Below are 57,381 nucleotides of genomic sequence, written 5' to 3'. Positions count from 1 at the left end.
GGCCCACGTCCCGTCCGCGCGCGTTCTCCGAGATGCGCACAGGGTGGTTCAGCGTTGCCGGGGGAAACCCGTAGCCGCCGAGGCGTCCCGGAAAGCTGTTGAGCATGGAAAGCTGCGATTCTTTGGGCGATTCCGAATTCTGGAGTATGTGCGGAACGGCTTTTCTCGCCGCGCCGACGCCGTTGACATCTTGCGTGCGGGAGAGGAGCGACTGCAGCTTCGGCACGGAGGTCAGGGGGAGCTGGTCGGGTGCCATGTTGCCGTCTGGCAGGGCAGGCAGCCGGTATCGTCCGCAGAACTCGTAGCCCGTTTCGACGAGGTTCGCTAAAGCGGCCGTGCGGGCTTCGAGCAGCAGGCACAGTTCGGGCGAGGCGACGAACACCCCGTCGCCCACGTTGACGAAAGCCGATGAGGGAATCCTTCGGTCGAACACGCTGCAGGTTATGCGTGCAGTGCGCACGCGTGAAAGCGCGTTGGGGACGATAAAGTGCGCGGGGTTCGCGTGTTGCGCGAGCCCGATGCGCTCGAGCCGTTCCAAATCGCCTGCGCTCGGCTTGGCTACGTCAGGCGAATCCGAGCGAAAGCTCCGAGGCTCGCCGCGGCGAGCGAGCAGCGCGCGCGTTTGGGAATGCGAGCGCTTGGCGCGCCAGAACTCCATCGACGAGGTATGTCCGAGAACGATTTCCATGCGTCCAGCGTACCATGGCAAGCCGGGTAATGGAAGAGCAAAAATGATGTTTGATCAGGCGTTATACGTTAGATTCACGTGAGAAGCGCGCTAGATCGGCGCTAGATCCGCGTGGAATTTCCGTTAGATTCGCGCTAGGGCCGTGCGAGGTTTCCGCTAGATCGGCGCGCCGCTCGCCCAGGCGCCTGCATGCCGTCATGCGGGCGATTCGATTGGAGCGCCCCGGTGTTCGTGGGCGCAAAAGGCCACCCATGGCAATTCTGATGGCGATTTTACCGAAGGACGGGCATGCGGGTTGTTCACCACCTGGGGTTTTGCTAGCTGTAGGCGTTGAAGCGTCGAAGAATCGCGCTGGAAATTGTCATGGGTGCCGTTTTGCGCCCACAACGGCGAAGTATGGTCGGCGGGGGTCGCGGAGATGTGCGTTCGCAGCGGGATCGCGGGATCCTGGGGTTGGGATGCGGGATCGCGGGATCCCGCCCGCGCCGCCCGCTCCTTTGCCGGTGACTTCGCCGTGCGATTGTGGGACAATGGGACGTGAACTATTCGAATTCGCGCATGTGAGGTATGAGAGCCATGTCTGCCCAGTTCAAGATCAAAGCGGCCGACCCCGCGTCCGTCGTGCGCCTGGAGCGCGAACTCGGTCTGCCCCGCTTCATCGCAGCGACGCTGGTCGCCCGCGGCATCGACAACCCCGCTGCGGTTCACCGTTTCCTCGCGCCGTCGCTCGAGCGCGACTGGCTGGACCCCTACATCATCCCCGGCCTGTCCGACGTGGCCGATGCCCTGGAAGCCGCCGTCAAGCGCGGCGACCACATCCTCGTGTTCGGCGACTTCGATCTCGACGGCATCTCGGCCACCACCGTGCTCACCCGCGGTTTGCGCGCCCTCGGCGCGCAGGCCACGCCGTTCATCCCGCTGCGCTTCGAAGAGGGCTACGCGCTGTCGCAGGCCGCCATCACGCGCGCGTGCTCGTTCGGCCCCGACTTCATCGTCACGGTGGACTGCGGCATCGCCTGCAAGGCGGAGGCCGCGGCCGTGGTGGAGGCGGGTCTGGGCCTGGCTATCACCGACCACCACGAGCCGGTGGACCTTGTGCCTGAAGGCGTGCCCGTGGCCGATCCGAAGTGCGACGCGAACTGCCCCAGCTCCATCCTGGCGGGCGTGGGCGTGGCCCTGAAGCTGGTGCAGGTGCTGGGCGGCCGTCTGGGCCAGCCGCACCTATGGCGCGACTTCACCGACTTCGCCACGCTGGGCACGGTGGCCGACCTCATGCCCATGCGCGACGAGAACCGCGCCCTCGTGTCCGACGGCATCGCGCGCATGAACGCCGCGCCGCGCCCGTGCATCGCCGCGCTGCTGGCCACCAGCGGCGCGGCCGACAAGCCCGTCAGCGCCACGAACCTCAGCTTCTCCGTCATCCCGCGCCTCAACGCCGCCGGCCGCATGGGCGACGCGCAGCTGGCGCTCGACCTGCTGATGACCGACGACTTCGAGGAGGCGAACCGCCTGGCCACGAAGCTGGAATCGGTGAACGATCAGCGCCGCGCCATCGAAGCCGAGCTGTCCGAGATCGCGAAGGCGCAGGCCGCCGAGATCTACCACGGCCAGCGCGCGCTGGTGGTGTCGGGCGAGAGCTGGCACGAGGGCGTGAAGGGCATCGTGGCAAGCCGCCTGGTGAACACGTACGGCGTGCCCAGCCTGCTGTTCACCATCGACGGCGACGAAGCGCGCGGCAGCGGCCGCAGCGTGGGCCAGGTCAGCCTGTTCTCGGCTGTGGAAAGCGCATCCGACCTGCTCACGCGCTTCGGCGGGCACGATGCGGCCGTGGGCGTCACGCTGCCGGCCGACAAGCTGCCGGAGTTCGAGCGGCGCCTGTGCGCCTACATGGACGCGCTGCCCGAGGGCGCGTTCCATCCGCTCGTGGAAATCGACTCGTGCGTCAGCCTCGATGAGCTGACGCTGGACAACGTGGCGCAACTGGACAAGCTGGCGCCGTTCGGCCAGGAGCATCCCGTGCCCGTGTACCTGGCGCGCGACGTGATGCTGGCGAACTGCCGCGCGGTGGGCGCCGAGAAGAACCACTTCTCGTGCTCGCTGTCCGACGGGCGCGCCACGGTGTCGGGCATCATGTTCCACTGCTCGGACATCGAATCGCTCATGCGCACCGACAGCGTGGTGAACGCCGCGTTCGAGGTGCAGATCGACGAATGGCGCGGCCGCAAGTCGGTGAAGGCCATGCTGCAGTCGCTGGCTCCCGCGCGCACCTGCGGCGCCCTGGAGGCCTGCCTCAACCCCGAGAACCTCAGCTTCGTGGCCGACCTGTACGCCACGAGCGACGCCGAGCTGTGCGCGAACGCGCCGCATCGCCCCGAGGACGTGGAGGCCTACGAGGCGGCCCGCGCGGCGAACCGCGCCTGCTGGGAGCGCAAGGCCGCGGAAGACCCCGCGGCGCTCGAGCAGGCCGTCGTGCGCGCCATCATCGGCGACAAGCCGCTGCACGACGCGCAGCGCGAGATCCTCGCGCATCTGCGCGCCGGGCGCTCCACGCTGGGCATCATGGCCACGGGGCGCGGCAAATCGCTGACCTTCCAGGTGCACGCCGCCACGCGCGCGCTGGCGAACCACGAGGCCAGCCTGTTCGTGTACCCGCTGCGCGCGCTGATCGCCGATCAGGCGTTCCACCTGCGCGAGGCGCTGGACGCGTTCGGTATCGGCGTGATCACGCTGACGGGCGAGAGCACGCCCGACGAGCGCCGCCAGGGCTTCGCGGGCCTGGCCGACGGCACCTACGACATCGTGCTGACCACGCCCGAGTTCCTTGCGTGGCACGCTGACGAGTTCGCGGCCGCGGGCCGCGTGCGCTTCGTCGTGGTGGACGAGGCGCACCATATCGGCCTGGCGAAGGCGGGCCAGCGCGTGGCCTACGCCACCATCGGCGCCGCCATTGCGAAGCTGGCTGGGCCCGGCGGCGAGGCTCCCGCGGTGCTGGCGCTTACGGCCACGGCCGACGACGAGGTGGCGGCCGCCATCAAGCGCGAGCTGCCGGTGGACGCCTGCGTGTACGACCCGGCTTCGCGTCCCAACCTCGAGGTGGACGACCAGCGCAACCTCAAGAACCGCGACGACTACCTGGCGAATCTCATCGCGTCGGGCGGCAAGACGGTCATCTACGTGAACTCGCGCGAGCAGTCGGTTGCCGTGGCGCGCGCTCTGCGCAAGCGGGTGCCCCAGCTGGCGCCGCTCATCGGCTTCTACAACGCGGGCCTCGCACGCGCCGAGCGCAAGCGCATCGAAGAGCTGTTCCGCACCGACGCGCTGTCGGTGCTGGTGGCCACGTCCGCTTTCGGCGAGGGCGTGGACATCCCCAACATCCGCCACGTGGTGCTGTACCACCTGCCGTTCAACGAGATCGAGTTCAACCAGATGAGCGGCCGGGCGGGCCGCGACGGCAAGCCCGCGGGCATCCACCTACTGTTCAACCGCGGCGACTGCTCGCTCAACGAGCGCATCCTGCGCGACATGACGCCCGACCACGACTGCCTGGCCCAGGTGTACCGCCGCCTGCGCAGTCTGCAGCGAGAGATGGGCGAGTGCTTCTTCACCATGGGCAACGCCGATCTGGCCGCGGCGGCCAGCACCGATGCATTCCCTATCAGCCCCGCCTCGGCAGCGTGCGGCGTGGCGGTGTTTCGCGAGCTCGGGCTTATCGAGACGCACACCGCGTTCGGCGCCGACGGCATGGCGCGCTCCATCCACGTGGTGGAGACGCAGGACAAGGTGGAGTTGACGGACAGCGTACGCTACCGTGAAGGTTTGGGGGAGCGCGAGGTGTTCCACGCGTTCCGGGACTGGGCGATGAAGAGCGATTCTGCTACCCTCCATATACGCGTGTCGCGGCCCATTTTGCCGGGTGACGCGGCAGGCGACGCGCGCGAGCGCTAGGGCATAGGGAGGACGACCAAAATGGGCAAGAGCAACCATGAGGAGCTGCTGGGCGGCGCGCCCGAGGCGACGTCGAACAAGCAGACCGTGGAGGACAACCTGCTGGGCCGGCCGCACGTGGCCGAGAAATCGTTCGCGCCCGAAGCCAAGAAGGACGCCCTCGCGCCGAAGACTCCCGAGGAGCGATTCGCCGAGCTGCAGCGCCTGACCTCGGTGTACCTGTCCGAGGACGACGAGGCCATGCTGGCGAAGGCCTTCCGATTCGCAAGCGAGGCGCACGAGGGCCAGTGCCGCAAAAGCGGCGAGCCGTTCGTGGCACATCCCGTGGAGGTGGCCATCATCCTGGCCGACTTGCGCATGGACGTGGAAACGCTGTGTGCAGCGCTGCTGCACGACACCGTGGAGGACACCAGCGTGACGCGCGACCAGGTGGAAGCGGAGTTCAATCCCCAGGTGGCACAGCTGGTGGAGGGCGTGACGAAGATCACGCGCATCGAGGTGGAAAGCCTCACCGACGAGCAGGCCGCCACCATCCGCAAGATGTTCGTAGCCATGAGCAAGGACATCCGCGTCATCGTCATCAAGCTGGCCGACCGCCTGCACAACATGCGCACGCTGGGCGCGCTGCGTGAAGACCGCCGCATCTTCAAGGCGCGCGAGACGCTGGAGATTTACGCGCCCATCGCGCACCGTCTCGGCATCAACAACATCAAGTGGGAGCTCGAGGACCTGTCGTTCTACTATCTGGAACCGAACAAGTTCAAGCAGATCAGCCGCATGGTGACTGAAAGCCGCTCTGAGCGCGAGGGCTATCTCGACCAGATCATCTCCATCTTGCACGACGAGATGGAAAAGGTGAACATCCAGGCGCAGATCATGGGCCGCCCGAAGCACCTCTACTCCATCTACCAGAAGATGACGAAGAAGGGCAAGGGCTTTTCGGAGATATACGACCTCATCGCCGTGCGCGTTATCGTGAAGTCGGTGAAGGACTGCTACTCGGCTCTGGGCGCGGTGCACACGCTGTGGCATCCGATGCCCGGCCGTTTCAAAGATTACATCGCCATGCCGAAGTTCAACATGTACCAGAGCCTGCACACCACGGTCATCGGGCCGGCGGGCCGTCCGCTGGAGGTCCAGATCCGCACCGAAGACATGCACCGGCAAAGCGAGTACGGCGTGGCGGCGCACTGGCGCTACAAGGAGAAGGGCGGCAAGAGCGGCGACGCGCTGGACCAGCAGCTGGCGTGGCTGCGCCAGATGGTGGACTGGCAGGACGAGTCGCAGGATTCGCGCGAGTTCCTGAAGGACCTGAAAGTGGATCTCGCGCCCACCGAGGTGTTCGTGTTCACGCCGAAAGGCGAGGTCATGAGCCTGCGCGCTGGTTCGACGCCGGTCGATTTCGCCTACGCCATCCACACCGAGGTGGGCAACCACTGCGTGGGCGCGAAGGTGAACGGCGCCATCGTGCCGCTGACCTACGAGCTGCAGCTGGGCGACCGCGTGGACATCCTCACGCAGAAAAGCGCCAGCCCTTCGCGCGACTGGCTGGGCATCGTGAAAACGCCCAGCGCGCGCAGCAAGATCCGCTCGTACTTCAGCAAGGTCAGCCGCAGCGACGATTTGCAATTCGGCCGCGACAAGCTGACCCGCGAGATGCGCAAGCACGGTCTGGGCATATCCAGCGCCCAGTCGATGCGCGCCCTCAAGTCGGTGGCCGACCACATGGGCTACAAGGACGCCGACGACATGCTCGTGCACATCGGCACCGGCAAGGAAAGCGCCCAGCACGTGGCGAACCGTCTGCTGAAGATCCTCGTGGACAAGGGCCACGAGGCCGAGACCGCCATGGACTACGTGGCAGGCGACATGTCCACCGGCAAGATGCCGCCGATGCTGACCAGCGTGAAGGCGCCGAAGAAGCACGAGGCGCACACGTCGAACGGCGTGGTGGTGAAGGGCGTGGACGACGTGCTGGTGCGCCTGTCGCGGTGCTGCAACCCGGTGCCGGGCGACGAGATTCTCGGCTTCGTGACGCGCGGCCGCGGCGTGTCGGTGCACCGCGCCGACTGCCCGAACGCTCAGGATCTCAAGCAAACCCCCGAGCGTATCATCGAGGTGGCCTGGGAGAACGATCTGCCGAAGAACACGTCGTTCAAGGTGGAGGTGTTCTTGGACGCGCTCGACCGCATGAACCTGCTGCGCGACGTGGCCATCATCCTGTCGGAGCAAGGGGCGAACGTGCTGTCCAGCTCCACCACGTCGCATCGCGACGGCATGGTGGAGATGCGGTTTTTGTTCCAGGTGTCCGATATCAACCATATCGATATCGTACTGAGCAAACTGCGCGGCATCGAAGGAGTGTTCGACGCGCGCCGCATGGTTCCCAAGGCCGGCGGCGGCAAGAAAAAGACTAGGAGCGACGCATGACCAATAAGGTGAAGGGCACGTGCGTGCCCGTCGAGTACCTCGTGCTCGGCATGCTGGAGAACAACGTGTACATCATTTCCGACGGCAAGGCCACCATCGTGGTGGATCCCACGTGCAAGCCCGACGAGATCATCAAGGCGGCGGGGGGCTCGGTCGACGCCATCATCCTCACGCATCGCCATTCGGACCACGTGGGCGCTGCGAAGGAGCTGCGCGACAAGACCGGCGCCACGGTCATCGCCTCGGCCATCGACGCGCCCATCATTTCGGGCGAGAAGAAGCTGCCGCGCGACGACATGCGCTTCACGCCGTGCCCGGTGGATCATGTAGTGAACGACGGCGACATTCTCAAGATCGGCGACATGCCGTGGAAGGTGATCCTGACGCCGGGTCACACCGAGGGCGGTATCTGCCTGTTCATCGACCCGCGCTTCGGCACGAACCCTGAAGGCGCGCCGGTGCTGATTTCGGGCGACACGCTGTTCTGCGGCTCCATTGGCCGTACGGATTTCCAGGGAGGCGACATGAACGCTATGCGCCGCTCGCTGAAGCGCCTGGCCGTGCTGCCCGACGAGACGGTGGTCCTGCCCGGCCACAACAGCACCACCAAGATCGGCAACGAACGCAAAAGGGTGTTCGCTTACTACGCGTAGGGGGTCGCGGCTTACGCTCAGGAGACGGATTGCGCGCTCCGTGCCCTCAGGATGACCGAGTCTTCCTCCTCATGACCAGCGAAATCGCCAGGCAGGCGAGGGCGAAGGCGCCGAAGGCGGCAAATCCGGGGACGCTCGTGCTGAACAGCAGCGTCGATGCCGACAGCACGAGCGGCGGAAAGAAGCCGCCCAGGCCGCCCATCATGGCCACGATGCCGTTGGCAATCCCGGCTTGCTTCGTGAAGTACGCAGGCACCAACTTGAACACCACGCCGTTGCCGATGCCGCATGCGATGCTGACCAGATAGATGCCCGCCAGGTACACGGGCAGCCCCGGTGCCGTGGCCAGCACCGCGGCGCCTGCGGCGAGGCCTGCGAACACGAGGGCCAGCAGCCGATAACAGTCGAACCGGTCGCCCAGCCAGCCGCCCAGCACGCGGATGGCGGCCGCCGCCACGATAAACACCGAGGTGGCCACGCCTGCCGACACGCCGTCCATCCCGTAGTGCGACGTGAGAAAGTTCGGCAGGTACACGGTCAAGGCTACGAAAGCGCCGAATGTCACGAAGTAGAACAGCGACAGGAACCACAGGCGCGCGTCGCTCCAGACGGCGCGCAGCTGCTCCATGACCGGCGTCTTCACACGCGGTTCGTCGCGATCGCCCAGCACGAAGTTCAGCACGATGAACGCCGCCAGCAGCACGAGGTACAGCTTGACGGCCATGCGCCAACCGAAGGCAACCGCGGCCACGGGCGCCAACCAGGTGGTCAGCGCCGTTCCCATGTTGCCGAAGCCGTATACCCCGTTCACGAAGCCGTGGCGCTCCTTCGGGTAGTACTTCGGCAGTGAGGTGACGCCCACCGAGAACACTGCGCCGGCGATGCCCAGAAACGTCCCGCCTATGAGCAATCCCTGATACGTGGTGGCCTCGCTCAAAAACCATACGGGCACCACGAGCACGATGAAGCTGGTCAGGAACACGGCGCGCGCGCCGAACAGGTTGGCACAGTAGCCGAAGGGTACGCGCAGCACCGATCCCAGCACCACGGGAATGGCGGTGACGAGGGCTATCTGGTCGGGAGGGATATAGACGTCCTGCTTGATGTACGGAAGCAGCGACGACAGGATGACCCACACCATGAATCCGGCGATCAGATCCGCGGTCTGCAAGGGCAGCTGGAAGCGCCTTCTCATTTCGATTTCCTCCCCCCAGGCGTCGTCGAGCCGTGCTTGCGACGCGGCGACGCGGAAACCTCTTCTTGCGTAACGGTTACTTTATCACGTATCGATAGAGCGGGGGTTAACTCCTACCGATTGCAGGGGTTTTACCTGTAGGCGGTGCCGGGGCGTGACTTTACCTGTATTTTGCCGTTTCGCCCGTAATCCAACGTGAAAAGAGAAAAGAGCCCCTTTCGCTTTGTTAGATTTACGTTAAACTGGGGAATGCTGAACCTTTTTGCTGTTGTTGTCGAGAGGGATTTCGTGACCATAGAGTGGGCTTCGTTCATCGCTGGGCTCGCGTCCAACCCGGTCCTCGTGGTTGTGACCCTGCTCAACATCGGCGTCATCGTCGTGAATGGGGCGACGGACGCTCCGAACGCGATCGCAACCGTCGTATCGACAAGGGCTATGAAGCCGAAGCCCGCCATCGTCATGGCGGCTGTCTGCAACTTCCTGGGGCTGCTGGTGGTTTCTCTGTTTACCGCCGCCGTTGCGCATACCATATTCAATATGGTCGATTTCGGAGGCGACTCCCAGCAGTCGCTCATCGCTCTCATGGCCGCCATGGTGGCCATCATCGTGTGGGGCACCGTGGCCTGGTATTTCGGCATTCCCACCAGCCAAAGCCATTCGCTGATCGCCGGCCTCACGGGCGCGGCCATCGCGCTGCAGGGCAGCTTCGACGCCATCAACGGCGCGGAGTGGATCAAGGTGGTGTACGGCATTCTTTTGTCCACGCTGCTGGGCTTCTTTCTGGGTTGGCTGAACTCCAAAGCGCTTGGACGCGTCTGCCGCAACATGGATCGCAAGAAGACTTCGCGCTTCTTCCGTTGGGCTCAGGTGGCCTCGGGCGCGGGCGTGGCGTTCATGCACGGCGCGCAGGACGGCCAGAAATTCATGAGCATCTTCGTGCTGGCCATCACGTTGGCCACGGGCGTGGGGCAGGCCGATCAAATGATCCTGCCCATCTGGCTCATGTTCTTCTGCGCGCTCAACATGGGGTTGGGCACCGCCGTCGGCGGCGAGCGCATCATAAAAAGCGTCGGCCTGGATATGGTGAAGCTCGAGCCGTTCCAAGGATTCGCCGCCAGCGTGGCAACGTTTTTCTGCCTTATGCTCTCCACCTTTGCCGGCTTGCCGGTTTCCACGACGCACACGAATACGACCGCCATCATGGGCGTGGGCGCAGCGAAGCGGAAAAGCGCGGTGAAGTGGGGAATTGCAATCGATATGGTGAAAACGTGGGTGCTGACGTTTCCGGGGTGCGGTCTGCTCGGATTCGCGTTCGCCCACCTGTTCTTAATGTTCTCGTAAAGGAGGACCCTGTGGGCAAGAGGGACAAGTTCGATTATTTCGATGCGTTCGAGAAACAGACGGAAGTTGCCGTTCAGGAAGCCGAGCTGCTGATCGAGGCCATCGAAAGCTTCACCGAGGCGGAGCATCTCAAAGAGGTCATGGAGCGCGCGCACGAGCTGGAGCACAAGGGCGACGAGATCAACCACGCCATCTTCAAGACGGTTGCTACCGATTTCATCACGCCTATCGAGCGCGAGGACATCATCAACATGTCCCAGTACCTCGACAACATCATCGACTACATCGAAGACGTCATGCAACGCTTCTACATGTACGACGTGCATTTCATCCATCATGATGCGCTGGAGTTCGCTCACCTCATCAAGAAGAGCTGCGTGGCGCTGGACAAGGCCATGGAGGATTTCCGCAATTTCAAGAAGTCCAAGATGTTCAAGCAGCTCATCATCGACGTGAACGATTACGAGGAAGAGGCCGATCAGCTGTACATGACGGTCATTCGCAAACTGCATACGCACGACCGCGAGAACCCCATGCGCGTGCTGGTGTGGTCGCAGATATTCGACCGTATGGAGAAGTGCTGCGACTCGTGCGAGCACGCCGCCGACACGATGAACTCCATCCTGCTGAAGAACGTGTAACCGAAGGAAAGCGTGTCGAAGGGACGGGGGATTTGACACGCTTTTTCCCGTTTTGCGAGGCGCGGTGTCGCGAGCGTGTCAGATCCCCCGTCCCTTTGACACGCGCTGGACACGGTGGCTTGGTTTTAGCTTCTTGGCTCGAAGGGGTCGCGAGGTTTCTCTTCTTCGCCGCCCATGATGCGGTGGAGCTCCTCGCGGTCCACGATGATGCGGTCGCTGGGGTCGCTGGCTGCGGCGGTGCCGGCCGACGATCTGGCCGCTTGCGAGTCGGATGCGGCAAGCTTGTCGTCCTTGCTGCGCTCGGCCACGTACTCGCCGTTCATGCGCGCCCAGAACGCACGCAGCTTCTCGTAACCGTGCCGCTCCTTGTCGCGCTCCACCTTGCCCTTGGGCGGTCGCACGCGATTCGCCACCGAGCGTACCGGCTTCGATACCGCGCGGGTCACCACGTCGGAGTAGTCGCGCGGCGGCTTCGTGCGCCAGCCGAAGAATAGCGACGCGTAGCGCAGCCCCAGCACCAGCACCACGCAGGACAGCGCGGCGTAGTTGTCCAGGATGTGGTTCTGGCTCATCAACGCGTACACGATGCAGCCCACCAGCGCGGCGCTGCCGTACAGCGCGCCGGCCTGGAACGCCTCGGGCTCGCGGTTCATGCAGATGTCGCGCAGGATGCCGCCGCCCACGGCGGTGATGGTGCCCAGGATGATGGACGGGATGATGTCGAGCCCCGCCGACAGGCTCTTGCTCACGCTGATCACGGCCCACAGCGCTACCGACAGGTTGTCCAACAAGTCGACGATGGGGTCGAGATAGGTGGCCAGCTTACCGAAGTAGAACACCACCACGCCCGCGATGGCGCAGGCGATGATCAGCGTAGGCTTCTGGAACGCGTAGATACCGTAGTTCTGCAGCAGGATGTCGCGCATGATGCCGCCGGCCAAACCGGTGATGATGGCGATGCACGCCACGCCGAATATATCGTAGCGTGCGCGCACCGCGCTCATGGCGCCGGACAAGCCGCCGGTCAGCGCAGCGGCAAGCTCCAGCCAGAAGGGGATGGTGAGGGCGACGTCCAGCATGGGGCGCTTACGCTTCGTCGGCGGGCTGCGGCTGCGCGTCGGCAGCGCCGTCCTCGACCGACACCACGAGCGCCACAACGGGTTCGCCCGAGAAGTCTCGCTCGTTGGTGATGGCGCGCGCTGCTGCGAGATCGAATCCGTCCTCGTCGAATGCGAACAGGTTGTCTTGCGCTTTTCCCAGCGCCTCATCGAAGAGATCCCAGAAGCTTGCGGTGCTCATGTCTCCCGTGAACGGGTTCTCCCACGCCTCGCGGGCACGGTTGTCGAACTGGCTTTCGGTAAGCGCGACGGGGCGGTGGCTCATCGACTTGTAGAACGAGAAGGGGCGCAGCAGTTCTTCGACGCGCCCGAAGAGGGCGCGCTTGCGGCCGGAGGGCGAGTAGAACACGCGCTGCGCCACGCGGAAGTCCTTGACGGCCGTCTCGAACAGGTCGGCGGGGACGATCTCGCCGTACACGGTGAGGGCGACGTAGGCGTACATCTTCGAGATGACGTGCAGCGCGAAGTTGCTGGCGTTGAGGATTTCGGCGGAGGGGTTGAACGTGGCGATGGTCTCGCCGCGCTTCTCAAACAGAACCAGTTCGTCCAGTTCGCTCTCGATCGTGCCGTGCACTTCGCTTCCGTCGGCGCGCGTCAGGCCTGGAACGCCGGCGTCGCACAGCCGGTACTCGTGGAAGTACACGAACGGGTGCATCGTGGAGTCCAGCGTGTAGTGGCAGAGGAAACCCAGCGCGTAGGCGCGACCCACTTCGCGCTCGGCGCTGTTGAGGATGCCGAGTGAGTTTTTGAGCGCGGTTAGAAGCTCGCTGGGCTTTTTGTTGTGCATAGTCGAGCCCAGTCGGTTGTGCGCGCGCAACTGCGGACTGAGTACCAGGTAAAACAGAGGGTCGGGGCCTTGGTTGCCCAACAGGAAGGCGTCGGCTTCGTCGCGCGAGCCGCCTATGAAGGTGTACAGGCGGTCGTAGACGTCGCGCCCGAAGAAGTCGTGGGTGATGAGTGCGGGCATGGGGATGACGCTCCGTTCTGACTTGAATTTTACCGGTGACGCTACGCGCTATCATATACAATGAGCGGGGACTTGTTAACCTTCGGTTTCGCACTTGTGAAGAAGGAATCCCAAGTTGACGCAAACGAGACGAGAGGCAAGGCCATGGCAGGCAAGCTGACCAAGCAGGAGAAAAGCTGGATCCTCTACGATGTGGGCAATTCGGCCTTCGTGCTGCTTGCGACGGCGCTGATCCCCGTGTATTTCAAGACGCTAGCCGAACCGGGTTCGTCGGTTGTGGTGGCGTGGGGCTATGCCGAGACGGTGGCGTCGCTTCTGCTGGCGCTGCTCATGCCGGTTCTGGGCAGCCTGGCCGACCTCAAGGGCAACAAGAAGAAGTTCTTCATCGGAACCGTGGGCACGGGCGCCATCGCCTTGGCGGCGCTGGGCATCCCGTCGGCTGCGCTGGCTTTCCTCGTGATCTACGTCGTCGCGTCCATCATGCTGAACGGCTCGATGGTGTTCTACGATGCGTTCCTCGTGGATGCCACCACCGATGAGCGTTACGACGAGGTGTCGTCGCAGGGTTACGCCTGGGGCTATATCGGCTCGTGCGTGCCGTTCATCCTGTGCCTGATCGTGGTGCTGGCAGGGCCCAGCGTGGGTATCCCCATGGACATCGGGATGAAGATCGCGTTTCTGATCACGGCCGTTTGGTGGGTGGCGTTCAGCGTGCCCCTTATCCGCGATGTGCATCAGACGCACTACAAGGAACGTGCTCCTCGCTTGATCCGCGACACGTTCGCCGGCCTCTTCCGCACGCTGAAACGTATTTGGAAGGATCGTCGCCTGCGCTACTTCATGCTAGCGTTCTTCTGCTACATCGACGGCGTGCACACCATTATAAAGATGTCCACAAGCTACGGCACCGACCTCGGCATCGATGCGACGCAGCTGGTTTTGGCGCTGTTGGTGACGCAGTTCGTGGCGTTCCCGTCGGCCATCGCCTACGGGCGTCTGTCCACAAGATTCGGCACGAAGCGCATGCTGCTGGTAGCTATCGGCGCGTACTTCTGCATCACGCTGTTCGCGGCGTTCTTCCTGCGCGAGGCCGCGGAGTTCTGGATGCTGGCCATCTGCGTGGGGTTGTTCCAGGGCGGCATCCAAGCGCTGTCGCGCAGCGAGTTCGGCAAGCTCATTCCGAAGGAGCACGCCAACGAGTACTACGGCTTCTTCGACATCTTCGGCAAGTACGCTGCCGTCATGGGCACGTTCCTGGTCAGCTTCTTCACCCAGCTGTCGGGCAACTCGTCGTTGGGCGTGCTGTCCATCGCCGTGCTGTTCGTGCTGGGCTTCGTGCTGCTGTGGAGGATGCCTGAAAAGCAGGGGTAGAGCGCGCGGCGCGCGGGTTTTACGGCCTCCGCGGCGCGGGCGGCTGGTCTCCGGTTGGGGCTCAGCGGGTGCGGCTGATCGGATACATGGTGCGGCTGCTCTCCGAGAACAGACAGGCCACCAGCACGAATGCTCCTATGATGACGGTTGCGCCGACGGCTTTGCAGGCGATGCTCAACGGTTTGCTCATGGCGATCTCCTCGTATCGTGCGTTCACGGGTTCAACTATACCGTGAGCGCATGACGGACGCCTTGACCGCCGCTTACACTCAGCTTACGTCTTCGTAAGACGAGGGTTCCCGGCAAAGCGCAGGTGTGAGGTCGCGTGGGGAAGCGACGTTTCCGCCCTCTGTCGAAAGGATTCCCGTTCGGGTGCCTCTCGCTCGGGGCGGTTGCGGACTGTATGCGGAGCTGGGCGCAAAGCGGCACCCATGGCAAAGTTTGCCGTCACGAACTGGCGAATTCTCGAATCAGCGAAGTTGCGACCAGGCATTATGGTGGGTGACGCCCGTGTTTGCGGGTGCGAGCAGCTCGAAAACGCTTGCGAAATTGTCATGGGAAGCATTTTGCGGCCACGTCGGCAGGATGACCTAGCTCCTGAGGGTCGCCTCTTCGAGATCGAGGCCGGGGGAGCCTTCCGGTTCGCACGCGTAATTCTCGTCAAGCGCGGCCGGTCGTCCGTACGCGCTCCTCGCGATGCGGTATCATGCGTACCGTATCGCATCTTCTTGGAAGATCGCTTCTCATGCGCGATGGGACGGAGGGGCTGTTGGTTACCGTTGCGGACATTATCGCATTGCCGGCGTTCAAGAACGTGGAGCTCGCCGCTCCCTGCGAGGGAGCGGAGCGGCGCGAGGTGCGCAACGTGGGCATCCTCGACTGTCCTCCCGACTACAACGAATACAGTGTATACGTGGCGGGCGAACTCATCCTCACGAACCTCGGGTTCGCGTTCGGCAACCCTGGCATGGCCGAGAAGTCGCTGCTGACGATGCTGCGCCGCGACGTGGCCGCCATCGCCGTCAAAACCGTCTACGAGCCTCCCATCAGCGACGCCGTGCGCAAGGAAAGCACGGCGCGCGGGGTGCCGCTTTATCTGTACGACGGCGCTTACCACGAGACGGTGGCGTACCAATCGCTCGATCTGCTGCAGCGCGATCGCGACGAGCTGGACAAGGGCAAGGCCCTCGACGAGCTGCTGACCGCCCACGACGGCGACCGGGTGCGTACGAGGCTGAGCGCGCTCGTGGGCGTGACGGGCTCGAAGCTGCAGTGCTTCGCGTTCGCCCTGCGCGCGGGCGACCCGTGCTCATTCTACGCCATGCTCGACTCGGTGTCCTCTGGGCTGGGGACGGTGAGGGACGGGTGCGCGATCGTCGAGTCGGCCAGCGTGTGCCGCTACCGCGATCATATCCTGGCGTTCGTATCCTACGGCTCGGCCAGCGATGAGGAGCGGGCGGCCGCCGAGCGCCGCTGCATCGCCGTGACCTCGGTGGAAGGCAGCCTGCACTGCGGCGTGAGCGAGGCGGTGCACCTGTGCGATGGCGACCTGGCTATCCGCCAGGCGCTTGCCGCAGCCGCGAGTGCGCAGCGCCACGGCGAGCAGCTGGCGCGTTGGTCGGGCCTGCACCTGTCGGCATTCGCCAGCGCCGCGCGCTACGACCGCCTGTTCATGAGCGCGAGCGAGCTGTACCGCTCGATGCTGGCCGGCTATGACGACGAGCACGGTACCGAGCTCGTGCGTACGGCCGAGGCGCTGGTGAACTGGCACGGCGACGTGAAGGCTATCGCCGAGGAGCTTCACCAGCATCCGAACACCGTGCGTTACCGCATGCGCAAGATGAAGGCCGTGTTGGGCATTCCCCATGAGGACGACAAGGTGTTCATTAACCTGCTCAGCCTGGTGTTCCTGCCCGAGTTGGGGTGAGGCAAGGGAACGGGTTCACGCCTCATTCAAACGGCGAGGGCACCTTCTGCTTGCTGAGAAGGTTCGCCGCTGCGTACGCTACGAGCCCCGACGCCATGCCTGCGACGATGGGGACTGAGCTTGCTGTTCCCACGACGACGAAGCAGCCCGTCACCGCCACAGTGCTCGCGCCCAGCGCGTACAGCCCTGCCTTCGGGCTGAACCGCTTGAGCACGAAACTGGCCACCAGCGGCACGAACACGCAGCCCGACAGGTAGCCGTAGCAGATGTCGATGCCCACCAGCACGTCGTTGATCCACAGCGAGCACACCATCACCACCACGCCGATGAGCAGGGCGAACAGACGCGTGATGGTCACTTCCTTGAGATGCGTCGTCCTCCGGGCCGCCCCCTTGCGAACGAATCGCAGGTACAGGTCGTTGTATAGGATGGTGGACGATGCCAGGATGGTGCCGCTCGACACCGACATCGTGGCCGCCATCGCCGCCGCCAAGATCAGCCCGCGCACCCCGACCGGCAAGAACGTGGACACGCCCACCACGAACGCGTTCTGCGGGTTGTCCAGATGGGGCAGCAGCACGAACACGCTCATGCCGATGACGACGGTGGCCAACGCGTAGAAGACGCTGTACACGCCCGCGCAGACGGTGCCCGTTTTCGACACCTTCTCGTTCTTCGCGGTGAAGATGCGCTGCCAGATGTCCTGGCCGATGATGAGCCCTGGCACGTACAGCACGATGTAGGCGAAGCTCTTGTCGAAGCCCATGCTGCCCACCGACAGGTACGTCTCGGGCACCTTGCTGACGAGCGCGTCCCAGCCGCCCGCCGCCGAGATGCAAAAGATGGGGGCCAGGATGAGGATGCCCACCGTTTTCACCACGAACTGCACGATGTCGGTCATGGTGACCGACCACATGCCTCCCACGAACGTGTACAGGATGACGATGCCGCCTCCTACCAGCATGGACAGCGTGGCGTCGATGCCCGTCACGCCGTTGATGATGGTGCCGATGGAGATGACCTGCACCACGCTCAGCGTGAGCGTGTAGATGAGCGTGAGCGCCGAGCTGAACACGCGGGCGATGGGGCCGTAGCTGCTCTCCACCACCTCGTTCACGCTGAGAGCGCGCAGCTTCGAAAGCTTGCTGGTAACCAGGAAGCCGGCCGCGACGAGCTCCAGTCCGATGCTCAGGTTGAGCCAGATGCCGCCGAGCCCGAACTCGTAGCCCAGCTGGGCGCTGCCGATAGTGGAGCCGCCGCCCAGCGTGAGCGCGGCCATGCAGCCGAAGAACAGGGGAAACGACAGCCGCCTGCCGGCCACGAGGTAATCTTCCTTCGTTTTCGCGAACCGCGCCGCGATGAAGCCGATGGCCACGATGACGATGAAGTACAACGCGATGATGACGTAGTCGATAGGCGATAGAACCATCTGCGACCCCCGCTCCGTTGGAAGAACCCGCTTGCGCGCTTTCATCCTAGATTCCCGTTGCCCTGTGTCCCTTGTTCGGTCGGACAAAGCGCGCGGCTCGGGTTTTGTCCGACTGTCCAGAGGGGCTCCCTCTCGCCGCTGCGTATGATGCTTCTCGTAACCTGGCCTGCCAGGAGGGGTCGCACCATCGGGCGCGGCGTCCGTCGGGGATTAGGGCGCAAGAGCATCCATCGAAAGGAGCTTCACATGACCGAGTCGGTATTCCGGGGACGCAGCCTCCTCTCCACGAGGGACTACACGAAAGACGAGCTGATGTACCTCATCGGGTTCGCCGAACATCTCAAAGACCTGAAGAAGCGGGGCGTCGAGCATCGCTACCTCGCAGGCAAGAACATCGCGCTCTTGTTCGAGAAGACGTCCACCCGCACCCGCGCCGCGTTCACCACCGCGTGCATCGACCTGGGCGCGCACCCCGAGTATCTGGGCAAGAACGACATCCAGCTGGGCAAGAAGGAGACGGTGCGCGACACCGCGCTGGTGCTGGGCAGCATGTTCGACGGCATCGAGTTCCGCGGCTTCAAGCAGGAGCACGTCGAGGATCTGGCGAAGTACAGCGGCGTGCCGGTGTGGAACGGCCTCACCGACAAGGAGCATCCCACCCAGATGCTGGCCGACTTCATGACCATGAAGGAGAACTTCGGCACGCTGGAGGGCCTCACGCTGGCCTACTGCGGCCAGGGACGCAACAACGTGCAGAACTCCCTCATGATCACCAGCGCCATCCTGGGCGTGAACTACGTGAACGCCACGCCGGCCGAACTCGAGCCCGACCCGGCCATCGTCGAGGTGGCGCGGGCCTTCGCCGCCGAGAGCGGCGCTACCATCACGGTGACGAACGACCCGGTGGAGGCGGTGGAGAATGCCGACGCCATCTACACGAACGTGTGGGCGGCCATGGGCGAGGAGTCTCAGTTCGCTGAGCGCGTGAAGCTCATGTCGCCCTACCAGGTGAACGCTGAGCTGCTGTCCCATGTGAAGAACCCGGACTACATCTTCCTGCACTGCCTGCCGGCCTTCCATAATGCGGAGACCGAGTACGCCGCCGATATGGCCGAGCGCTTCGGCGTGAAGGAGATGGAAGTTACCGACGAGGTGTTCTACTCCGACCACGGCCGCCAGTTCCAGCAGGCTGAGAACCGCATGCACACCATCAAGGCCATCATGGCGGCCACCCTGGGCGATCTGTACATCCCCTGCGTCTAAACACGCTTCCCGGTACGCCGTGCGGCTCTGCGCAGGGTCGCACGGCAGGCTCGGTCTGCGAGGATGCCGCTTCTGCGGCACCCTTGGGCAGCTGCGCCCCGCTGTGCCGGAAGCGTCGAGGAGAGGAGCATCCATGCCAGACAACGAGCCCGAGAAGGGCAAGAAGAAATTCAAGATGCCGAACACCTACGTCATCCTGTTCGGGGTCATCTGCTTCATCGCCGTGCTCAGCTGGTTCGTGCCGGGCGGCGCGTACGAGCTGAACGCCAACGGCGACGCTATTTCGGGGACGTACCACATCGTGGAGTCCAACCCGCAAGGGTTGTGGGACGTGTTCATGGCGCCCATCACGGGCATGCTGGGTTCGGGCGCCATCAGCGGCGCCATCGCCATCTCGCTGACCATCTTGCTGTTCGGCAGCTTCCTCGAGATGATGGAGGAAACCGGTGCGGTGAAGACGGCGCTCAAGCGCATCACCATGAAGAACCAGAACAACATGCACCTGCTTATCGCCATCCTTGTATGCCTCATGTCGTTCCTCGGCACCTTGGAGGGCGCCTACGAGGAAGGAATCGTGTACTTCCTCATGTTCGTGCCGGTGATCCTGGCGCTGGGGCTGGACACCGTGGTGGCCATCATGATCGTGGTGCTGGGCACGCAGGCCGGCTGCCTGGCCTCGACGGTGAACCCGTTCGCCACGGGCATCGCGTCGGGCATCGCAGGCATCTCGGCCGGCGACGGCATGGGCATGCGTGTGCTGATGCTGGTGGTGTTCACGGGACTCGTCATCTTCATCATCAACCGCTACGCCGACAAGGTGAAGGCTCATCCCGAGAAGTCGGTCCAGTTCTTCCGTCGCAAGCTCGATCTTATCGAGTTCCCGGTCTCGGCTGACGAGAACCTGGAGCTGTCCGGCCGTCAGAAGGGCGTGCTGGCCATCTTCGTCCTCACGTTCGCCATCATGGTGGTGGGGTGCGTGCCGTGGACTTCCATCAACCCTGATTGGACGTTCTTCGAGCAGTTCGTGTCGTGGATCGGCGTCACGCCGGTGCTGCGCGAGGTGTTGGGCAGCGACATCACGCCGTTCGGTTCGTGGTACTTCCCCGAGATCGCCATGCTCGTGATGGTGATGACGCTGCTCGCGGGCATCGTCATGCGCTACAAGGCCGATAAGATCATCGACACGCTGATCAAGGGCGCTGCCGGGCTCGTGTCCACCGCGTTCGTCGTGCCGCTGGCGCGAGGCATCCAAGTGGTGATGGACGGCGGGCAGATCACGCCCACTATCTTGCACATGTGCGAGAGCACGCTGTCGGCCCTGCCTCCCGTCGCCTTCGTCATCGTGGCGCTGGTCTGCTACTTCCTCATCGCGTGCCTCATCCCGTCGTCGACGGGGCTGGCGGCCGCGACCATGGGCATCATGGCGGCGCTGTCGCAGTTCGCCGGCGTGGACGTGGCCATCATGGTGACCATCTACTGCATGGCGCTGGGCCTGGCCAAGATGATCTCGCCTACGTCCATCGTGGTGATGACCTGCACCTCGGCCGCCCACATGAGCTACGGCGACTGGGTGAAGCGCGCCGCTCCCATCGTGGGCTTCCTGTTCCTGGTGTGCTGCGTGTTCCTCACCGTGGCCGTGATGCTGTAACCCTCCGCGCTGCCCCCCGGGGCGCCCCGCGCGCTCCGGCTTCTCAAACTGCTTCCCAAACAACCTGTCAAACGAAAGGAGCCTATCATGGCTGAAGAAGAGAAGGTCTACGTGTCCAACGCAACGAACCCCCTGAAGAAAGTGATGATGTGCTCGCCGCGATACTACCAGTTCAACGGCATCAACGTGATCACTGCCGAGTGGATGAAGAAGGGCGACCAGGAAAAGAACGACGTCATGGTTGCCGAGTGGCAGATGCTGGTGGATGCGTTCAAAGACAACGGTATCGAAGTGGTCGAAGTGGAGGCGCGCCCCGAGTTCGAGGTGATGACGTTCGCCCGCGACTACGGTTGCATGATCAAGGAAGGCGCCGTGATCGGCCACTTCCGCCACCCGGTCCGTCAGGTGGAGGCCGTGGCGTACGAGGAGAAGCTGAAGGAGATGGGCGTTCCCATCGTGGCGCGCGTGAACGCGGGCTGCATGGAGGGCGGCGACTTCTGGATGATCGACGAGCACACGCTGGCGTTCGGCCAGGTGGACCGTACCGACCAAGCCGGCGTGGACAACCTGCGCGACCAGCTGCAGAAGTTCGGCTACACCGTGGTGGGCGTGCCGTGCCCGCCGGACAACCTGCATCTCGATATGATCTTCAACATCGTGGCCCCGCAGGTGGCGCTGGCTTGCATCGACCAGCTGCCCTACAACTTCCTGCAAATGCTGAAGCGTCGCAATTTCGAACTGATCCCCGTTGCCAGCGAAGATATGTACAAGCACGGCTGCAACGTGCAGTGCATCGGCAACGGCAAAGTGGTGGCAATCGAGAAGAACAAGCACATCAACGACAAGATGCGCGCGCTGGGCTTGGACGTGATCGACGTGCCGCTCGATCAGATCCTGCATGCGGGCGGCGGTCCTCACTGCCTGACCCAGCCCATCGAGCGTCCGTAACTTCGTCGAGACGAAAGAAGGGTTGCCATGAAGGTTCTCATCTGCGATCACGCCGATTGCATGATGCCCGACCACGCGTTGGAGATCGAAACCCTGCGCGCGGGTCTGGGCGAGGACGTGGAGGTCGAGGTTCTCGAGTACGAGGACGATAAGCGTGATGAATTCTACGAGCATGTGGCCGATGCCGACGCGTTGCTGACGGCGTTCGTTACGGTGGATGCCGAGGCTATGGATCGCGCGCCGAAGCTCAAGGTGGTTTCGCTGAACTCTACCGGGTTCGACCAGGTTGACCTGGACGAGGCCACGAAGCGAGGCATCGGGGTCTGCCCGGTGGGCGAGTACTGCACGTGGGACGTGGCCGAGAGCGCCATCGCGTACATGGGCGCGCTCAACAAGCACTTCAAGTTCTACCAGAGGGAGATCGACGAGCGGCACAAGTGGGATTACGCCGCGGCGCCCCAGTGGCCGCGTCTGGAGGATCAGGTGCTGGGCATCGTCGGGTTCGGCAAGATCGGCAAATGCACGGCCGAGAAGGCGATGGGCCTCGTGAAGCGCGTGATAGCCTGCGATCCGCACGCTGACGACGCTGCATTCGCCGAGCGTGGAGTGACGCGCGTAAGCAAGGAAGAGCTGCTGTCTCAGGCCGATATCATCGTGAACCACATGTGCTTGACCGATGACAACGTGCGCTTTTTCGACGAGGCGGCGTTCGACGCGATGGCGCGACGCCCTATCTTCATCAACCTGGGCCGCGGCCTGTGCGTTGATGAGGAAGCGCTTGTGGACGCGCTCGATGCGGGCAAGCTCCGTGCGTTCGGCGCGGACGTGCTGTACGACGAGACGCCCGACTTGGCCGCGAACAAGCTGGTGGGGCGCGACAACGTCATCATCACGCCCCATTCTGCGTTTTACTCGACCACGGCTATCGAAGACTTGGAGCGTTTGAGCTGCGAGAACATCGTCCATTTCCTGAAAGGCGAGAAGGAGAAGGTATTCAAGCTGGTCAACGAGGTGTAGGGCGAAACGGAGGGAGGGCCGTCGCAAGTACGGCCCTCCCTCGCTGCGCGCGTTCTGGGCGCAAACGGCCTCCTGTGACAAAGTTCGCCATGGCGAACCGCCGATTTTCCGAAGCGGAAAATCGCCACCAGGCATTATGCCGAACGTCATCCGGGTCGGTCGGCGCGAGCGGCCCGAAAACGCCTCGGGAATTGTCATGGGTGCGCTTTCGCGTCCATTTTTCTCGCGAGTCGGGTTGGATGCTTCGTGCCGAACGGCAGGATGCGCCAAGTGGCGCAGGACGGCGACTCGTCGTATCATGTCCGTGACAGGTTTCGGAAGGAGCTCCTCGTGATCACGGTTGCGGACATACTTGCGTTGCCGGCGTTCGAGCAGGTGCAGCCGCTGGTGCTGTGCGAAGGAGCCGAGTCGCGAGAAGTCCACAACGTGGGCATCCTCGATTGCGCTCCCGATAAGGACGGCGGCTACGAATCGTACATTCCCGGCGAGTTCATCGTGACGAACCTGGGGTTCGCGCACGACGATCCGGAATTGTCCGAGCGATCGCTTCTGGTTCTGATAGCGCGCGGCGTTTCGGGTATTGCGCTGAAGAAAGCGTATCGCCCCATCGTCAGCGACCGCGTGCGGGCTGCCAGCGAGGCGGCGGGCGTGCCAATGTACTTGTACGACGGCGGCTACCACGAAGTGGTGGCATATCAGGCGCTCGATCTGATTCGGCGCGACAGCGAGCAATCCGATAAGGGACGCATCATGGACGGCTTGCTTTCTGGGCACGATCCGCATGCTGCCCGTGCGGCGTTGTACGAGCTGGCGGGGGCGACCGGATCGACCGTCCAATGCATAGCGGCGTCCCCGAAAGCGGACGACGAATGCTCCCTATACGCCATGCTCGACGCGATGACCGTCGTGTTGGCCGAGTTCAAGCGCGATTGGGACGATGTGGTGGAGGCGGTGTTCGCCTTCCGCTACCATGGCGCGTTGCTTGCGCTGGTGTCGTACGCGCAGCCTCCTGCCGGCGTGCGAACTCGCTCCGAAAGCGACCTGACGATGCGCCTTTTGGCTGCGGGCCAGGTGCATCTGGGAGTGGGCGAGGAGACGCCGCTTTCCGACGGCGACATGAGCGTGCGCGAGGCGCTTGCCGCGTTGAAGACGGCGCAGGTTGAGGGCGATCGCGTGGTGTGCTGGGCCGATCTGCATCACGATGCGTTTCGTGCGGCCGCCAACGAGGGGCGCTTGTTCTGGCGCACGGCCGCGCTGCACAGGGCCTTGCTGGAAGAGCACGACGACGCCCACGGCACCGAGCTTGCCGCGACTGCCGAGGCGGTCGCGCGCGCCTACGGCGACCTGCGTCTGGCGGCCGAGGCGTTGCATCAGCATCCGAACACCGTTCGCTACCGCCTGCGCAAAGCTAAGGACGTGCTCGGCATGCCCGATTCCCCCGATCGCGAGTTCGCGTTCCTGCTGGGCCTCGTGTATCTGGACTACACGAACCCCTTGCTGCAGCCGTAAGGGCAGGGGGCGGCGGCTCGCTACGCGGCGCTCGATGCTTTCTCGGCCAGTCCGCCTGCAATAATATGATTTAAATCATCATGGACAAAAAGCACTACTTTTCAGTAGTTTTCGACGCGTAATGGGAGCGAGCAGGAAAGAGAGGTCGAAGAAACCCCAGGTGATGAAAAGCTATTCCAAAATGAGAATAAAGAAAAACGGCATATTTTGTCCATGATGGTTTTGGTAATGAATCAAGTCGCAGCGCGCCGCTGTCTCACGAGGCAACGGAGGCGCTTTGAAGCTGTCGGGACGCTTGTTTGTACGATCGGCCAAAACCGACCGGCGAGGTTCTCCATTCGTCCAAAAGCCATCTTTCCTTGGTGCAGTACGCTGGATGCATCGAAAAGGAAAGGAGCATCTCATGTTTGGAAAACTGAACGAGCAAGCTGCGTCCGCCCTGCTGTCTTTGGAGCCCGGCGACCTGTCGTATTGCCTTAAGCTGGCGAAGCGCTTCGAGCACATGGGCATCGAGAGCGATCAGGCGAGCAATGCGTTGTGCACGCTCGTTGAGAGCGGCGAGCTGGAGACGATCTACCAGGCGGGGTAAGCGTATGCAGAGCAACGTCGAAGCTGTCTTCGGTTCGGGACGTCGCCCGCATGATCTGCTCGGTTTCGAGCGCATCATGCGGGCGACTGCTCGTTCTCTTCGTTTTCCCCATGTAAAAAGCTCCTGTTAACGGGCTTTCTATAGGCGACGATGCGACCGTTTGGTATAGTGGACAGCCGATTGGGTTCAACATGACGAGAAAGAGCACCATGTCGCTAATCGTATGCAAATTCGGGGGCACGTCCGTCGCTTCGCCTGAGCGCATCCAGATGGTCGCGAAGAAGCTCATTGCGAAGAAGCAGGCCGGGCACCAGGTGGTCGCCGTCGTGTCCGCCATGGGCAAAACCACCGACGAGCTCGTGGGCCTTGCGGCCTCGCTCAACGACAACCCGCCAGCGCGCGAGATGGACCGTCTGCTGTCCACGGGCGAGCAGGTGTCCATGACGCTGCTGGCCATGGCCATCGAAGCGCGCGGCTACAAGGCCATGAGCTTCACGGGCCGCCAGGCCGGCATCGAAACGGACGGCACGCACGCCAAGGCCAAGATCGTGAAGGTGCACAACGAGCGCATCATGGAGGCTCTGAACAGGGGCGTTATCGCGGTAGTGGCCGGGTTCCAGGGCATCGACGCCAACGGCGACATCACCACGCTTGGTCGCGGCGGCTCCGACACCACGGCGGTGGCGGTGGCGCACGGCCTGGATGCCGACGTGTGCGAGATCTACTCCGACGTGGACGGCGTGTACACGGCCGACCCGCGCGTGTGCCCGCGCGCCAAGAAGCTCGACGTCATCTCCTACGACGACATGCTTGAGCTGTCCAGCTCCGGTGCCGGCGTGCTGCAGATGCGCGCCGTGGAGTTCGCGCGCAAGTACCAGGTGGTCATTCATTCCCGTTCGGCGTTCTCCGACGCCGAAGGCACCTATATCAAGGAGGAAACCGACATGATGGAGGAAGCCGTCATCACCGGCATTGCCCACGATACGTCCGAGGTGAAGTTCACCATCCGCGGCGTGCCCGACATGACGGGCGTGGCCGCGAAGGTGTTCTCGGCGCTGGCCGGCAACGCGGTGAGCGTGGACATGATCATCCAGAACATCTCGGAAGCCGGTATCACCGACATCAGCTTCACGTGCCCCGGTGCCGATCTGGCGCGCGCGAAGGAGACGATCGAGCGCATTCTGCCCGACATCAGCGCCCGCGATTACGACGTGGACGAGGACATCGCGAAGGTGAGCCTCGTGGGCACGGGCATGAAGTCGTCTCCCGGCGTGGCGGCGCGCGCGTTCTCGACGCTGGGCGAGAACCAGATCAACATCCTGGCCATCTCCACGTCGCCCATCCGCCTGTCGGTCGTGGTGGACGGCGCGCAAGCTGCGGCGGCGGTGCGCTGCCTGCACAAGGCGTTCGACCTCGACTCCGACAGCGTGTTCGAGGAAACCCAGCTCAGCGCGGAGGAAATCGCTGCAAAGATGAACAAGGGAAGATAGAAGCTTTGCCATGCATGTGTTTCGCTGGCGATACGCATGTTAGAATGTGTGCGAGTCAGCGGATGTAAGTCCTGAGCGTCAGGCGGCACCTACTTCTTGAGGAAGGAGGTGACTCGCTTGGATGCTATCGTGATAATCCTCAAGCTCGCAGCTTCGGCTGTTGGGCTGGCGGCCGCGATTGTCGGCTTGCTTCGGGAGGCGGTGGCGTTCGCCAAGGCGCTTTGGGCGCACCAGAAAGAAGATGACCGCTAGCAGCAACTAGCGGTCACAAACCTTAACGGTGTCGCCTGCTCTTCACCTCAGGCCATCCGCTGACTTCTTCATTATATACTAGCGGCAGTTGGTTGCGCAAACGCGTGAGCGAGGCTTGTCGATAGGGTGCATAAGCGGGGAAAGGGAGTTGCTATGACATGGACGAAAGAGATTCCGGCTCATCCGGTGGTGGCTGTGGCGGGGGCCACGGGCGCGGTAGGCGCTGAGTTCTTGCAGGTGCTGCACGACGTCGATTTCCCGGCGGCCGAGGTGCGCGCGCTGGCGTCGGCCCGCTCGGCGGGCAAGAAGTTGCCGTTTTTGGGGTGCGGCCAGGTTCCGGCAGGCGAGCTCACGGTGCAGGAGATGACGCCGGAGTCGTTCGAAGGCGTGGATATCGCGCTGTTCTCGTGCGGTGCCAGCGTATCGAAGGAGATGCGCGAGGCCGTGGCCGCGGCCGGCGCCGTGATGATCGACAACTCCAGCGCGTTTCGCATGGACGAGGACGTGCCGTTGGTGGTGCCCGAGGTGAACCCCGGCGACGTGGCTTGGCATAACGGCGTGATCGCGAACCCGAACTGCTCCACCATCCAGATGGTGGTGGCGTTGAAGCCCCTGTACGATCTGTCGCGCATCAAGCGCGTGGTGGTGTCCACGTATCAGGCGGCCAGCGGCGGCGGTGCCCCGGCCATGGCCGAGCTGTACGACCAGACGAAAGAGTTCCTCGACGGCAAGTCCGACGACGAGCTCACGGTGAGCGCGTTCCAGCATCGCATCGCGTTCAACTGCATCCCGCACATCGACAAGTTCCTCGAGGACGACTCCACCAAGGAAGAATGGAAGATGGTCGTCGAGACGAAGAAAATAATGGGAGACCAGGACATTCGCGTGGCCGCTACGTGCGTGCGCGTGCCCGTGCTACGCTGCCATGCTGAGGCCGTTTACGTGGAGTTCCAGGACGAGGTGAGCGTCGAGGCCGCGCGCGCGGCGCTCGAGGCGTTCCCGGGCATCGTGGTCATGGACGACTGCGCCACGAACACGTATCCCATGCCGGGTCTGCTGGCCGGCACGAACGAGACGTATGTCGGTCGTCTGCGCCGAGACGACACGGTTGATCACGGCTTGGCCATGTGGGTGGTCGCTGACCAGATCCGCAAGGGCGCGGCCCTGAACGCCGTGCAAATCGCCCAGCTGCTGCTGCCGTAAGGCGCAGCGGGCATCGTGCTTGTTCCGGCGGCCGCCTTCGGGCGGCCGCCGTGCGTTGGGAAACGTTTGCTTCCGAGGGAGGCGACGCCCAGCGGAGCGAAGTCCTCGACTTGTGTGCGCTTCTGCCACGAAAATCGACGATTTCTCCCATGTCCTTGAGTTATGTGCACCCGGAAAACACACGATTTGGTTAAGGCGAGGTTCGATAAAAACGCGACCAGGCATGATGCCGAAACGTATGCGGTCTTTCGTCCAAACGCGGCGCGATTTGCATGACAGAGGTGCGCATAAGTCGGGGACATAGGAGAAAACAGCCGGTTTGATTGCAGAAAACTGATAACTCTCTTATAGCCGAAAACGAGGCAATGGATTCGCATTAGCGCACCCTTGCGTCTATAATCTTCAGATCGTAGGTGTTGGAAACCAATTCTTGGGGAATTCTATGTGGCTCATGCTTGCCTTGGCGGTGGTCGTATGCGTTGCGGTGCTGTATGTGCCGGGGTACTTGTTCGCCCGCTCGCTGTTCGTCTCTCGTTTCGCTTCCGTCGCGATTGCGCCGATGATCTCGATTTTCTTCCTGGCGGTGCTGGGTATCGTCCTGTTCGAGGTCGGCGTGACGTGTTCGGGCCCCGTATTGCTGGCGATCGCCGTCGCGATCGGCGCGATTGCCTTGCTGGTGAGCAAGGGCATCGCTCGGGCGAAAGCCCCGAACGCCTCTCGTGAGCTGATCGCCATCGACGACGTGAAGGGCGCGTGGAAGGCGGCGGCTCTCTACGTCGCGGTGGCGTTCGCGGTCGTGTTCGTCGTGTTCCTGTTGGCCATCGACGGTCCGGAATCGTTTTCGAGGAACGATGACACCACCGTGCACCTCGCGATTGTGCGAGGATTCCTGGACACGGGCACGTTCTCCACGTTGCATGCGAGCTCGTACCTCGATCAGGGCGTCACCAGCTCGTTCTATCCTTCGGCTTGGCATGCGGTCACGGCGTTCGTGGCGTCTTTCTTCGGCAATGCCGTGACGCTTGCCGCAAACGCTTCCATCATCGCGCTGACGGCGGTGGTGTTTCCCCTGGGCATGTGCCTGCTGTTCCTGAAGCTGTTCGGCGAAGGCAAGCGGGTCGTATGGGCGGGCTCGCTGTTCGTTGTAGCGTTCTGCGGGTTCCCGTGGGGGTTCGTCGTGTACGGCCAGCTGCTTTCGAACATGGTGTCCTTCATGCTGATCCCGCTGGCGTTCATCGCGCTTGTCGGGGCGATCGAAGCGAAGGGACTCTCGGGTAAGGTCAGGCTCGCGCTCCTCGTGGCGGCGGGTCTCATTTCCATAGCGCTGTCGCAGCCGAACGGCGCGTTCACCTTCGGAATCTGGGCGGTGCTCTACTGCATGGGCCGGATACTGGTGCCGCCTTGCGACGACGCGCCGCGCATCGCCTCGAAGCGCATCGCGGCAGCCGCAGCGCTTTTCGCGGTGGCATGCGCGGGCTGGGCCATGCTGTATTTCGCCCCGTTCTTGCAGAACGTGGTTCAGTACACGTGGAAAGCCACGCTTTCACCTCTCGAGGCGATCGGCGGTGGCCTGCTGTTCATGTTCACGACGCGCGAGGGCGTGCAGCCTTTCTTGAGCGTCGCGGTGCTGGCGGGCGTCATCTACACGTGCAGGAACAGGCGGTACTTGTGGATGACGGTCGCTTACGCGTTCGCCTTCGTCGTGTACGTTATCGACGTGTCGACCGACGGCGTGGTGAAGCAGGTGCTGTCGGGGTTCTGGTACACCGACTACTACCGAACGGGCGCGATGACGGCGCTTTTCGCCATCCCGCTTGCTTCCTTGGGTTTCGTCCAACTGGTCGATATCGTCAGGTCGTGGTGCGCGAAGGCTCTGCGCGTGCAGGCGGATCATCCGAAGTGCAGGTACCTGCCGGTGGGCATCCTCGTCGCGCTGATGCTCATGTGCCAGTTCTTCCCCTTTCATGCGAAGCTGATGGGTAAAACCGACATCGGCGCGGGTCTGGTGAAAATCCATCGCGAGGTGTCGATGCGGTATTCATGGGATCGCGGGTTGACGGGGGAGGAAGACGCGTTCGTGAAGAAGGCGATGGAGCTGATTGGGGAGGGTGCTCTCGTCATCAACGTGCCGAGCGACGGCAGCTGCTGGAGCTACGGGGTGGAGGGCATCAACACCTATTTCAGGCGCTCGTCCGACAACGGAAGGGGCGGTGCCGAGGAAAGCAAGATCCTTCGTACACAGCTGCGCGATATCAGCACGTCCGAAGAGGTGCAGCGGCTCGTGAACGACCTCGACGCGCGCTACGTGCTGATGCTCGACGTGCAGGGAAGCGACCATCGCACCACGACGACCATCCGCTACAAAGAGGAGAATTGGCGCGGCATCGAAACCATCGACGAGCAGACACCGGGCTTCAAGCTGCTTCTCAGCGAAGACGACATGCGGCTCTACGAGATCGTGGGGTAGCGCTCGCGATCCTTTCCTGCGCCAAGCGGGAAACGGCGAGACCCTCCGTTTCCATCGGTGCAGACGCGCTTGCTATATACTGTGCCCATGAAGAAAATCAGACTTGATACGCTGTTGGTGGAGCAGGGATACTTCGCGGATGCCGACGCGGCGCTGCGCGCGGTGCTGGCGCACGAGGTGAAGGTGGGCGACGTGTACGCCACCAGCGCCGCCGTGCGCGTGGCGCCGGATGCCGAGGTGGTGGTGAAGAACCGCAAGCGGTTCGTGTCGCGCGGCGGCCATAAGCTGCAAGGGGCGCTCGATGCGTTCGGACAGGACGTGCGCGGTTTGCGGTGCCTGGACATCGGCTCGTCCACCGGCGGTTTCAGCGACTGCCTGCTGCAGGCGGGCGCGGCCAGCGTGGCGTGCGTCGACGTGAACTACGGGCAGTTGGCATGGAAGCTGCGGCAGGATCCGCGCGTGAGCGTGTTCGAGCGCGTGAACATCAAGCTGGCCGATCCAGTGGAATTGGGCGCTCCCTTCGACGTGCTGGTGGCCGACCTCAGCTTCATCGGCCTCGCGGCGCTCGCGCCCGTGTTCGCGCGCCTCTCGCAGTCGGGCACGGTGTTCATAGGGCTGGTGAAGCCTCAGTTCGAGTCGCGACCCGACGAGACGGAGCACGGCGTGGTGCGCGACGAGGCCGTGCGGCGGCGCACGGTGGACGAGGTGCGCGCGGCGTTGGCGGATGCCGGGTTCGACGCGACGGGCGTCGTGGAGTCGCCCATCACAGGGCCCGAGGGCAATGTGGAGTACCTGGTGCGCGCCGTGTTCGAAGGGTCTCGCGATGACGGGGGCCGTGGTGAAGGGGGGCGTTCATGAGCGTGATCGGCAACATACTGTGGTTCATCTTCGCGGGGTTCTGGCAGGGCGTGAGCTGGTGCCTCGTCGGCCTTGTGTGGTGCATCACCATCGTGGGCATCCCCGTGGGCACGCAGTGCTTCAAGATGGCGGGGCTCGCGTTCTTCCCGTTCGGCAAGGAAGTCGAATACGGCGGGGGCGCGGGGTCGGCCATCCTCAACGTGCTGTGGTTCGTGTTCGGCGGCGTGTTCCTGGCGCTCGAGGCGCTGCTCAACGGCGTGCTGCTGTGCATCACCGTCATCGGCATCCCCTTCGGCCTGCAATGCTTCAAGCAGGCGAAGCTTGCCCTGCTGCCCTTCGGCGCCGTGGTGAGAGGGAAGTAGGGAAGGGGCGCGTTTGCATCCGCGGTTCTTCGAACGCGAGAGTCTTTCGCTTCGTGTGCTAACATGCTATATTAATGTTGTACGTACAACATAGGAGGTGCAGCATGGCCGATGCGATGGTGACGGCGCGCATGTCGCAGGAGAAGAAAGAGGCGGGCAACCGCGTGCTCGAACAGCTGGGCACGAACGCCTCGCAGGTGGTGAACCGCCTGTACGACTACGTGCTGGAGAATAAAAAGCTGCCGTTTCCGGAGGAGCAGGGGCGGCGGAAATACACGCAGGAGGAGATCGCCGAGGCGATTGCCTGGGTGGACAGCATTCCTCGAAAGGATCGCTTCTCCACCATGACCGACGATGAGATCAGGCGGGAGCGCTTGGTATCGCGCGGTCTTGCGACGAGCAAGGATTTCTCATGAGGCTGATGCTGGATTCGAGCATTGTGATCGATTACCTCAAAATGAGAGATCCTTTCTATGCTGCCGCACGAAAACTCATCTTGCTGGGATTTCTTTCAGAGCATGAACTCTGGTTCAGCTCTGCGCAAGCGAATGATGTTTTCTATACCCTGACGGGAGGAGGAAAGCCTGCACTCGCTGTCCAGCTGAAACGTGATTTGAAGAAGCTTCGCCAAGGGGTTCGCATATGCGGCGTCAACGAGGTTGAGTTCGATGCTGCGCTTGATTCCTCATGGTCGGATCTCGAGGGCTCGTGCGTGCACCAATGCGCGCTGAAGCTGAAAGCCGATGCCATCATCGCGCGCAATCAAAAGGATTTCGAAAAGTCGTCCATCAAAGTGTTCGACTGCGACGAGCTGTTCGCCTACCTGGCCGAGGAGAAGGGCCTCGTCTACGAAGAGATACCCTGGTAGTCGTTCGCGTGTGATACACTGATGCCAAGCACCAAGCGCTTGGTAAAGGAGATGCAGTATGGGCTCAGCAGCTTTGGCAGAACCGCTGGCAATAAAGATTTCCAGCAAACGGCAGATCACCATCCCCGCGAAAGCGTACGAGGAGGCGGGGTTCAAAGACTACGCGCTCTGCACGTGGACCGACAAAGGCATGTTTTTGCAGCCGCTCGACGTCGAAGACGAAGACGTGACCATCGACATCCTTCGCTATCTGATCAACGAGGGCTACGAAGGGGAAGATCTGATTGCGCAGTATAAAGCCATGAAGAAGAAGGTCGTCTCCGTCAAGGACAAGCTCGACGAGGCCGAGCGCGATATCGCCGAGGGCCGGGTAGGATCGGCTCGGGAGATGCAAAATAGGATGCGGGAAAAATATGGGTTATACGGTCAATAAGTCGCTGCGTTTCGAGTGCGACTATGACGACATACTTGCGTATCTTGTAGACGATTTGAAATCGCCCCGATCAGCCCTGGCATTGATCAATGAAATGGATAGGGTCATCGATTTTTTGGAAACCACCCCATTTGCGAATTCCGTTTCAACAAAACCAACCTTGGCCAAGAACGAGTATCGAGAAATGACAGTTAAGAGTTATGTCGTGGTGTATAGAGTTCAAGAGTCGATCGTGCATCTTGTCCGCATGTTTCACCAAACCCAACGCTACGAGCGCTTCGTGATGGAATGGGGGTGATAGCAAAAGCGGCCCCGCAGGGCCGCTTTCGGAAACGCGCTGGCTGATCGCCTCGTTAGTTCTTCAAGGAGTTGAGGGGCGCGGGCATGCGGCCGCCGCGGTGGGCGAACGTGGTGCCGGCGAACTGGTTCACGGGCATGACCGGGGCGTAGCCCAGCAAGCCGCCGAAGTCCAGCTGGTCGCCCACCGTCTTGCCGATGGCCGGGATGAGGCGCACGGCGGTGGTCTTGGAGTTGATCATGCCGATGGCGCACTCATCGGCGATGATGCCGAAGATGGTCTCGACGGACGTGTCGCCGGGAACCGCGATCATGTCGAGGCCCACCGAGCACACGCAGGTCATGGCCTCCAGCTTCTCCAGCGACAGCGCACCGTCCTCGGCCGCGCGGATCATGCCGGCGTCCTCGGACACGGGGATGAACGCGCCGGACAGGCCGCCGACGGACGACGAAGCCATGACGCCGCCCTTCTTCACGGCGTCGTTCAGCATGGCGAGCGCTGCCGTGGTGCCCGGTCCGCCGCACTGGCCCACGCCGATGGCCTCGAGGATCTGGGCCACCGAGTCGCCCTCAGCCGGGGTGGGTGCCAGCGACAGGTCGAGGATGCCTTGCTGCACGCCCAAGCGCTTGCTTGCCTCGCGCGCCATGAGCTCGCCGGCGCGGGTGATCTTGAATGCGGTGGCCTTGATAGCTTCGGCAACCGATGTAATGTCGGCGTCCTTCGGCAGGTCGGCCAGCACGGCGCGCACCACGCCGGGGCCGGACACGCCCACGTTCACCACTTCGTCGGCCTCGCCCGAGCCGTGGAACGCACCGGCCATGAAGGGGTTGTCCTCCACGGCGTTGCAGAACACCACCAGCTTGCCGGCACCGATGCACTGGCGGTCGGCTGTGGCCTCGGCCGTGGCTTTGATGATGCCGGCCATCTTGAGCACGGCGTCCATGTTGATGCCCGCGCGCGTGGAGCCCACGTTCACCGACGAGCACACGTTGTCGGTGACGGACAGGGCGTGGGGGATGGAGTCCATCAGCTTGTGGTCGGCCTTGGACGCGCCCTTGTGCACGAGCGCGCTGAATCCGCCGACGAAGTCGACGCCCACTTCCTTGCCGGCCTTGTCCATGGCCACGGCGATGGGGGTGAGGTCGGCGGCGTTCGTGGCGGCGCAGATCTCGGCGATGGGAGTGACCGAGATGCGCTTGTTCACGATGGGGATGCCGAACTCGCGCTCCAGCTGCTCGGCCGTGGGCACGAGACGCTCGGCGGCGGCGGTCATGCGGTCGTACACCTTGCGCGCCATGACGTCTATATCGGCGTCCGTGCAACCTCGCAGGTTCAACCCCAGCGTGATCGTGCGGATGTCGAGGTGCTGCTTGCTCACCATGGCAAGCGTCTCGGCGATTTCAGCAGGCGTGATCTGCATGATGCCCCGTCTTTCTCTCAAATGATGGTTCGCGATGCGTATCGAACCAGCATAGCAAACCGCGCGCACGCCAACGGCGCGTTTCCCCCGTTTTCGGCGTTTCTTCTCATGGAAGAGGATCGCGGTTTGAGCCGGGCATGAACAAATGTTTCACGTGAAACACAGGGAGGGCGCTAAGGATGGGAGGCGATGGAGCCTATGGTCACCTCGCCGTAGGGGAGCTCGCGGCGGGATTTGTCGGGCAGCTCGATGACCAGCTTGAAGTCGGGCGTGAGATCGACGGCGCGGGCGCGCACGCGCGAAGCCCCCTGGCGCACGATCAGCGGCTGCCCCAGCAGAAAGCAACGGCGCCGGTACTCGTCGTGCAGCTTCGGGTCGTCCATGTGCTGGTAGAGGCTCCAGAAGCGCGCGAGGATGGCGGCCGCCAGCTCGCAGCGCACCGCGCCCGTGCGATCGTCGAGCACGGCGCCGGCGACGTCGGCGATGTCGTGCGGGAACCCGTCGGCCGGCGGCTTCACGTTCACGCCGATGCCCAGAACGGCATGCTCGAAGTGCCCCGACTCCATGTCCACCACGCCCTCGGTGAGGATGCCCGCCACCTTCCGGCCGTCGCAATAGATGTCGTTTACCCACTTGATGAGTGACTCTGCGCCCGTCACCTGCTCGATAGCCTGCGCGCACGCCACGGCTGCGGCGCATGTGATGAATTGGCCGCGGTCGGCGGCCAACGTGGGGCGCAGCACGATGCTGAGGTACAAGCCGGTGGCGGCAGGAGAGAAGAACGTCTTTCCGGGCCGTCCTTTGCCGGCGGTCTGCTCCTCGGCAACGACGACGGTGCCTTCGGCCGCGCCTTCGAGCGCGCGGCGGCGCGCTTCAGCGTTCGTGGAGTCCACGCGTTTGCGCACGGTGACGGCGAAAGCGTGGCTGTCCGGCAGGAACCGCTCGATACCTTGGGGCGACAACAAGTCGTTTTCTTGCGAGAGAGCGTACCCCCTGTTCGTGACCGCATCGATGGCATATCCTTCGGCACGCAGCGCCTTGACGGCTTTCCACACTGCGTTGCGGCTCACGCCGATGGCCTTGGCCATGGCGGCGCCCGATACGTGGCGCTCGCGGTTGTCCTCCAGCAAGCGCAGCAGTTGTTCCTTGGTACCCATGGGATCAATGATAGGGAGAGACGAGGAGGTCGTCAACGAGAAGTGTGAGCTAGGGTGACAATATTTTTCGAGCGGAGAACCTCTGCGAAAAGCTTCAGCAGATAACGCGTGCAAGATCCTTATGAAAAGCGTACGAATGTTTCACATGAAACATTCGTACGAGTGGTTGGCGGCTCGGCCCGAGCGTCAGATGCGATGCTGCCGACCGTCGTGCTCTTCGGCTCGAATTGCTCGATGCCGACCCCGGAACGGGCAGATACGAGCTCGGATTGGGCGGATGCGAGCGCGTAGGGGCTTCGGGCTCAAGCCGAGCTGGCGCAGCCGGGCCGCCCAGTCCTGACGCGACGGCGTCTCATCGTTGCAAAGGTGATCGGCGTAGGGTCAATTGAGCGCTCCTCGTTGTATTCGGTGCAGCGAACGGGTATAATACCCGTTAATGAACAACCTGTTCATTATTGATCCAGCTGTTCAATAGAGGTGATCATGACTACGACAACCGTCTCACCAGCCGCTGCCGCCGTCCAGTCGGCGCGCCGGTGCACGGCTGCGCCGCAGGATCGTCGCATCCTGCGCTCGAAGCGCGCGCTGCGCGACGCGCTCATCGAGCTGATGGAGGAGCGCAGCTTCGACGGCTTCTCGGTGAACGATCTGTGCGAGCGAGCCGACCTCAACCGCGGCACGTTCTACAACCATTTCCGCGATAAAGACGATCTGCTGGCTCAGCTGGAAGCCGAGGTCATGGAAGATCTCGAGCGCTTTCAGGTGCAGATGCGCAACCTCACCGTGCACGAGCTTTTGGGCTATCGCGCTCGTAAGAAGCCGTTGCCGCTGCTGGTTGGTCTGTTCGACTACCTGCGCGAGCAGGGCGCGTTCCTTCATGCGGTGTTGGGCTCCGGCGGCGATGTGGGCTTCGGCCCTCGCTTGCGCGACTCGTTGTGCACGAACCTCGTCCAGTCCGTCTTGCACGAGCGTTACCGCAACGACCCCGAACCGTTCGTCGGCTATTACGTGGCGTTCTTCGCGTCCGCCTATCTCGGCGTCATCACGCGCTGGATCGAGACGGGCATGCGGGAAAGCTCGGAGGAGATGGCGCTTATCGCCATGAGGCTGTTCTTCATCAAACCGGGCGAATCGATCAAGCTGTAAGGCAAGGGAGCTATGAAAGAGAACAACAACCTGCATATCGGCATCGACGTGGGTTCGACCACGGTGAAGCTGGCCATCCTCGACGAGGCGAACGACGTGAAGTTCGCGGTGTACCGCCGCCATCACGCCGACGTGCGCGCCACCATCGTGGAAGTGCTGGAGGAGGCCGCGGTCGACTTCGGCCCTGAGCGCATGACCATCGCCATCACGGGATCGGGCGGCCTGCTGCTGGCACAGTGGCTGGGCATCGAGTTCGTGCAGGAGGTCATCGCCTCGAAGACGGCGGTGGAAACCTTCATCCCCAAAACCGACGTGGCCATCGAGCTGGGCGGCGAGGACGCGAAGATCATCTACTTCGACCAGGGCATCGAGCAGCGCATGAACGGCACGTGCGCCGGCGGCACGGGCGCGTTCATCGACCAGATGGCCGCGCTGCTGAACACCGACGCCGGCGGCTTGAACGAGCTTGCTCGTGAAGCCACCACCATCTATCCCATCGCCAGCCGCTGCGGCGTGTTCGCGAAGACCGACGTGCAGCCCCTGCTGAACGAAGGCGCCCGCAAGGAGGACATCGCCGCGTCCATCTTCCAATCGGTGGTCACCCAGACCATCTCCGGCCTGGCGTGCGGCCGCCCTATCCGCGGTCACGTGGCCTTCCTCGGCGGCCCTTTGCAGTACCTTCCCGAGCTGCGTAAACGCTTCTACGAGACGCTGGAGCTGGACGACGAGCACATCATCGTGCCCGAGAACGCGCATCTGTTCGTGGCCAGCGGCTGCGCTATCGCGGGCGCAGCCAGCGAGACGGTGAAGGCCGAGCTTCTGTCCGACGTGCTGGACCGCCTGAAGAACCTCGGCGACATCCAGGGCTCCGAAGTGGTGCGTTTGCCGCCGCTGTTTGCCGACGAGGGTGAGTACGCCCGGTTCAAGCAACGCCACGACGGCGAATGCGTGCGTCGCGGCGAGCTGATGGACTACGAGGGCACGGCCTATCTGGGCATCGACGCCGGTTCCACTACGTTCAAGGCTGCGCTCATCGGCGAGGACGGCGCGCTTCTGTGGTCGCATTACGCCAGCAACAAGGGCGACGTGCTGGGCTGCGCCCGCGCCGCGCTGACCAACCTGTACAACGACATGCCGGTGAATGCCGACACGGGCGAGCCGCTCGTGCGTATCGGCCACGCCACGGTGACCGGTTACGGCGAGCACTTGCTGCTGGAAGCGCTGCGCGTGGATTCCGGCGAGATCGAGACCGTGGCTCACCTGCGCGGCGCGCAGGAGATGCTGCCGGGCGTGGAGTTCATCCTCGACATCGGCGGCCAGGACATGAAGTGCTTGCGCGTGAAGGACGGCGTGATCGACCACATCATGCTGAACGAAGCGTGCAGCTCGGGCTGCGGCAGCTTCATCGAGAGCTTCGCCACGGGCCTCAACTTGGGCGTGGCCGAGTTCGCTCAGACTGCCATCGAGGCCAAGCGCCCCGTCGACCTGGGCAGCCGCTGCACCGTGTTCATGAACAGCCGCGTGAAGCAGGCGCAGAAGGAAGGCGCCACCGTGGGCGACATCGCCGCGGGCCTGGCCATCTCCGTCATCAAGAACGCCCTGTTCAAAGTCATCAAAATCCGCGACCCGCACGACGTTGGAACGAAAGTGATCGTGCAGGGCGGCACGTTTTTGAACGATGCCGTGCTGCGCGCGTTCGAGCAGCTGTCGGAGGTGGAAGCCGTGCGCCCCGACATCGCCGGCAACATGGGCGCGTTCGGCGCGGCCCTGTTGGCGCGCGAGCGCTACCAGGAGGCCGTCGCCCGCGAGGCGCGCAAGGCCGAGGCGGGAGACTCGTGGAGCAGCGAGTTCGATGCGGCCGAGGGCTCCGTCGAAGTCGTTTCCAGCCTGCTGTCGCTCGAGCAGCTGGCGGCGCTCTCGCCCACGCAGAAAACCGTGCGCTGCAAGGCGTGCTCGAACCACTGCTTGCTTACCGTCAACGACTTCGGCGTGGACGACGTCACGGGCAAGCACCGCCGCTTCATCACGGGCAACCGCTGCGAGAAGGGCGCGGGCACGTTCGACGAGAGCAAGAGCGCCGTGCCGAACCTCTACGAGTACAAGAGCCAGCGCCTGTTCGGCTACGAGCCGCTGGCGCCCGAGGACGCGCCGCGCGGCAGCGTGGGCATCCCGCGCGCGCTCAACCAGTACGAGAACTACCCGTTCTGGTTCACGTTCTTCACGAAGCTGGGCTGGCGCGTGGTGCTGTCCGACCCGTCCACGAAGAAGACCTACGAGGCGGGCATCGAATCCATGCCGTCCGAGTCGGTGTGCTATCCGGCGAAGCTTTCCCACGGCCATATCATGAACCTGCTGGACAAGCATCCCGACTTCATCTGGTTCCCATGCAGCAAGTGGGAGCGCCAGGAAGACGAGGGCGCGGGCAACCACTTCAACTGCCCCATCGTGGCCAGCTACCCCGAGGCGCTGCGCCTCAACATCGACGAGCTGCGCACCTCCGACGTGGAGCTGCTCACGCCGTGGCTGCCGTACGACCAGAAGGAGCACCTCAAGAAGCGCCTGTTCGTGGAGCTGGTGGAGGCGCATCCTGAGCTCATGGGCGCGGCCGGCGCGCCGACGCAGGCCGAGGTTGACGCTGCCGTGGACGCCGCGTGGGCCGAGGACGAGGCGTTCAAGCGCGACATCCGCGCGAAGGGCGAGGAGACGCTGGCCTGGATGGAGGCCACGGGCACGCACGGCATCGTGCTGGCCGGGCGCCCCTACCACAACGACCCCGAGATCAACCATGCCATCCCCGAGCTTCTGACCAGCTTCGGCCTGGCGGTGCTCACCGAGGACTCCATCGCGCACCTCGGCACGCTGGAGCGCCCCATCCGCCTGGTGGACCAGTGGATGTACCACACGCGCCTGTATGCGGCGGCGAAGGTGGCCACCGAGCGGGCCGACCTCGACCTCGTCCAGCTGAACAGCTTCGGCTGCGGTCTGGACGCGCTGACCACCGACCAGGTGCAGGAGATCCTCGAGGCGGCGGGCAAGGTGTACACCGTCCTCAAAATCGACGAGGTGTCGAACTTGGGCGCGGCGCGCATCCGCGTGCGCAGCCTGCTGGCGGCGCTCAAGGACCAGGCCGACGAGCAGGCCGAGGCCGAACGCACGCCGTGCGGCTGCCCGGCGGTGTCGTTCGACCCCGACAAGTTCCTCGCCTCGCCCGAGGCCGCCATCGACGCGAAAACCGGCGTGACCGAGGGCCGCATCGCCGCCGAGATCGCGCGCACGGTGCCCCGGACGTTCACCGAGAAGGCGGCGCCCGAGGTGGCCGAGCGCTTCAAGCAGCGCGAAGGCGCCACCACCGAGTTCCCGCGCGCCGTGTTCACGCAGGAGATGAAGGACGCGGGCTACACCATCCTCTGCCCGCAGATGGCACCCATCCATTTCGACCTGCTCATGGACATTTTCCAGCGCAACGGCTACAACCTCGAGTTGCTGCCGTCGGTTGACCACGGGGCGGTGGATGCGGGCCTCAAGTACGTGAACAACGACATCTGCTATCCGTCGGTGCTGGTCACCGGTCAGATCATGGAGGCCGTCATGTCCGGCCGCTACGATACCGACAAGCTGGCGGTCATCATCACGCAGACAGGCGGCGGCTGCCGCGCCACGAACTATATCTCGCTTATCCGCAAGGCGCTGGCCTCGGTGGGGCTGCCGCATATTCCCGTCATCGCGCTGTCGTTCAAGGATCTGGGCGAGAGCAACCCCGGCTTCAAGGTGACGCCGTCCATGCTGCTGCAGGCCGCATACGCCATCTTCTACGGCGACCTGCTGATGATGGCGCTGTACCGCACGCGTCCGTACGAGGTCGAGGAGGGCAGCGCGAACCGCCTGTTCGACCACTGGATGACGACGTGCAAGGCGCAGCTGCGCAGTGGCTTGAAGCGCGGCGAGTTCAAGAAGACGGTGCGCCGCATCGTGGAAGACTTCGATACGCTGCCGCTGGCCGGCGAGGGGTTGAAGCCGCGTGTGGGTGTGGTGGGCGAGATCCTGGTGAAGTTCCATCCCACTGCGAACAACCAGATCGTCGACGTCATCGAACGCGAGGGCTGCGAGGCCGTGGTGCCGGGCTTGGCCGAGTTCTTCCTGTTCGGCATCGCCGGCGGCATCTTCCAGAAGGACCCGCTCGGTCGTTCGGCGAAGGGCGCGCTGGGTTCCCGCATCGGGCTGTGGGCCATCGCGAAGATGCGGGCGCCCGTCACGAAGGCGCTGCAGGACTCCAGCCGCTTCGAGCCGCCGGCCGACATCTACGAGCTGGCCGAGTACGCGAGCGAGATCCTGTCCTTGTGCAACTCGATGGGCGAGGGTTGGCTGCTGACCGCCGAGATGGTGGAGCTCATCAAAACCGGTGCGCCGAACGTGGTATGCACGCAGCCCTTCGCGTGCCTGCCGAACCACGTGGTGGGCAAGGCGGTCATCAAAGAGCTGCGTCGCCGCTACCCGGAAAGCAACATCGTGGCGGTGGACTACGACCCCGGCGCGTCCGAGGTGAACCAGCTCAACCGCATCAAGCTGATGATCAGCGTGGCGAAGGCGAACCTTGCCGACAAGGAGGCCGAGGCGAAGAAGGCGCGCGACCGGTTCGTGGACGCCGGCCGCCCCCAGGCCGTCCAAGAAGAAGCCGGCGCGCTGGAAATCGAGACGGAGCGGGCATAAGGAAGTTCGAAGGACGGGCCGAGAGGCCCGTCCTTCGTGGAACCGCTATCGGTTTACCAGCCGATAGCGTACATGAGGGCTGTTCATCGCTCCGGTTGGAGCAAGCACTCCCCGTTCGACGAGATCCGCTACACGTTTTCTGATCGTGGGCCTTGAGCGCTTGAGTTCTTCCATCAACTCGCGCATGCTCACCGATTCTTGTGCTGCGGCAAGCTCCACGATGGCGTACTCGAGCCTTTCAGGTCGCGTGCCTGCAATCTTCGGGATATTCGATTCGTCATCCGCGCTCTGGATGGGGAGCCGTATCCCTTCGCTCTCCGGTACGATGAACGCGCGCGAATCGGAAGGCTCCCATTCGTTTCTGAAAGTCAGGCAGAAGCGCGTCAGCGAGTCGTACGGCTCGGGGTCTGGTTTCCCGGCGCGTCGCACCTCGTCGTTGATGACGAAAAAGCCTGTGCCGCGTCGCTCCGCAACGTAACCGTCGGGAGCTGTTGGATGGTTGAGAGCTCGAGGAGTGCTTTCTAGGATATTGGAAAGGTACTGGTTTCTGTACGATCCGGCTGCATGCTTTTCTCCCAGATCGCTCACGGTCATGGTGCCGTACAGACCGCCGGGATTGATGATTTCCAGACGGTCTGCATACAGGTCGACTGCTACGGAGGTTCCCTGCGCATTGGGCGAGTAGTCGCGATGCATGAGCGCGTTCGCGATGGCCTCGCGAACGGCAGGGGCAGGATAATCGGGCACATCGTAACGAAACGTCCCTTGAATGCGGCTTCCTGTGCGCATGTTCTTGGTTACGGCTGCGACGGCGTCTTCGATCATGTCGGGAATAGGTCCGACGCAGGTGAACGAATCGACGAAGCGCCGCGTGCCGGGAAGAGTTTCAGCTTTGATTCTGCCAGGATAGGATGTGAAGGTCACGACGAGGCATGGATAGAATTCTTGAGGGTACGTTCCTAAAGCGAGTAGGCCTGCGAGAGTGGGGTGCAGCAATCCGTGGTCGTCTGCTTTGGCGACGTGCAGCTTGCAAAGCAAGGTTTCGTCATCCATGGTTCCGAGGCGGCTTGGATGGAGACTCCTCTCGCGGCGGAGCAAGCCGGTTACTAAATCGGGATCCAAATCGTCAAGCGTGGCTTCCCGGACGATCCGGTCGTCGTAACGGGGTTGTTCGTGTTCGTCGATCAGGCGGTCGATTTCGTATCCTGACAGACGGCGGTCGCCGTCGCCGACACGAATATACGATCCGCCATAGCAGCCGCTTGCGGTGATGTAGCAGGGCTTTTGCACGGGAAGCAGCTCGGGGATGTGGGCTGCGAGCACGGGCTTGCCTTCTAGGATAAACGTCTCGATTATGGGCCGTATGGGAGGCCTCATCTTCTCGCCGCAATAGTTTGCAAGCGCATCTTGGATGCGGGCAGCATCGAACCCTTTAACAGGCTTGAAGTCGTCATTCTCGTCGAGCCCGCAGATGATGGTGCCTCCGGAAGCGTTCGCGAAGCCCGAGATGGTTCTTCCGATATCGCGCGTTAGTTCTTTGCGGCACGATTTGACTTCGAACGACTGGTTGTCGGTGCCGGCGACCCTCAGATGTGCGATTACGCTATGAAATTCCCTATCGTCCATGAACTCGGTCGCCTCCTTTTTCGATGGTTGTCAGTATAGAGGTATTTCTAAGTTTTACAAGCTTTCTAACTAAGTTTATTAAGCTGTATGGACGCTTGGGAAAGACTGATCTCAGGCCTGCACGTTACTGTCGTGCGGCGGTTGCGCGGCGTAGCCTTCTTTGTAAGTGTGTATACTGGAAAAACGTCGGAAGGCCTCCGGCTCTTTCGCTGGAGAAAGGTGGAGTTATGGCAGGCATTCGTCACATTTTTCTTGCTGGTGCATTCGCGTGCCTTGCGACGGGGATGCTGCTCTGCTCGTGCTCGACCGGTTCTCCCGCTGCGCCTGAATCCACATCCTCGCATGCAGAGGAGAGCGTTCCTTCCCATGAGGCTTCCGCGCCCGAGCCGGCTTCGGCCGATAGCGCGGAACCTGTGCGCATCGGCAAGGACCAGGTGACGGTGCTCGTGTTGAACGGTTGCGGCATCGAGGGCGCAGCCGCCGAGGTGGCCGAGAAGGTGCGCGCCGCGGGGTTCGAGAACGTGACGGTGGACAACGCGACCTACTTCAACGTACCGTCGACGCGCGTGTCGTACTACCATGAGGAAAACAGCGCGGAAGCCGAGGAGCTGGGCGATCTGCTGAAAGTGGTCGGGCTTGCGAGCGTGTACTGCTACGACGGCGACGACTGGGCGGGAGGATGGAACAAGGACTACGACATCCTCGTCATGGTGGGCGACCCCTCGGCTGCCGACAACCCCATCTATGTCGGTGCTGGTCCAGAGGGGGAGTCGAAATAGCTCGCTTCGCTATCGCGTGCCGTGGAGCATGCGGGCGAACTCGTCGGCCATGGCGGCGGGGGACTCCTTCATCCCGCTTTCGAGCCAGCAGATCAGCACGTTGTAGAACGCGCCGGCGTAGAAGTACAGCTGGTAGCGTTCGGGCGAGCTTGCGGACATGTCGCCGTGCGAGGCGATCTCGCAGTCGGTGACGAGGTCGAGCAGCGACGTGGAGGCCTTCGCCCGGTGAAACCCCAGCACGAGGCTCGCGTGCTCCTGGTAGAAGCGGAACTGGTACTCGATGCGCTCGCGGCTGCGAGGGTTGCCGTCCGTCGTGGGCATGCCCTCGTGGTAGCGCTGCGTCACCTGGCGGATGCCGTAGTCCACCAGGTCTTCGACCGACGAGAAGTTGCGGTAGAACGACGCGCGCGCGACGCCCGCCTGCTCCACCAGTTCGGTGACGGTCACCTTCGACCAGTCCTTGCGTCCGGCGAAATCTATGAGCGCGGCAAGCAGGCGGTCCTTCACTTGCTGGTTCGCGAGCTTTCTTTTGTCCATGAGACACATCACCCCGTTTTGTCTCCGGTCGACGATTGACGGTCGAGCACAACCTGATACAAAATGTATCGGGTTACAGCATACCATCGAAACGGAGCGAAGCACCATGATTCTGTACTTCAGCGGCACGGGCAACAGCCAATGGGCGGCGCGGCGGCTAGCCGAGGCGCTCGACGACGAGGTCGTCTCCATCAACTGCATCATGAAGGAGGGGACATCGGCGCCCCTTCGCTCACGGAAGCCGTTCGTGTTCGTGGCGCCCACCTATGCGTGGCGCCTGCCCCGGGTGGTGGATCGGTGGATCCGCGGTGCGTCCTTCGCGGGCAGCAACGACGCCTACTTCGTCCTGACCTGCGGGGGAAGCGTCGGCAACGCGGCCGCCTATGCGCAGAAGCTGTGCGCGGGCGTCGGGCTGCGCTTTCGCGGCCTCGCATCGGTTCTCATGCCCGAGAACTACCTGGCGCTGTACGACACGCCGGACGAAGCGGAGTGCCGCGCTCTGATCGAGCGCGCCAAGCCGCGCATCGACGAGGTGGCTGATCTCGTTCGCCGCGGCGAGCCGCTTCCCGAAGAGCCGGTCACGGCGAAGGGTCGTTTCCGCAGCGGCCCCGAGAACGCGCTGTTCTACCCCGTGCTCGTGCACGATGCGAAGTTCGTCGCGACGGATGCATGCACGGCGTGCGGCACCTGCGTGCGTCGCTGCCCGCTGAACAACATCGCGCTCGCGGGCGGCAAGCCCGCATGGAACGGCTCCTGCACGCATTGCATGGCCTGCATCGCAGGGTGCCCGACGCGCGCCATCGAGTACGGCCAGAAGTCGAAGGCGCGCCATCGGCACGACATCTGGACGGATGCGGGCGACGGCGCATGCGGAGGCGATGCGCGATGAGGGATCGTCACGAGGTTCTCATCGACGAGGCCCGCTGCATCGGGTGCGGGCTGTGCCGGGAGGATTGCCCGGCCGCCAACATCGTGGTCGAGCAGGGGAAAGCCGCGGTGATCTCGCAGGACTGCCTCATGTGCGGCCACTGCGTGGCCATCTGCCCGCAAGCGGCCGTCACGATGACCGGGTTCGAGGAAGAGCCGAGGGAGCTGGACGCCGGCGCGCCAACGGCCCTCGACCCTGATCGGCTGCAGCAAGCGCTCGGCGCGCGGCGCAGCATCCGCCGCTTCGCCGACCGGCCCGTTCCCGACGACGTCTTCGCGCGCATCGTCGAGGCGGGGCGGCTGACGCCTACGGCCAAGAACGAGCAGGACGTGTCGTTCGTGGTGCTGCGCGACGACATCGCGCGCTTCGAGGCGCGGGCGGTGCGCCTGTTCAGGCGCGTGATGCCGTTCGTGCGGCTTACGAGCTCGATGGCGCGCCGCACCTCCATCGACGACCGGTTCTTCTTCAAGGGCGCGCCCGCGGTCATCGTCGTGATCGCACGCGGGGACATCGACGGAGCGCTGGCCGCCTCCAATATGGAGCTCATGGCGCAGGCGCACGGTTTGGGCGTGCTGTACAGCGGTTTCTTCACGATGGCCGCGCGCCTGTCGCGCGGGCTTCGTCGCGAGCTGGGGCTCGGCCGGAAGCAGAAGGTGGTCACCGCGCTCGTGCTGGGGTATCCGGCCGTGCGCTATCGGCGCACCGCCCCGAAGGAGGCGGCGGCGATCAGCTGGAAGTGAGGCTGCTCCGACGACGCTGCGGCTCGCCGCAAGTGGCCGAAGTATGACCGTTCCGTAAAATGTTATCAACAAAGTATCATTTAGCGGTATCATAGGTTCGATCACAGACGACGGACAACCCCTCATCGAAAGAAGGATCCATGGCTTCCAGCATCTACGACTTCACCGTGAAGGACCAGCAGGGCAACGACGTGTCGCTCGCCGACTACCGAGGCCGCGTGCTGCTGGTGGTGAACACCGCCACGGAGTGCGGTTTCACGCCTACGTACGCCCAGCTCGAGGCGCTGTACACCACCTTGCACGAGCGTGGTCTGGACATCCTCGACTTCCCGTGCGACCAATTCGGCCATCAGGCTCCCGGTACGAACGAGGAGATCGCGCGCTTCTGCACGTCCCGTTTCGGCGTGACGTTCCCGCAGTTCGCGAAGATCGAGGTCAACGGCGAAGGCGCCGATCCGTTGTTCGCCTACCTGCAGCAGCAGAAGGGCTTCGAGGGCTTCGACGAGGGCCACGAGTTGACGCCGGTTCTGGAAGACCTGCTGGCGAAGGACGATCCCGACTATGCGGGCAAGCCCGACATCAAGTGGAACTTCACGAAGTTCCTCATCGACCGCGAGGGCAACGTCGTGCGCCGCTTCGAGCCCACCGCGTCCATCCCCGACGTCGTGGCGCCCGCCGTGGAGGAGCTGCTGTAGCCTTTTCGGTCCGGACCCACCTCGCGCAAGCGCATGAAGCGCGAACCCGCGAACCCGCGAACCCGCGAACCCGGCCGCCGCATCCATCGCGATGCGGCGGCCTTTTTCACGCCTGAATGTTTCACGTGAAACATTTGTTCTGATCGGATGCCTTGAGCGCAACTGCTTGTCGCCGAAGCGGAGGCGGCGAAAATCCAGGATTTGCCGGTCGAGTTCAGGAGGGAGAGCCGGGCTTTCGTTTGCCGATGCAGCCGAAACGCGACGAGATTCGCGGAATCTGTCATCATGGGTTGGTGGATCGTGGCCGGTGGGCGGATTACCATAAGCGGCGAGGAGTATGAAAAACATGATCGGTTCGAACATTCAGAGCAGGCGCAAGATGGTCGGGCTTACCCAGGAGCAGCTAGCCGAGCGTTTGGGCGTGTCGCGCCAGACGGTGACGAAGTGGGAGACGGGCGATTCGACGCCCGACTTGGCCAATGCCGGCGCGCTGGCCGAGGCGCTCGACGTGTCGCTGGACGCGCTCGTAGGCTACGACCCGCACGGTACGATGCTGCCCATGCCGCCGCGCGGCAAGCATCTGTTCGGCACCGTCACGGTGGGAGAGCGCTGGCAGATCGTCATCCCCAAGCAGGCGCGCGAGCTGTTCGGCATCGAGGCCGGCGATGCCCTGTTGGTGCTGGGCGACGAGGAGCAGGGCTTGGCCATCCTGAAAGCCGACGAGTTCATGGACCGCGTGTCGATGCTCCGCAGCATGGTCGACCGATAGCCCCGCCGCGCTGGGCGACGTGGGCGTCGAGCGCAAGGAGGAAGCATGGGCGCAACCGGGAAGAGGAGGGTCGGCATGACCGCAGCCGTCATCATCGCGGCGCTGGCAGTGTGCATCGCTGCTGCGTTGGCATGGTACGTGGGCAACAGCCGTCATGGCGAGGAGCGCGACCTGGCGAAAGCGGTCGCTGCTGGCTTCGTTGAGAAGCGGGCTCGCGTGGAAGTTTCGCTTGCGGGCGAGGCAACCGGCTCGATGATCGAGGCCGTCGTCAACTACGCCGAAGGTCCCGACAACGGGCCGGCGCTCGTGCTCGTGCACGGCCAGGGCATGCAGTGGGAGGACTACGCCCGCGTGCTGCCCGATCTCGCGCAGCGCTACCACGTGTTCGCCGTCGATTGTTTCGGCCACGGCGAATCGAGCCACGATCCGGCGCTTTACTCGTGCGAGGCCATCGGGCGCGCGTTCAAGTCCTTCGCTGCGCAAAAGATCGGCGCTTGCTACCTCGTGTCGGGCCATTCGTCGGGCGGCATCATCGCCGCGTGGCTGGCCGCCAACGATGCTGAGCAGGTGACGGCATGCGTGTTGGAGGATCCGCCCTTCTTCCGCGTCACGCCGGTCGAGATGCAGCAGGAACCGGGCTGCTTCGCATGGAAAGACGGCTTCATGGTGACGCACGCGTTCCTCCGGCAGGGCGACGTTGCCGACCCGACCGTGTACTACGCGCAGCACAGCTACCTGTTCAGCCTGTTCGGAGGACTGCAGCCTAAAATCGCGGAGTGGACGGCGCAGGAGCGATCAGCGAACCCCGACGCGCATCTCACGCTGGCCTGGGTGCCGCACGACTGGGTGCGTGGCCTGTACTTCTACGACGACTTCGACGTGCGGTTCAGCGAGACGTTCTATGACGGCACGTGGTTCGACGGCATCGACCAGGCCGACCTTCTGCGCTGCATAACCTGTCCTGCCGTGTACCTGAAAGCGAAGACGAACTACGGCGAGGATGGTACATTGCTCGCCGCCAACTCCGACGAGGACGCCGCACGCGTGCAGCAGCTCGTGGCTGTCTGCGAAACCGTCGTCGTCGAATCGGGCCACGACATCCACTACGAGCGTCCGAAAACGTTCGCGGACGCCGTCGACCGGGCGGCATCGGTCGCATCGGCTAAGTAGCCTCGTCCGACGGCGGCTTTTTCGGCCATCGAGGCGTTGGTCGAGGGCGAGCGGCGTTTCCATCACGACGTCGATATCGAAGCGCGGGGCAACGAGTCGCCTTGCGGGTGGCGCCCATGCGGGCTCTCGGGCGCGCCAACACCTCGCAAGCGTTCGCCGCCGTCGATCAGATGGCGGCGAAGTACTCGTGCCCCTCGTTCAGCGCGGCTTCGTACAGCTCGCGAGCTTGTGCGATGTCGTCGGTGACCAGACCGTCGATGCCATAATCGATGAGGCGCGACATGTTGGCGGGGTCGTTGACGGTCCAAGCGTATATGATCTTCCCCGCCCCTTGCACTTCGTCGACGAGTTCCTGGGTGACGAAGAAGTCGTCGACGCTGAAATAATCGACATGCTCGATGCTCGAGATGGAGCCGTAAGCCAACGTCATGTCGTACATGGTGGGCATGGAGGGGTCGATCTCCTTCACCTTCGCGAGCGACTCGTAGGAGATGCTCGCGACGGCCACCTGGTCTCTCATATCGTAGGCGTTGATGAGGTCGACCGTCTTTCGCTCGAGGTCGACGCCGTGGCCGTCCGGCTTCACCTCGATATTCAACTTGATCTTGCCTTTGCACAACGCAAGCGCCTCTTCCAGCGTGCATATCCGCTGGTCTGCGAATGCGGGATCGAACCAGCTGCCGTTGTCGAGGTCTTTGATCTCGTCGTACGTGACCTGCCAGAACTCTTTATCCAGACCCGTCGTGCGCTTGAGGTTGGCATCGTGCATCACCACGAGCACGCCGTCGGCCGTCTGCTGCACGTCAAGCTCCACCCAATCCGCGCCTTGGTCGATAGCGTTCTGGAATGCAGCCAAGGTGTTCTCGGGAGCCTCGCGCGCGCCGCCCCGATGCGCGGTGATCGCGAAATCCGGCGCGGGCTCTCGCTGGCTTTCGGATTCGAATACCCCGTGCAAAGGGTCGTAGGACAGCAACGAAACGAGTCCGAGCATGGCGAGAAAGGAGCCGACCGCTGCGCGCGCGAGCCTCGTCCTGCACGTACGCGAGGGCTCGTCGATGCGGTAAGGGATGTCGATGCCCCGCTCCTGCGAGAATTCGTAGAACGTGGCGCTGAGGGCGGCATAGCTCAGCGGCGCGAACACGCAGTCGACCACGATAGTGAACGCGAACATCACGAGCGTGAGCGCGAAGGAGACTCCGAACGGCAGGCCGCCTTCTAGGATGGCGGCCAAGATGAGGACGCCGACGACTATGGCCGCGACCGCTCCCGACGCGAACACGGCGAACAAGGCCAGCAGACGGCGCGCCAGCCGCCAGGCGTTGCCGCGCAGCAGGCTCCTGCTCGAGATGCGTGCCTGCATCCAGGATTCGTCGCACAGCGTGAAGAAGTGAATGCCGAACGCCAGAAAAAACGCATGCAGGTACAGTGCGGCCATCACGATGACGAACACCGCGGTCAGCGCGCCGTTTTCCCAGATGAAGTCCATAATGAACTCGGGAAGCCGCACGCCGGTGAGCGCCGAGGAAGTGACGGTCAGGTTCGTGAGCGGAACCAGCAGCAGCACGAACAGCGCAAGAAGCCAGTTCGATGGGCGTGCGATGCGCCGGGCGGAAGAGAATGCGAGCCGGCTCGTTTCGAACACTCCGATGCGCCGACCCGTCTTTCCCGCCTGCATGACAACGACGAGGGCGCACATCTCGAAAAGGGCTCCGAGGGCTAGCACAAGCGCGGCCACGAGCAAAAACACCCACGCCAGCGGATTCGCGAATAGAGTCGTCATGTTCGTGTCGGCCAAGTAGGCAAGTCCGGCCGCTTCCATCGCGAGATCCACCATGCCGAAACATGCCGGTACGAACAGGATGGCGAACAAGAATCGGAAACCGAATTCGAACAGGATAGCGGTTCGCGCATTGGCGGCGAACAGCCTCCATGTGCTGCGTGCGAACTCCATGGCATGCGTCCTTTCGTCGGATGCGGTGGCTGGTTGTTCGAGCCATTCTACCTGATGCGCTGGTTGGGAGCTCGCGCACTGCGGCGTTAATCGAGGGCGAGCAGCGCTTTCGCTACGGCGTCGATATCCAGCAGGGGAAGCGTTCCCGACGGGAAGCTCGGACGGCGCTCGATGGCCAAGAGGGCATGTTCGGTTTCGTCGAGGTCGACGACGTAGGGCGTGCCGTAGAACTGCAGCCCCAACAGGCATCCTTCCCCTTCGACGAGCACGACGTGCCCCGGTCCAGTGTCGGGGGCTCTCGTGTCGACGATGGGAGCCAGCTCGTTGCCGCGGAACAGCACGCCGCAGAACTGCTCGGGCAAGAGGGCAAGGGGCTGCACGCGGCTGGCGGCGACCACTTCGACGATGGATGAGAACGCGATGGCCATGTCTCCGTCATCGGTGGGGATGACCAGCGCGTTATTCCGCCGAGCCTCTTGGCGGTCCTTGCCGATGAGCGTTTCAATCCAGTGCAGACGTTGGCTACGGTCGCGCATGGGTTCCCCTGTCCTTCGCCGCGTCGTTCAGAAAGCGCCGTACGCTTATCACGATGCAGGGTGAACCGTCTTGCAGGATGGCGTATCCGATGTAGCTCAGTTCGTGCATGCACCGGCGGTCGAGCAGTGCCGGAAGCTGCAGCATCGAGATCCGCTCGTAGCCCTCAACGTCGTCTGCGGCCAAAGCGTATCGTTCCCCCAGAGCTTCAAGCAGGACGGTATATGCGGGGTGCGCCGCGTCAAGCGGAAAGGGCTTGGCACCTTGGTTGAGCATCTCAATATGCGCGCCGTGTTCGTCCTCGTACCAGGTTGAGGTTGCTTTCGACCCTTCTCCCGCTGCGCCGCCGCGCTGGACGCGGGCGGGGTCGAACGCCTCGAAGCGCACGATCTGCTGTGCGGGAACTGCGAAGCGGACGCCTCCGGTGCGCAGCAGGGCGGCTTCGAACACGGTGAACGGCACGGGAAAGCGTAGGACGATCTCCAACGTGCCGCGTTCGGTGTTGCGCATCGTGCCGCGCCCGCCGATGCGCTGCAGCATGCAGCCTATCTCGTTCAGTTCTGCGAAGGCGTTGCCATCGCTGGCGGCGCTCGGCAAGAAGAATTGCGGCAGAAGGATGAACGCGCCTATCTCCTCGTCGGAATACGCGTCCAGCGGACGGGCGAGAAGGCCGCGTTTCGACGCTATCGTGGCGATACGGTGCGCGTCGAAGGGCCTGCCGTCGTGCTCGATGCGGCAAACGACATCCGAGCCTTCGTTTTCCAGGCGCAAGCGTATGGTTGCGCGTTCCGGTTTTCCCAGGTCGGCGCGTTCCTCGGCGCTTTCGATGCCGTCGCGGATACATGATCGAAGGGCGCGTCTGAGCGTTTCCTCGATGGATGCGAGCACCGAACGATCCAGATCCATGCGTCCTTGCTCGAGCTCCAGATCGACGGGAACGCCGAACTGGCGCCCGTAGTCCTCGACGAGCTTATGAAGCGATGGGGCGATGCGGTCGAACGCTTCGATGCGCGAAAGGGCGACGGTGGATCGCAGGTGGTCGAGGGTCTGCGCGTACGAGAACGCGATATCGCTGAGCACGCGGTCGTTCGGAAGGCTTTCGGCGTGCGCTCGCAAAGACCGGTTCGTCTCCTCCAGCTGCGCGATCAGGTTCGACAGCTTTTCGTCTCGCTCGCTGCGCGCATCGCGATCGGCGAACGAAGAAATCGCTTCGATCCCTCCGTTTTCTGCATCGTCTTCCTGGGGTGCGGAAGGCATCTCGAACGGCGGGATGCCTTCGGGATCCTCCACGATGGTGCAGCTGTCCACGAAGAACGCACCGCTGATGGCTGCGAGCACCCGCTCGGGCGTGCGCGAGACGAAGGTGACGAACAAGCCGTGGTCGCGCAGGTAGGGAATCGTCTCTCGACTGCTCTTGATCGCGTGCGGATGGCATGTTGCCGAGTCGCACAACGGCGCGATGCGGCGCATGACGAGCGAAGCGCGCGTGTTCTCGAGCCCGCAATTGGGCTTGAGCTTCGCCTGCACGGTGATCTCCTCGCGTTTCACGACCGGTTCCCTCCGTCGCGCTCTATCTGGTTCGATTGCGCGAACACGCAACGGTTCTTGCCCGTCTCCTTGCCGTGGTACAGCGCGCGGTCGGCCGATGCGAAGTTCTCGCCGAACGTGAGTTCCGGATCGTAGGCGCTCAGACCGAACGTGAGCGTGCACGAAAAATCGCCTAAGTCGTCGCTGATGGGATAGCTGGCCACTTCCTCACGCATCTGGTTGCACAGACGCAAGGCCTCGTGGTCGGGCGTGGAGAACAGCACGAGCAGCAGTTCCTCGCCGCCCCATCGGATGACCGGATGGTTGCCGGAGAGGTCGTCGAGGATGTCGGCGATGCAGACGATGGCGATGTCGCCGGCCTGATGGCCGCGCACGTCGTTGATGAGCTTGAAGTCGTCGATATCGCACAGGGCGAGCACGATGTTCGCTTCGCCGCTCATGCGTTCGATCTCTTGCTCCAGGTAGTCGGTTAAATAGTGGCGGCTGAACAAGCCGGTCAGCTGGTCGCGGAATGCGAGCGCCCGCATGACGTCCAGCTGCTGCTTCAGGGCGGCGTTGTCGGCGCGCAGGCGTTCGCGGTCTTCTCGGATGCCTTCCGATCCGCTCGGCGCGCTGCCTGTTTCGGTTCGGAATCGCGTCATGCCCCAGCTTCGCTTTCGTGCGGATCTGCATCGATTTTGAAGCGGCCGATCAGGTGCTTGAGTTCGTTCGCGCGATCCGCAAGCTCCTCTCCGATGACCGCGCTTTCCTCGGAGGCGGCCGAGTTCTCCTGCACGACCTGGGAGAGGCTGTCCATGCTCTCCTGTATCTGGGCAACCGCTTCGAGCTGCTGCTCGGAGGCGTGAGCGATGGAGGACATCGCCGTCTTGATGTCTTCGATAGAGGTAACGGCTTCCTCCATGTTCGAAGATGCGGAGCCGATCAGCTCGCTTCCGGCCTCGACGTTTTCGATGGCGCGCCCGGCGAGTTCGTCAGCCGCACGCGACGCTTCGCTCACCTGCGAGGCGAGGCGGCGGATCTCCTCGGCCACAATGGCGAAGCCGCGTCCGGCATCGCCTGCGCGCGCGGCTTCGACGGAGGCGTTCAGCGCGAGGATGTTCGTCTGGAACGAGATGTCTTCGATGGAGTTGGCCAGCTGCGAGATGCTCTGGGCGTTGTCTTTGATCTCCTCGATGGCGCACACGGTGCGGGCTATCGAGTCGCTGCTTTCCTCGACCGCGCCCAGTACATCGGAGGTGTTGGAATTCACGGTCAGGACGCTTTCGGTGTTCTCTCCCACCACGTGCGTGATGCTCTGAACGTTGGCGGCAAGCTCTTCGATGGCGGTGGCTTGCTCGGCGGAGCCTTGCGCGACGGCTTGGGAGCTGTCCGACATCTGCGATGACGAGCGAGCCACCTGCTCGGCTGTTTCGCTGAGCTGCTCGGTGGCGAAGCGCAGCGAAGCTACCGTTTCGTTCATGGACGAAGCGAGCGAGCCCAGCTCGTTGCCGGACGTGCAGGATGAGCGCACCGTCAGATCGCCGTCGGCCAACCGCTTCGCTATGCGGTCGATCTCCTGAATGGGCGCGGCGATGCTGTGCGTGATGCGCCTCCACATAACGATGACGAGCACGATGGCCGCCGTCCCTAGAAGCCCGATGGCCAGCGAGGTTCCGACCTCGACGCTGAACGAGTCTTTGACGAAGGCCTGCGCTACGTGCTCTGCGGTGTTCACGACCTCGGTGGACAGGTTGACGGTCACTTCCTTTTGCGCGAGGTACTCGTTCGAGTACAGGTCGATGGCGCGGTTGATGTCTCCCGCTTCGGCTGCACCGATCACGGCGTTGCGGCGCGCGCCCAGCTCGTCGCAGGCGTTCGAGAAGCGTTCTAGAAGATCGGGATCGGCTTTGAACAGCGACCGGACGACGTTCAGCTCGTTCATGCGTTGTTCAGTGAGATCCTCGATGGCCACCAGCGCTTTCTGTTTCGCCGCGTCGTTTTCTGCGTTAAGCAGCTGCTCGACGTACGTCGACATCTCCTCGATCGTGAAGCGAAGCGCCACGGCGCTTTTCGAAACCATGTACGGCCGGTTGTAGAACTCTTTGGTCATGGAGGCGTTCGCGTGGACGCCGTAGAGCGCCACTGCGATCGAAAGGGCGAACAGGGCGATGACGATGCCGTAGGATATCATCAAGATGCGGCTTATGCTGATGTTGCTCGGTTTCATGCTCATACGTTGGTCGCTTTCGCTTGTCTTCGATAAACGGAGTTCCCCTGGTATTCGAACAGCGTACGTTCGCGGATGATCTCGGCGTGCCCCAGCATGAGGTAGCTCGATGGGGCGAGGTGGCGGTGCAATGTCGCGATCACCCGGTTGCGAACTTCGGCTTTGAGGTAGATGATGACGTTTCGGCACATGATGAGGTCGTACGTCCTGCGCAGGACTTCGTCGTCGCAGAGGTTGCCCTGCGCCAGAAAGACGCGCGAGCGGATGCGCTCGGCAACGGTGTACAGCTGACCGTTCCGAACGAAGTACGCATTGCGCCAGCGACGGGGCACCCTGTTGATGCGCGATTCGGGATAGGCGGCCGTACGCGCCTCTTCGATCGCAGGTTGCGACAGGTCGATGCCGGTGATGCGAACGGAGGGGATCGGGTGGGTTCGCGCGTAGTCCTCGACCAGCATCGAGACGCTGTAGCATTCTTCTCCCGTGGAGCAGCCGGCGCACAGTATGTTCCACGGGCGGTTCGGCCGCTTGGCCAGCAATTCCGGGAAAGCCGTGGCGAAGAGGAACTTGAACTGCGCGCTTTCGCGCAGGAAGTAGGTGTAATGGGTGGTGACGAGGTTGACGAACCGGTTTCGCTCCTGCTGGTTTCGCCCTGACTCCACGAGGTCGAAGTACGCCGAAAACGACGGCAGCTGCAAGCGATCGCGCTCGCGCGCGAGGCGGCATTCTAGCAGGGTGCGCTTCGAATCCATGTCCAGACCGTACGTCTGGGCAAGAAACGAGCGTACCTGCTCGAATTCGCTGTCAGTCATATGTTCCACGCGCACCGCTTCGTCGATGGATGTTCATGATGGCTACAGAATACCATTGATAGGGGCTCGATCCGGGGATGAGCGGGGGGGGGGGGGTGCATTTTTATGCGTTTTTTCCTGTTGCGGCAGGATGCGGCGCATGCCGGGCTCGGCTACGCAGACGGCTGTCCGGCCGCGAGGGGGCTTTGCCCTCGTGCAAGCGCCTGCGTCGATCCTTCTTATGACGCAGGCGCTTTTCCCCGTTGGCGTGGCGATGTTCGGCCTTGGCCAGTGCAGCTTACCTCACGTGGTCGTCGAGCCATTCGATGGCATCGCGGATGACGCGGTCCTTCTTGAACTCGTTGAATATCTCGTGGCGCAGGCCTGCGTAGATGCGCAGCGACTTGTCCTTCGATGAGACTTCGCGGAACATATCGATGCTGTCCTGCGGGCTGACCAGGCCGTCGTCTCCGCCGTGCAGCAGGAGCACCGGGTCGGCGAAGTCGGCGGCCTGCGCGCGTAGCCAGAGGTGCCCGTCGTGCACGGCGCGCAGCAGCGCCACCGAGAACTCCTTGACGACGAAGGGGTCGGCCAGGTAGGCCTCTCCCACGGCGGGGTCGGAGCACACGCCGTCGCCCAGCTCGTTGGGGATGTACATTTCCGGGTCGAGCCCTTGCTCCACCGCGCCCGATGCCAGGCCCGTGTGGTCGCGCGTCCAAGCGCCCGACAGCACGTAGCCGTCCAGCTTGCCGGGATGGGCCGTGCCGTAGCTGGCGGCGCCGAAGCCGCCCATAGAGTGTCCGATCATGAACACCGGCAGGTCGGGGAACTGCGCGCGGGCCTCTTCGACGAACAGATCGGTATCGGATACGATCTGCGTGCGGTCGTCGTACCACACCTTCTTGCCCATGGAGCGCCCGTGCCCGCGATGATCGAAGCGCACGACGGCGTACCCGGCTTCCAGCAGCCGCTGCGTCACGTAGTCGTAGCGTCCGAAGTGCTCGCACAGCCCGTGGACGATGACGATTGCCGCCTTCGGCCGCTCCGGTGCGTCGATGCGCCCGACCAACAGGAAGCCCTCGGGGGCCTGTTTCGTGAGTTGCTGCTGCATGCGCGTTCCCTTCTCTCGGGTCGATAAGCTGGAGCTATTGTAGCGCGTTGACGCGCGGGTATGGAGGGCAGGGGAGGAAGAGGAGAGGAGGCGGGGAAGGCGGGGAAGGTGGCCTCGGGTGGGGCCCGCTCTTCTGGGCGCGGGGTGGCGCTTGCGAGCGGGTGGGCGCGTTCCGCGCCGATTCGTGGCGGGCGCGGCGTGCGACCGGCGCGGCCGCTGACACCTAAGTCCCAAATCCCACTCCGCGCCAGAGAAGGGCTTGCGCCCTATCCCCGCGCCAAAAAGGGCTGACCCGACCCGGCTGCTCGCGTGCTTTCCATCCTGCGCGTTTGCCAAGGTTGCCCGTTTGCCCGACAATGGACGACAACGAAGAACGGCGCGGCGCGCGCAGCAATGGAAGGAAGCACATGGCCGGCAAGCTCATCATATGTCCTACGCCCATCGGCAACTTGGGCGACATGACCGAGCGCGCGCTCGAGGCGCTGCGGTCGGCCGACGCGGTGTGCGCCGAGGACACGCGTGTCACAGGCAAGCTGCTAGCGGCATTCCGCATCGAGAAGCGCATCGAGCGGCTGGACGAGGCGCTCATCGGCGAGCGCGCGTCGTCGCTGGTGGAGCGCGTGGCGGCAGGCGAAGTGATCGCGTACTGCTCGGAC

Annotated in this window: 49 protein-coding genes (1 of these 49 cut by a window edge); 32 read left to right on the top strand and 17 right to left on the bottom strand. The window is 63.4% G+C overall.

Annotation, left to right across the window (positions count from 1 at the left end):
• Positions 1-688, bottom strand: the 5' portion of a protein-coding gene (locus HMPREF1023_RS12755) for a hypothetical protein (protein ID WP_009306835.1). It extends 329 nt beyond the left edge of the window; only the first 688 of its 1,017 coding nucleotides appear in the window; the start codon lies at positions 686-688; its stop codon lies off the left edge, out of view.
• A gap of 576 nt (positions 689-1,264) precedes the next feature.
• Here HMPREF1023_RS12755 and recJ point away from each other — a divergent pair.
• Genes recJ through HMPREF1023_RS12740 form a run of 3 tightly spaced genes read left to right on the top strand, consistent with a single transcriptional unit; the run spans position 1,265 to position 7,716 of the window.
• Entirely contained in the window at positions 1,265-4,633 is a 3,369-nt protein-coding gene (gene recJ, locus HMPREF1023_RS12750; RefSeq protein ID WP_009306833.1) for a single-stranded-DNA-specific exonuclease RecJ, read from the top strand.
• A 21-nt stretch (positions 4,634-4,654) separates the two neighbouring features.
• Positions 4,655-7,063, top strand: a complete 2,409-nt coding sequence (locus HMPREF1023_RS12745) for a bifunctional (p)ppGpp synthetase/guanosine-3',5'-bis(diphosphate) 3'-pyrophosphohydrolase (protein WP_009306831.1) — start codon at positions 4,655-4,657, stop codon at positions 7,061-7,063.
• A complete protein-coding gene (locus tag HMPREF1023_RS12740; RefSeq protein WP_009306829.1) occupies positions 7,060-7,716 on the top strand; it encodes an MBL fold metallo-hydrolase in 657 nt (218 codons plus the stop codon). Before HMPREF1023_RS12745 ends, HMPREF1023_RS12740 begins: the two co-directional genes overlap by 4 nt.
• A gap of 46 nt (positions 7,717-7,762) precedes the next feature.
• On the opposite strand, the gene HMPREF1023_RS12735 is transcribed toward HMPREF1023_RS12740, so the two are convergent.
• Positions 7,763-8,911, bottom strand: a complete 1,149-nt coding sequence (locus HMPREF1023_RS12735) for a NarK/NasA family nitrate transporter (RefSeq protein WP_009306828.1) — start codon at positions 8,909-8,911, stop codon at positions 7,763-7,765.
• Between the two features lie 288 nt (positions 8,912-9,199).
• On the opposite strand from HMPREF1023_RS12735, the gene HMPREF1023_RS12730 reads away from it, so the two are divergent.
• Complete coding sequence (locus HMPREF1023_RS12730; protein WP_009306824.1) at positions 9,200-10,252, top strand: inorganic phosphate transporter; 1,053 nt, start codon at positions 9,200-9,202, stop codon at positions 10,250-10,252.
• A gap of 11 nt (positions 10,253-10,263) precedes the next feature.
• On the top strand, positions 10,264-10,893 hold the full coding sequence (locus HMPREF1023_RS12725) for a DUF47 domain-containing protein (RefSeq protein ID WP_009306822.1): 630 nt from the start codon (positions 10,264-10,266) through the stop codon (positions 10,891-10,893).
• Positions 10,894-11,018: 125 nt separating this feature from the next.
• Here the strand turns inward: HMPREF1023_RS12725 and HMPREF1023_RS12720 are convergent, their stop codons facing one another.
• On the bottom strand, positions 11,019-11,972 hold the full coding sequence (locus HMPREF1023_RS12720; protein WP_009306820.1) for a trimeric intracellular cation channel family protein: 954 nt from the start codon (positions 11,970-11,972) through the stop codon (positions 11,019-11,021).
• A 7-nt stretch (positions 11,973-11,979) separates the two neighbouring features.
• Positions 11,980-12,978, bottom strand: coding sequence for a zinc dependent phospholipase C family protein (locus HMPREF1023_RS12715; RefSeq protein WP_009306818.1), 999 nt, complete (start codon positions 12,976-12,978; stop codon positions 11,980-11,982).
• A gap of 144 nt (positions 12,979-13,122) precedes the next feature.
• Here HMPREF1023_RS12715 and HMPREF1023_RS12710 point away from each other — a divergent pair, with 144 nt between their 5' ends.
• Positions 13,123-14,349, top strand: a complete 1,227-nt coding sequence (locus HMPREF1023_RS12710) for an MFS transporter (protein ID WP_035579014.1) — start codon at positions 13,123-13,125, stop codon at positions 14,347-14,349.
• A 61-nt stretch (positions 14,350-14,410) separates the two neighbouring features.
• Here HMPREF1023_RS12710 and HMPREF1023_RS16120 read toward each other — a convergent pair whose 3' ends face one another.
• The gene (locus HMPREF1023_RS16120; protein ID WP_009609324.1) at positions 14,411-14,539 is read right to left on the bottom strand and encodes a hypothetical protein; all 129 of its coding nucleotides are present in this window, start codon (positions 14,537-14,539) and stop codon (positions 14,411-14,413) included.
• Between the two features lie 555 nt (positions 14,540-15,094).
• Here HMPREF1023_RS16120 and HMPREF1023_RS12705 point away from each other — a divergent pair.
• Positions 15,095-16,276, top strand: a complete 1,182-nt coding sequence (locus HMPREF1023_RS12705) for a helix-turn-helix domain-containing protein (protein ID WP_009306813.1) — start codon at positions 15,095-15,097, stop codon at positions 16,274-16,276.
• Between the two features lie 22 nt (positions 16,277-16,298).
• Here HMPREF1023_RS12705 and HMPREF1023_RS12700 read toward each other — a convergent pair whose 3' ends face one another.
• Positions 16,299-17,705, bottom strand: a complete 1,407-nt coding sequence (locus HMPREF1023_RS12700; RefSeq protein ID WP_009306811.1) for a sodium:solute symporter — start codon at positions 17,703-17,705, stop codon at positions 16,299-16,301.
• A 246-nt stretch (positions 17,706-17,951) separates the two neighbouring features.
• Between HMPREF1023_RS12700 and argF the strand changes: the two genes are divergently transcribed.
• The 16 genes from argF (at position 17,952) to HMPREF1023_RS12625 (ending at position 32,910) form a co-directional block, all read left to right on the top strand.
• Positions 17,952-18,968, top strand: coding sequence for an ornithine carbamoyltransferase (gene argF, locus HMPREF1023_RS12695; protein WP_009306809.1), 1,017 nt, complete (start codon positions 17,952-17,954; stop codon positions 18,966-18,968).
• A gap of 133 nt (positions 18,969-19,101) precedes the next feature.
• A complete protein-coding gene (locus tag HMPREF1023_RS12690) occupies positions 19,102-20,616 on the top strand; it encodes a YfcC family protein (protein ID WP_009306807.1) in 1,515 nt (504 codons plus the stop codon).
• Between the two features lie 87 nt (positions 20,617-20,703).
• Positions 20,704-21,564: a dimethylarginine dimethylaminohydrolase family protein gene (locus tag HMPREF1023_RS12685; RefSeq protein ID WP_009306805.1), complete on the top strand. Its 861-nt coding sequence runs from the start codon at positions 20,704-20,706 to the stop codon at positions 21,562-21,564.
• Positions 21,565-21,591: 27 nt separating this feature from the next.
• On the top strand, positions 21,592-22,581 hold the full coding sequence (locus HMPREF1023_RS12680) for a hydroxyacid dehydrogenase (RefSeq protein ID WP_009306803.1): 990 nt from the start codon (positions 21,592-21,594) through the stop codon (positions 22,579-22,581).
• A 330-nt stretch (positions 22,582-22,911) separates the two neighbouring features.
• Positions 22,912-24,090 (top strand): PucR family transcriptional regulator, encoded by a 1,179-nt coding sequence (locus HMPREF1023_RS12675; RefSeq protein ID WP_009306801.1) that lies wholly within the window; start codon positions 22,912-22,914, stop codon positions 24,088-24,090.
• Between the two features lie 403 nt (positions 24,091-24,493).
• Positions 24,494-24,679, top strand: coding sequence for a hypothetical protein (locus HMPREF1023_RS12670; protein ID WP_009306798.1), 186 nt, complete (start codon positions 24,494-24,496; stop codon positions 24,677-24,679).
• A gap of 209 nt (positions 24,680-24,888) precedes the next feature.
• The gene (locus tag HMPREF1023_RS12665; RefSeq protein ID WP_009306796.1) at positions 24,889-26,169 is read left to right on the top strand and encodes an aspartate kinase; all 1,281 of its coding nucleotides are present in this window, start codon (positions 24,889-24,891) and stop codon (positions 26,167-26,169) included.
• Positions 26,170-26,286: 117 nt separating this feature from the next.
• Positions 26,287-26,421, top strand: a complete 135-nt coding sequence (locus HMPREF1023_RS16115; RefSeq protein WP_009609461.1) for a hypothetical protein — start codon at positions 26,287-26,289, stop codon at positions 26,419-26,421.
• Between the two features lie 153 nt (positions 26,422-26,574).
• Positions 26,575-27,624: an aspartate-semialdehyde dehydrogenase gene (locus HMPREF1023_RS12660; RefSeq protein WP_009306794.1), complete on the top strand. Its 1,050-nt coding sequence runs from the start codon at positions 26,575-26,577 to the stop codon at positions 27,622-27,624.
• A 442-nt stretch (positions 27,625-28,066) separates the two neighbouring features.
• On the top strand, positions 28,067-30,091 hold the full coding sequence (locus tag HMPREF1023_RS12655) for a DUF6541 family protein (protein WP_009306792.1): 2,025 nt from the start codon (positions 28,067-28,069) through the stop codon (positions 30,089-30,091).
• An 87-nt stretch (positions 30,092-30,178) separates the two neighbouring features.
• Positions 30,179-30,949 (top strand): TlyA family RNA methyltransferase, encoded by a 771-nt coding sequence (locus HMPREF1023_RS12650; protein WP_009306790.1) that lies wholly within the window; start codon positions 30,179-30,181, stop codon positions 30,947-30,949.
• Positions 30,946-31,311: a YccF domain-containing protein gene (locus tag HMPREF1023_RS12645; protein ID WP_009306788.1), complete on the top strand. Its 366-nt coding sequence runs from the start codon at positions 30,946-30,948 to the stop codon at positions 31,309-31,311. Before HMPREF1023_RS12650 ends, HMPREF1023_RS12645 begins: the two co-directional genes overlap by 4 nt.
• 104 nt (positions 31,312-31,415) lie before the next feature.
• Positions 31,416-31,727, top strand: a complete 312-nt coding sequence (locus HMPREF1023_RS12640; RefSeq protein ID WP_009306787.1) for a type II toxin-antitoxin system RelB/DinJ family antitoxin — start codon at positions 31,416-31,418, stop codon at positions 31,725-31,727.
• On the top strand, positions 31,724-32,179 hold the full coding sequence (locus HMPREF1023_RS12635; RefSeq protein WP_009306785.1) for a PIN domain-containing protein: 456 nt from the start codon (positions 31,724-31,726) through the stop codon (positions 32,177-32,179). Before HMPREF1023_RS12640 ends, HMPREF1023_RS12635 begins: the two co-directional genes overlap by 4 nt.
• Before the next feature lie 58 nt (positions 32,180-32,237).
• Entirely contained in the window at positions 32,238-32,612 is a 375-nt protein-coding gene (locus tag HMPREF1023_RS12630) for a hypothetical protein (RefSeq protein ID WP_009306783.1), read from the top strand.
• Positions 32,593-32,910: a type II toxin-antitoxin system RelE/ParE family toxin gene (locus tag HMPREF1023_RS12625; protein WP_009306782.1), complete on the top strand. Its 318-nt coding sequence runs from the start codon at positions 32,593-32,595 to the stop codon at positions 32,908-32,910. Before HMPREF1023_RS12630 ends, HMPREF1023_RS12625 begins: the two co-directional genes overlap by 20 nt.
• A gap of 55 nt (positions 32,911-32,965) precedes the next feature.
• On the opposite strand, the gene HMPREF1023_RS12620 is transcribed toward HMPREF1023_RS12625, so the two are convergent.
• Together HMPREF1023_RS12620 and HMPREF1023_RS12615 are read right to left on the bottom strand one after the other, a co-directional pair.
• Positions 32,966-34,330, bottom strand: coding sequence for a PFL family protein (locus HMPREF1023_RS12620; RefSeq protein ID WP_009306779.1), 1,365 nt, complete (start codon positions 34,328-34,330; stop codon positions 32,966-32,968).
• Between the two features lie 173 nt (positions 34,331-34,503).
• Positions 34,504-35,487, bottom strand: a complete 984-nt coding sequence (locus HMPREF1023_RS12615; protein WP_009306778.1) for a biotin--[acetyl-CoA-carboxylase] ligase — start codon at positions 35,485-35,487, stop codon at positions 34,504-34,506.
• 483 nt (positions 35,488-35,970) lie between these two features.
• Between HMPREF1023_RS12615 and HMPREF1023_RS12610 the strand changes: the two genes are divergently transcribed.
• On the top strand, positions 35,971-36,633 hold the full coding sequence (locus tag HMPREF1023_RS12610; protein ID WP_009306776.1) for a TetR/AcrR family transcriptional regulator: 663 nt from the start codon (positions 35,971-35,973) through the stop codon (positions 36,631-36,633).
• Between the two features lie 12 nt (positions 36,634-36,645).
• Entirely contained in the window at positions 36,646-41,340 is a 4,695-nt protein-coding gene (locus HMPREF1023_RS12605; RefSeq protein WP_009306774.1) for a 2-hydroxyacyl-CoA dehydratase, read from the top strand.
• Between the two features lie 45 nt (positions 41,341-41,385).
• Here HMPREF1023_RS12605 and HMPREF1023_RS12600 read toward each other — a convergent pair whose 3' ends face one another.
• Positions 41,386-42,966, bottom strand: coding sequence for an ATP-binding protein (locus tag HMPREF1023_RS12600; RefSeq protein WP_009306772.1), 1,581 nt, complete (start codon positions 42,964-42,966; stop codon positions 41,386-41,388).
• 413 nt (positions 42,967-43,379) lie between these two features.
• Here HMPREF1023_RS12600 and HMPREF1023_RS12595 point away from each other — a divergent pair, with 413 nt between their 5' ends.
• A complete protein-coding gene (locus tag HMPREF1023_RS12595; protein WP_232228724.1) occupies positions 43,380-43,745 on the top strand; it encodes a LytR C-terminal domain-containing protein in 366 nt (121 codons plus the stop codon).
• A 9-nt stretch (positions 43,746-43,754) separates the two neighbouring features.
• Here HMPREF1023_RS12595 and HMPREF1023_RS12590 read toward each other — a convergent pair whose 3' ends face one another.
• Entirely contained in the window at positions 43,755-44,282 is a 528-nt protein-coding gene (locus tag HMPREF1023_RS12590) for a TetR/AcrR family transcriptional regulator (protein ID WP_009306768.1), read from the bottom strand.
• Between the two features lie 106 nt (positions 44,283-44,388).
• Between HMPREF1023_RS12590 and HMPREF1023_RS12585 the strand changes: the two genes are divergently transcribed.
• The 5 genes from HMPREF1023_RS12585 (at position 44,389) to HMPREF1023_RS12565 (ending at position 48,584) form a co-directional block, all read left to right on the top strand.
• A complete protein-coding gene (locus HMPREF1023_RS12585; protein ID WP_009306766.1) occupies positions 44,389-45,171 on the top strand; it encodes an EFR1 family ferrodoxin in 783 nt (260 codons plus the stop codon).
• On the top strand, positions 45,168-45,950 hold the full coding sequence (locus HMPREF1023_RS12580) for a nitroreductase family protein (protein WP_009306764.1): 783 nt from the start codon (positions 45,168-45,170) through the stop codon (positions 45,948-45,950). Before HMPREF1023_RS12585 ends, HMPREF1023_RS12580 begins: the two co-directional genes overlap by 4 nt.
• A gap of 140 nt (positions 45,951-46,090) precedes the next feature.
• Positions 46,091-46,645 carry a glutathione peroxidase gene (locus HMPREF1023_RS12575; RefSeq protein WP_009306763.1) on the top strand — a complete coding sequence of 185 codons (555 nt, stop codon included), beginning with the start codon at positions 46,091-46,093 and terminating at the stop codon, positions 46,643-46,645.
• A gap of 346 nt (positions 46,646-46,991) precedes the next feature.
• On the top strand, positions 46,992-47,414 hold the full coding sequence (locus HMPREF1023_RS12570; protein WP_009609408.1) for a helix-turn-helix domain-containing protein: 423 nt from the start codon (positions 46,992-46,994) through the stop codon (positions 47,412-47,414).
• 45 nt (positions 47,415-47,459) lie between these two features.
• Entirely contained in the window at positions 47,460-48,584 is a 1,125-nt protein-coding gene (locus HMPREF1023_RS12565; RefSeq protein WP_035579012.1) for an alpha/beta fold hydrolase, read from the top strand.
• 166 nt (positions 48,585-48,750) lie between these two features.
• Here HMPREF1023_RS12565 and HMPREF1023_RS12560 read toward each other — a convergent pair whose 3' ends face one another.
• The 7 genes from HMPREF1023_RS12560 to HMPREF1023_RS12530 form a co-directional block, all read right to left on the bottom strand.
• Complete coding sequence (locus tag HMPREF1023_RS12560; protein WP_009306756.1) at positions 48,751-50,535, bottom strand: glycerophosphodiester phosphodiesterase family protein; 1,785 nt, start codon at positions 50,533-50,535, stop codon at positions 48,751-48,753.
• A gap of 86 nt (positions 50,536-50,621) precedes the next feature.
• Positions 50,622-51,071, bottom strand: a complete 450-nt coding sequence (locus HMPREF1023_RS12555) for a bifunctional autolysin (protein WP_009306754.1) — start codon at positions 51,069-51,071, stop codon at positions 50,622-50,624.
• The gene (locus tag HMPREF1023_RS12550; RefSeq protein WP_009306752.1) at positions 51,058-52,617 is read right to left on the bottom strand and encodes a hypothetical protein; all 1,560 of its coding nucleotides are present in this window, start codon (positions 52,615-52,617) and stop codon (positions 51,058-51,060) included. Before HMPREF1023_RS12550 ends, HMPREF1023_RS12555 begins: the two co-directional genes overlap by 14 nt.
• A complete protein-coding gene (locus HMPREF1023_RS12545) occupies positions 52,614-53,258 on the bottom strand; it encodes a GGDEF domain-containing protein (protein ID WP_009306750.1) in 645 nt (214 codons plus the stop codon). The genes HMPREF1023_RS12550 and HMPREF1023_RS12545 overlap by 4 nt, the downstream gene beginning before the upstream one ends.
• Entirely contained in the window at positions 53,255-54,829 is a 1,575-nt protein-coding gene (locus tag HMPREF1023_RS12540; protein ID WP_009306749.1) for a methyl-accepting chemotaxis protein, read from the bottom strand. The genes HMPREF1023_RS12545 and HMPREF1023_RS12540 overlap by 4 nt, the downstream gene beginning before the upstream one ends.
• Complete coding sequence (locus HMPREF1023_RS12535) at positions 54,826-55,635, bottom strand: protein-glutamate O-methyltransferase CheR (protein ID WP_015761341.1); 810 nt, start codon at positions 55,633-55,635, stop codon at positions 54,826-54,828. The genes HMPREF1023_RS12540 and HMPREF1023_RS12535 overlap by 4 nt, the downstream gene beginning before the upstream one ends.
• A gap of 277 nt (positions 55,636-55,912) precedes the next feature.
• Positions 55,913-56,725, bottom strand: coding sequence for an alpha/beta hydrolase (locus HMPREF1023_RS12530; protein ID WP_009306745.1), 813 nt, complete (start codon positions 56,723-56,725; stop codon positions 55,913-55,915).
• 407 nt (positions 56,726-57,132) lie between these two features.
• On the opposite strand from HMPREF1023_RS12530, the gene HMPREF1023_RS12525 reads away from it, so the two are divergent.
• On the top strand, positions 57,133-57,381 hold a 249-nt coding region (locus tag HMPREF1023_RS12525; protein ID WP_035579010.1), incomplete at its 3' end, for an SAM-dependent methyltransferase.

It is taken from the genome of Eggerthella sp. 1_3_56FAA (assembly GCF_000185625.1).
Taxonomy (GTDB): domain Bacteria; phylum Actinomycetota; class Coriobacteriia; order Coriobacteriales; family Eggerthellaceae; genus Eggerthella; species Eggerthella lenta.
This window is presented reverse-complemented; position numbering and strand designations above follow the sequence as displayed.

Bases quoted from the DNA above. Each gene is read 5' to 3' on its own strand.
- HMPREF1023_RS12590 (WP_009306768.1), bottom strand. From the start codon at position 44,282: ATGGACAAAAGAAAGCTCGCGAACCAGCAAGTGAAGGACCGCCTGCTT.
- HMPREF1023_RS12540 (WP_009306749.1), bottom strand. From the start codon at position 54,829: ATGAGCATGAAACCGAGCAACATCAGCATAAGCCGCATCTTGATGATA.
- HMPREF1023_RS12660 (WP_009306794.1), top strand. From the start codon at position 26,575: ATGACATGGACGAAAGAGATTCCGGCTCATCCGGTGGTGGCTGTGGCG.
- HMPREF1023_RS12565 (WP_035579012.1), top strand. From the start codon at position 47,460: ATGGGCGCAACCGGGAAGAGGAGGGTCGGCATGACCGCAGCCGTCATC.
- HMPREF1023_RS12680 (WP_009306803.1), top strand. From the start codon at position 21,592: ATGAAGGTTCTCATCTGCGATCACGCCGATTGCATGATGCCCGACCAC.
- HMPREF1023_RS12665 (WP_009306796.1), top strand. From the start codon at position 24,889: ATGTCGCTAATCGTATGCAAATTCGGGGGCACGTCCGTCGCTTCGCCT.
- HMPREF1023_RS12530 (WP_009306745.1), bottom strand. From the start codon at position 56,725: ATGCAGCAGCAACTCACGAAACAGGCCCCCGAGGGCTTCCTGTTGGTC.
- HMPREF1023_RS12640 (WP_009306787.1), top strand. From the start codon at position 31,416: ATGGCCGATGCGATGGTGACGGCGCGCATGTCGCAGGAGAAGAAAGAG.
- HMPREF1023_RS12545 (WP_009306750.1), bottom strand. From the start codon at position 53,258: ATGACGCGATTCCGAACCGAAACAGGCAGCGCGCCGAGCGGATCGGAA.
- HMPREF1023_RS12745 (WP_009306831.1), top strand. From the start codon at position 4,655: ATGGGCAAGAGCAACCATGAGGAGCTGCTGGGCGGCGCGCCCGAGGCG.
- HMPREF1023_RS12575 (WP_009306763.1), top strand. From the start codon at position 46,091: ATGGCTTCCAGCATCTACGACTTCACCGTGAAGGACCAGCAGGGCAAC.
- HMPREF1023_RS12655 (WP_009306792.1), top strand. From the start codon at position 28,067: ATGTGGCTCATGCTTGCCTTGGCGGTGGTCGTATGCGTTGCGGTGCTG.
- HMPREF1023_RS12700 (WP_009306811.1), bottom strand. From the start codon at position 17,705: ATGGTTCTATCGCCTATCGACTACGTCATCATCGCGTTGTACTTCATC.
- argF (WP_009306809.1), top strand. From the start codon at position 17,952: ATGACCGAGTCGGTATTCCGGGGACGCAGCCTCCTCTCCACGAGGGAC.
- HMPREF1023_RS12685 (WP_009306805.1), top strand. From the start codon at position 20,704: ATGGCTGAAGAAGAGAAGGTCTACGTGTCCAACGCAACGAACCCCCTG.
- HMPREF1023_RS12620 (WP_009306779.1), bottom strand. From the start codon at position 34,330: ATGCAGATCACGCCTGCTGAAATCGCCGAGACGCTTGCCATGGTGAGC.
- HMPREF1023_RS12535 (WP_015761341.1), bottom strand. From the start codon at position 55,635: ATGACTGACAGCGAATTCGAGCAGGTACGCTCGTTTCTTGCCCAGACG.
- HMPREF1023_RS12605 (WP_009306774.1), top strand. From the start codon at position 36,646: ATGAAAGAGAACAACAACCTGCATATCGGCATCGACGTGGGTTCGACC.
- HMPREF1023_RS12600 (WP_009306772.1), bottom strand. From the start codon at position 42,966: ATGGACGATAGGGAATTTCATAGCGTAATCGCACATCTGAGGGTCGCC.
- recJ (WP_009306833.1), top strand. From the start codon at position 1,265: ATGTCTGCCCAGTTCAAGATCAAAGCGGCCGACCCCGCGTCCGTCGTG.
- HMPREF1023_RS12715 (WP_009306818.1), bottom strand. From the start codon at position 12,978: ATGCCCGCACTCATCACCCACGACTTCTTCGGGCGCGACGTCTACGAC.
- HMPREF1023_RS12690 (WP_009306807.1), top strand. From the start codon at position 19,102: ATGCCAGACAACGAGCCCGAGAAGGGCAAGAAGAAATTCAAGATGCCG.
- HMPREF1023_RS12585 (WP_009306766.1), top strand. From the start codon at position 44,389: ATGATTCTGTACTTCAGCGGCACGGGCAACAGCCAATGGGCGGCGCGG.
- HMPREF1023_RS12625 (WP_009306782.1), top strand. From the start codon at position 32,593: ATGGGTTATACGGTCAATAAGTCGCTGCGTTTCGAGTGCGACTATGAC.
- HMPREF1023_RS12710 (WP_035579014.1), top strand. From the start codon at position 13,123: ATGGCAGGCAAGCTGACCAAGCAGGAGAAAAGCTGGATCCTCTACGAT.
- HMPREF1023_RS12645 (WP_009306788.1), top strand. From the start codon at position 30,946: ATGAGCGTGATCGGCAACATACTGTGGTTCATCTTCGCGGGGTTCTGG.
- HMPREF1023_RS12735 (WP_009306828.1), bottom strand. From the start codon at position 8,911: ATGAGAAGGCGCTTCCAGCTGCCCTTGCAGACCGCGGATCTGATCGCC.
- HMPREF1023_RS12740 (WP_009306829.1), top strand. From the start codon at position 7,060: ATGACCAATAAGGTGAAGGGCACGTGCGTGCCCGTCGAGTACCTCGTG.
- HMPREF1023_RS12615 (WP_009306778.1), bottom strand. From the start codon at position 35,487: ATGGGTACCAAGGAACAACTGCTGCGCTTGCTGGAGGACAACCGCGAG.
- HMPREF1023_RS12580 (WP_009306764.1), top strand. From the start codon at position 45,168: ATGAGGGATCGTCACGAGGTTCTCATCGACGAGGCCCGCTGCATCGGG.
- HMPREF1023_RS12560 (WP_009306756.1), bottom strand. From the start codon at position 50,535: ATGGAGTTCGCACGCAGCACATGGAGGCTGTTCGCCGCCAATGCGCGA.
- HMPREF1023_RS12635 (WP_009306785.1), top strand. From the start codon at position 31,724: ATGAGGCTGATGCTGGATTCGAGCATTGTGATCGATTACCTCAAAATG.
- HMPREF1023_RS12670 (WP_009306798.1), top strand. From the start codon at position 24,494: ATGTTTGGAAAACTGAACGAGCAAGCTGCGTCCGCCCTGCTGTCTTTG.
- HMPREF1023_RS12630 (WP_009306783.1), top strand. From the start codon at position 32,238: ATGGGCTCAGCAGCTTTGGCAGAACCGCTGGCAATAAAGATTTCCAGC.
- HMPREF1023_RS12705 (WP_009306813.1), top strand. From the start codon at position 15,095: ATGCGCGATGGGACGGAGGGGCTGTTGGTTACCGTTGCGGACATTATC.
- HMPREF1023_RS12650 (WP_009306790.1), top strand. From the start codon at position 30,179: ATGAAGAAAATCAGACTTGATACGCTGTTGGTGGAGCAGGGATACTTC.
- HMPREF1023_RS12610 (WP_009306776.1), top strand. From the start codon at position 35,971: ATGACTACGACAACCGTCTCACCAGCCGCTGCCGCCGTCCAGTCGGCG.
- HMPREF1023_RS12570 (WP_009609408.1), top strand. From the start codon at position 46,992: ATGATCGGTTCGAACATTCAGAGCAGGCGCAAGATGGTCGGGCTTACC.
- HMPREF1023_RS16120 (WP_009609324.1), bottom strand. From the start codon at position 14,539: ATGAGCAAACCGTTGAGCATCGCCTGCAAAGCCGTCGGCGCAACCGTC.
- HMPREF1023_RS12555 (WP_009306754.1), bottom strand. From the start codon at position 51,071: ATGCGCGACCGTAGCCAACGTCTGCACTGGATTGAAACGCTCATCGGC.
- HMPREF1023_RS12720 (WP_009306820.1), bottom strand. From the start codon at position 11,972: ATGCTGGACGTCGCCCTCACCATCCCCTTCTGGCTGGAGCTTGCCGCT.